The following is a 57,348-nucleotide window of genomic DNA, read 5'->3' on the forward strand; positions in this document are numbered from 1 at the left end:
CTTCAATTTAAGATTTTGTTCGGCTCAATGAATACTGAACATTACATAAGTAATGTTTGAATTGACTGTGCTGAATCCGAAGATTCAATGGTCACTTCGTTTCATTGAAACCTAAATTGTTTCCGAAGAAACTATTTGGATTATCATCAACGAGTGCCCACACAGATTGATAGGTCTATATTGTTAAAGAGCTTGCTTTGCGAGAAGTTTTTCTCTCAAAGCGGAGGTGCATTCTAGCGATTTAGTCGTTAGTGTCAAACACTTTTTTAAACTAATTTTTTGTAGAAGCTTTTTACCTCTTCGACCCTGCTGAAGCCTTGTGACGTCTGCCGTGTCGATGGATGCGCATTATAGGGAGAAGATTTTCTTTGGCAATACTAAAAATGCATTTTTTCTAAAAAAACATGCCAAATGGATACTTTCCATCCAACCCTAAAATTACCCAGAAATAACACTCAGGATTTATACAATTTACCCACAAAAAGCTGTGGATAACTACTCATCACTATCAAAGAAATAAGAAATACGCGAACGCGGATTTAGATACTCTTTTACTTTATCCGGTAATTTTGACGGATGAATCGCGTTAACTATCTTTATATCTTTTGAGGCAAGATCAATGATTGGCGCTTGCGTCCTTGGTACTGATGGATCGTAAACCAAAACATTCGGGAATAATAGATGCGATGCATTCACTGAGATAACCAGGCCGACCATATTATTAGAAAGCTGAACTACGGTACCCGGAGGAAACACGCCCATAAACTTAATTAGGATGTTCAGGTTCTCTTCTTTATATAGGTGTTTACAGTTCTTATATAAATGAGAGAGTGCGGTATAAGGAATCTTTTGATCTGAGACTATCGGTGTATGACACAAGTTATCAAACGCATTGGCTACAGCAATAATTTGAGCAAACTCGTTGATCTCATCTCCTTTCAGGCCTTTAGGATAACCAGACCCATCTCTTAGCTCATGGTGCTGCGCGATCACAATTCTCGCGACTTCGGGAAAAGCCTCGATTTGACTCGCAAGATCGACGCCATATTTAGTGTGCAACTTTAAGTAGTTGGTTTCTGGCTCTGTTAGAGGTAGTTGCTTTCTTAATATTGCAGTCGGGATTTTTATTTTCCCGATATCATGGAATAGTGCGGAGAAGGAAAGCTCTTTCAACTGTGCTGCTGAGTACCCTTTAGCACGGCCAATCATCATCGAGATAACAGCCACGTTCAATGAGTGGAAATAAATATCTTCAAACTCATTTTTTCCGTTCATCAGATGTAACGTAACATTATCATCGCACATTAACTTCTCGACGATATCTTCAATAAGAAGCTTTGCTTCATCAACTGCTGCTGTCGGACGGTTACGGATTTTAGTCATGACTGAACGCATACGTGCCAGAGAGCGCTCAAACTCTTTTTCACACTGAATCACGCGTCGACGGTATGCACTTAACTTTTCTATGCGGTTCTGTTTTTCTTGCCACATTTTTTGAGTTTCATGATCTAACGACGCTTCATTTGTTATTCTGTCAGCTTGTCTTTGATCAACAGGGAGTGGAACGGCATCGCTTTGCTCTGGATTAAAGTAAACGAACTTTACGCCGAGGTGGCGGATCATCTCGACTTGCTCTTGGTCTTTAATCTTAAAGCTATTGAGTAGAAAGGGGTGATCGTTCCACTTTAGCGGAAGACGGATATGTAATCCGGGTTGAATACGATCGACCGTTAGTTTAATGGCTGCCACTTATTCACTACTGATTTATATTTCTTAAGAGAGTTAGAATACTAGTAAATTTTGTGAATAAATTCATCAGTAACTATCAAAACATCAAACCGTTATTTCTAAGCGACTCACTTAATTAGATAGAAGTAAGCTACTTTAAGGAGCGATCTGCTTTGCGTATTTTAAGCTTGGCCTCGAACACTGGCTTGTCTATTACTTCTTGATCTTTGACTAGCCCCATTAACGCTTGTACCGCTACACGGGCCATGTCACTGATAGGAAAGTGCACTGCTGATACTGTAGGGTAAAGACTTTCACAAAGATCAACACTGTCAAAGCTAGTTAATGAGATTTGCTCTGGTACAGAAATACTGTGCTCGTGTAAGTACTGCATTGCGCCAACCGTCATTTCTTCACTGCACGAAAAGACAGCCGTCACATCAGGGTGTCGTTGTAAAATTGCAGCCATTGCATCATAACCACTTTGCCGACCATAATTCCCTTCTTCACACCAGCTTTCATCAATATCTATACCAGCATCCTTCATTGCATCAATATACCCAAGCTTTCTCAATACACTGTTATGACGTTGGGATGGACCGGCAATACAAGCAATCTTTCGATGACCACCAGCTAAAAGGTGCTCAACGGCAATACGGCTTGCATGATGATGGTTAAAGGTAACACAACGCTCTTCTATTCCTTCCACGTAGCGATCCAGAAGAACGAAAGGTGTTGGCTGTTTAGCTAATTCACGTAAGTCATCATCTGACAAATAACGACTATGAAGTACATAGCCGTCACAACGTAAATCATTAAAACGCTGAATTGCCTCTTTTTCACCTTGTGCAGAATGATGGCCTTGAGCTGTAATCAAAAACTTCTTATGAATATCCAGCTCGGTCTGAACCTGCTCCATCATCTCGCCAAAGAAGCCCCCCGTATAGTAAGTCACCAATAACCCAACCATATTACTGGATGAGGTTGCGAGTGAACGAGCAATTGCACTAGGACGATAATTCAATTGCGCCATAGCTTGCTCTACTTTTTTTCGAGTTTCCTCGCGAAATTTCCCCTCTCCATTAATAATTCGAGAAACGGTAGAGCGATTTACACCGGCGAGTTCGGCTACATCTTTAATCCTTGCCATAATGCTATTGGGTCCAACTGCAATTGTTATTAAATATTCGTTTGTGTAGAACGGCTGCCAGCAATTCGTAAGGTGCTATAGGGGGCGAAGCTGGCAGCCTTTAATCATACACCGACCATTTGATTGGTAGAAACAAGCTCAGAGTAATCCGTAACAGTTATACCATGATGAGCTAACTGTTCTTTTAAAATGGGAGAGGTAAGAACTTGTAACTCTAGCTCTCGCTGAAGCGCATAGCCACTCTTTAAGATAAGCGCCTGATCGGCCTCTGCCGGGTGGCACATCACCTCAACCAAGTCATAGTCAGCTTTTAAGCTCAATAGATGTGCCATTAAGCCATCCAAGCTCACTTTTTGATCATAAAACTCATCAGTAAAGATATACCTGATTGTCATCGATTCTTGACACAAGCCACTGCCCCGCAGTGGCACTCGGTATTCATTCGCTACTTCTTTAATAACGGGCAAAATTTGAGGGTGAGTATGCGCGTGATGATGGCTATCTAAGTGGCTTAGCTCTAACCCAAGCGATAGAAAATGTTCCACCTGAGCTTTTGCTTCATCATAAACGACCTGAGTTTCGAAGTCCTGCTTACTCCAAAGTTCGTCATAATTGATAAAGTGCGTTCGGCCGTTGGTCAAGTTAGGATGCTTCGTTATAGGCACACCTGCTGTAAACCTAAGATGAACGCCAATTTTCAAGTCTGGATTATGGCGAGCTAGTTCTAAGGCATGTTGCTCAGCATCCATACCCACCATCATGGTGGTTGAATGAACCACACCTTGCTGGTGAGCTTTAACGATGCCGCTATTTACACCTCTCGTTAAACCAAAATCATCAGCATTAAAAATGACTTTCATTGGCGTCCTTCCTTAGTACTACAACGTCGTTAGTTTAAATTGAGGTAAATACGGAGCGTTCACCGCTAGGATATCATCCAGGATTGACTTGGCGCGGCCAATGTCAGGCACCAATGGGTTATTGGTTAATGCCATAAGCGCCTTGTCATAATTACCTTCGACAGCAGCTTCTATTGTTAGCTGCTCATACGCTTTAACTTGATAGAGTAATCCTTTGATATTGTTTGACAACTCGCCAACCGCAAGAGGTTTCGCCCCCCAGCTACCAATCACCGCACTACATTCAATCACAGCATCGTCAGGTAGGCCGTTGATCGCTCCATTATTTAAAACGTTAACAACATGAATACTATTACGATTGTTATAAATTGAATCAACTAGGTTCAGTGATGCATCAGAATAATAAGCACCACCCCGCTCCTCTAACTCTTTCGGCTTATGATCGAGGGTAGGATCTTGATAGAGCTTAAATAGCGCATTTTCTGTTTCCATTACCTGCTCAGCACGAGTGCCTTTTTCATCGGCACTTTGTTTCTCTTCAGCAAGCATGGCATCAGTTTGGTAGAAGTAGCGATGATAAGGACATGGTATCGCCCCCAGTGCTTTTAGAAATGCAGGATCCCACGGCTCTTCCCAGATATTCTTCATACTGAAGTTGGCACCATCACCGACTTTCTCTAATACCGTTTGAGTAATATCTTCCCCATTGAGCCATGCTTTGTGTACCCACACGAGATGGTTTAACCCAGCAAACTCAAGTTGTAGCTCTTTTGGCTCGCACTCCATCATTTCTGCAATCATCATTTCCATTGAAACGGGCACATTGCATAAACCAATACTCTTTACTTTGGTGTACTTACTGACCGCTTCGGAAACTAAACCCGCTGGGTTGGTGAAATTGAGCATCCATGCGTTTGGAGCCAACTCTTCAATGTCTTTACAGATATCAAGAATGACCGGAATGGTTCGCAGAGCTTTAGCAAAACCACCAGGGCCCGTTGTTTCTTGGCCGATGACGTCGTACTTGATTGGGATTCGCTCATCGTTAGCGCGTGCAGCAAGGCCACCAACACGAAACTGCGTCATCACAAAATCCGCATCTTTTATCGCAGCACGGCGATCGAAACCGGCTTTTATCTCAATTTTTGCGCCGGCTTTATCGACCATTCGCTGAGCCAATCCTTTGATGATCTCAAGCTTCTCAGCTCCTGACTCAATGTCCACAAAATGGATTTTCTTAACGGGTAAATATTCTAAGCGCTTAATAACCCCTTCAACCAATTCCGGGGTATAGCTACTACCACCGCCAATAATGGCAAGTTTGATCGCCTCTCTAGACATTTTCATCCCCCTTTATTTGTTCGAGATTTTTTTGTTCAGTGCGACGATTTCTACAGCCATCTCTTGAGCCAAAATCGTAGTCATTAGGTGATCTTGAGCATGCACCATCACTAACGTCATCGGGACTTTCCCTTCTCCCTGATCTTCTTCAATAAGCTGAGTCTGTATTAAGTGGGCTTTATTAATGCACTCTCTTGCTTGAGAGAGCCTCTCATCAGCCGCTTCAAAATCTTGTTCTCGAGATAAACGCAATGCCTCGTAGCTTAAACTTCTGGCTTCACCAGCATTGCAAATGATCTCCATTACAACCAATTCTTGTTCCATCATTTTCTCTCCGAAAATCGGGCCGCGGTAATTGCGGCCCATTAAGCACAGTTAAGCAGTAACGCCTTCGCCTGACGGCTGCGTATCACCTTTAGTTTCCTTCGTCGTTGGTAGTTCTTGCTCCAACATTTGCTTCTCAAACATTTTGAAGAATGGGAAGTAGATGATTAGATCAAGAATTAATAAACCAATGACGAGCAATACTGGCGCAAAGGTCCAACCGCTACCCCACGAAGCACCTATCAGTGCCGGTGTTGTCCAAGGTGTTGTAGCGACCCCCATACCCACAAAGCCGACATGCACAGCAAAATACGCAATCGTAGCGTTGATGACTGGAGCGAAGACGAACGGGATAAACAAGGTCGGGTTCATCACAACTGGGCTACCGAAGATCACAGGTTCGTTGATTTGGAAAAAGCCAGGCACCGCACTCATTCGACCAATGCTCTTAAGGTGAACAGAACGGCTAAACGACATCAGCATAACAAGAGCAAGTGTTGCACCAGAGCCGCCAATAAAGATGTAAAAATCCCAGAACGGTTGAGTAAATACGTTTGGAATCGGTTCACCTGCAACAAAGGCTTCAATGTTGGCACCAATGTTGGTCAAAAAGATTGGAGAAAGCAGTCCAACAACAATTGCAGCACCATGAATACCCGCAAACCAAAGTAGCTGGCAAAGCAATAAAGCGCCAATAATGGCAGGCAATGAGTTAGACGCACTGATTAGCGGTTTAAAGATAGCCATAACAGCATCTGGAATCAGCATGTCGTACTGGGTTTGTACGAAAAGGCTAAGTGGATATAAGGTAATGAATATCGCTAAGACTGGTAGCAATACTTCAAATGATCGCGCAATCGCCGGTGGCACCTGCTCTGGCATGCGAATCGTAATATTGTGCTTTTTCATAAAACGGTAGAGCTCCACCGAGAAAAATGCACACATCACTGCGGTGAAGATCCCGGTTCCGCCCATGTGAGACATAGACAACGCGCCATCTTTAGCTGGGGCCGCAATGAGTAAAAAAGACATTAGTGACAATACAGCACTCGTGATCCCATCCATCTTGTAAGCCTTCGCTAAACTATAAGCAACGCCCAGCGAAACAAAAATGGTCATGATCCCCATCGACATGTTGTAGGGCATCATTATGGTATCAAAATGTGTAGTGGCGAAATCGAGCCAAATTCGACCAAAAGTAAAGGTTGTATCTTCGGCAAATGGGGGGAATGCAAAAATCAAAATGAAACTACCAACAATAATAAACGGCATTGCGACAATAAAACCGTCTCTCATTGCGCGAACATGGGGCTGATTCCCCACTTTAGCTGCTATAGGGGCTATATGCTTTTCGACTGCGCCTATAATTGCGTCATAAAGCTTCATAGAATCCATCCTTATTTTAGGCAAAAGAATCCCGCATCAAATATTTATATTTGATGTACAGTTATCTTTTTTAATTTAAAACTATGGTTTAGTTAATTAATTCTAATGCTTGCTCTAGTACTTCCTCTCCCTTCATCATTCCATAATGCTGAGGAGAAATCGCGTCAATGTTTTTACCATGCTCTTGCGCCGTTTTTCTTAGCTCTTCTAGCTGAAAACGTACTTGAGGCCCGAGAAGACAAACATCGTACTCTTTAATTGCATCTTCAAATGCATTCACTGACATCGCATCAATTTTGCATTCAATTCCTTTATTTTCAGCAGCTTGCTCCATTTTCTTAACAAGCATACTGGTGGACATCCCTGCGCTACAGCATAAAAGGATCTTTTTCATAGCCTTACTCCCGTTGTGTAAATTTCAACCTGCAAAAACTGTAGCAAAAATAACCAAGACAAAAAAGCGCAACCGGTTGCATTATTCGTGAACACAATCCCAATTTAGAAAATACCACCTATTTTTTTGTAATTATTTAGGTCTAGGATAAAAGTCATAAAATAATTTAAGACATCACATTAAGTTTCAAATTATCAATATTTTACTACTGACAACGTCGTTATTAATTTCTTAAAAGGAATAGAGAATGAAATTTAATAAATTGGCTATTGCAACGCTTGTAAGTGCCGCACTATCACAACACTCATTTGCTCAAACCGACTCTAAAGGCACAATTTATCTAACGTTTGATGATGGACCAATCAATGCATCTATTGACGTTATTCAAGTACTTAACCAGGAAGATATCAAAGCGACGTTTTACTTTAATGCTTGGCATTTAGATGGAATTGGTGATGAGAATGAAGACCGTTCCCTAGAAGCCTTAAAGCTCGCATTAGACACTGGTCATATTGTTGCGAACCACAGTTACGATCACATGGTGCACAACTGCGTGGATGAGTTTGGACCGAACAGTGCTGCGGAGTGTAATGCGACCGGGGACCACCAGCTTAACTCGTATCAAGACCCTGTTTACGATGCCTCAATGTTTACGGAAAACTTATCTGTGTTAGCAAAGTATTTGCCGAACATTACAAGCTACCCGAACTACAAGGCAACAGAGTTTGCTAGACTGCCCTACACCAACGGTTGGCGCGTGACGAAAGACTTCAAAGCAGATGGGTTATGTGCCACGTCTGATGACCTGAAACCTTGGGAACCAGGATATGTATGCGATACATCCAACCCATCCAACAGTGTAAAAGCAGCTATCGAGGTTCAAAATATCCTAGCGAATAACGGCTATCAAACTCACGGTTGGGATGTGGACTGGGCACCCGAAAATTGGGGCATTGAAATGCCAGCAAACAGCCTTACAGAAGCAGAAGCATTTCTTGGATATGTGGATTCCGCGTTAAACACTTGTGCACCAACAACGATTAACCCGATCAACTCCAAAGCTCAAGAGTTCCCATGTGGTACACCTTTACACGCCGATAAAGTTATCGTATTAACTCACGAGTTCCTATTTGAAGATGGTAAGCGTGGCATGGGTGCAACGCAAAACCTACCTAAGCTCGCTAAGTTTATACAGTTAGCAAAACAAGCGGGTTATGACTTCGACACAATGGATAACTACACACCGAACTGGCAAGTTGGTCATAACTACGACGCTGGCGATTACATCTTACACCTAGGTACTGTATACCAGGCTGTAACAAACCATACTGCGCAACAAGATTGGGCACCGTCTCCAACCTCTAGCCTTTGGACAAATGCAGACCCAGCCACTAACTGGACTCAGAATGTTTCCTATAAACAAGGTGATGTGGTGACTTATCAAGGTTTGCGTTATCTAGTTGATGTACCGCACGTGTCCCAAGCAGACTGGACTCCGAACACTCAAAATACCTTGTTCACAGCTCTATAGGCTGTTCCTACTATCACCATGTAGTAGTTTGCGCGAGGCATACCCCTCGCGCTTTTTTGTTTTGAAGATCCAGATACAACAAAGCCCCGACTTCCATCGAGGCTCTGTCTTAAAATATGGTACCTGCGAGTGACTTGACTGGCAGGCACTCCTGACGCCACCGCGAAGGCAACGCTAACTTTCTTTTGATATTTACGAACACCTAAAACGACGAAAGGCCGCTATAAAAGCGACCTTTCTTTGTATGGTACCGGTGGGCGGACTTGAACCGCCACGCCCGAAGGCAACGGATTTTGAATCCGTCGTGTATACCAATTTCACCACACCGGCATCTTTGGGCTATTGCCCTTTGATGGTTGGCATTATACGTAAGCTTTTGACCTGCGCAAGCAGAAATACCTTAAATAACTATCGTTTGCTGATAATTTCGCCACAAAGTGTGACAAAGCTGTACTCATAAGAAACGTACGCTCCATTTTCTACTACTCTTCCAGATGAAAATGAGTATACGAAACTCTTTTTAAGTTCTATTCACTGTAATATCAGAAACATAACCATTCCCAATGCTCGACAACGCATTATGGAGCATCTCTGCGGCATCTTCTGCTTGCATGAAGTGACTCGTGTCCATCGTATTGCCGCTTGATTTCCAGAATTCCGTATCCATTCCACCAGGATAAACCGCGATAATTTTCATAGGTTTTCCTTTTAGCTCCAAACGAACCGACTCAATTAATCCTTTGACGGCCCATTTCACTGCACAATACGTAGACTCTTGCGCTTTAGGTTGTTGCGCGGATTAGGCTGACTTCATCAGCCTCCTCGACAGAATCAGAGCAAGGGATACAAGACCATGAATGCACCATAATGCTAAAGCAATCTTATTGGTCACTTTCGGATTCAAAATACCGCTGCCTTCGGGCGTGGCTAACTCACTTTTGGACAAAAGTGTTTTAGCTATTTTACTAACTTAGCGATTCATAGATTAGCTCAGGTATGCCAAATGGTCTGATTTTAGGCGATTAAGATTAAAACTTAATCACACTCCAGCGTGTCGCTTGGTTCCTGCCATTTTCTTTCGAGTGATAAAGTGCTGTATCAGCTCTTTCTATGGCATCTTCTAGACTACTGTCATCTAATTGGAACTCAGAGATACCGATACTTACAGTTATGTTTTTAGGGCCTGAAAAAATATATTTTTCTATTAAACTTCGCAATTTTTCGGCAACTAGCATCGAGCTGTCTTCATCTGTGTTGGGAAGCAATAGAACAAACTCCTCACCGCCCCAACGAGCAAAAGAGTCACTAATTCTTATGTTTCTATGGATTAATTTACTAAACTGAACTAGATAATCATCGCCAACAGCATGACCAAACTCGTCATTGATGCTTTTAAAGTAGTCAATATCAATCATCATTACGGTATATATGGAATTATACCTTTTTGCTTTAACGTATTCCTGTGACAATAGTTCAACCATCTTATTTCTATTTAGCACTTGAGTTAGAAAGTCTATGGTTGACATTTTAAGTAGTTTATTTTGATTTCGATAACTTTGAAAAACAATTACAAAAAATGAGATTAACACTATGAATATCATAAAATTAAACAGAAGATAGTTTCTTTTCATAAGCATTAATGTATCGTCTTCTGATATTGAAATTAAATAGGCCACGTGCTCTCTTTTAAAATTTTCAACTGATAAGAAAGATACAATCAGATATTTTCCATTCACATTGAACTCTTTTGAAAAAGTATTACCAGTTTTAATATGAGGATCAAGCTGTTTTTTAAATAGTTCAGTATCACCCTTAAGTTCAGTAAACTTCAGGTTTTTCAGGCTTTTATTTAGCACGTCTTTATCTACATAGTAATCACTGGCTATTTTACTATGTATGTAGTTATTCTTCGTATCATCAAACACTTTGTAATTCACAACATCCTTATTCATCAAGAAGAAAAAATCTTGTTCAGGATATAGATTAAACAATAAATTGACGATACTACCCATTGATAGGGATACTTCTAAAGTGCCTATCTGAATGTCATTATATACTACTGGATAAACGAATCGATAACCGTTATATATTCTACCTTCTTCAAATCCCTGTACAAATCGCTTTTCTTTATTGGATATCCTTACCGATTCTCTTATAGAGAATAAATTATCACCAAATTTTTCAGGTTTATGGACACGTAAAAAACTATCACCATTTTCAAAGTGAAAATGTAACTGTCGAAAGTTAAAATCTGTAAGAGTTTTATACTTTTCTTCCAGCATCGAGTATATTGAATTTCTATTAGATGTTCTTATGCTCTCATCACCAAAATAGGCTTCACTCATCAACCTAAAAATATCTTGGTCATCCTCAATTTCTTTAAATACGTAATTTGAAAAATCTTTATAAACGCCTAAGCTAGACTCAACTTTAGAACGTAGTTCATGAGAAGAACCAAGTAAAATTCGTTCTCTTTGAGTTTGATATTCATTAAATATGAATGTTATTGCCATCACGACTACAAAAACTAGTAACAAGCATGAATAAAGCATCTTTTTTATATTTGATTCTCTTGTTTGAATTGTCATTTTATCCACCAAGCCCACGTCTTCAACAAATCATAATCGCACAAATACTTATACGCTTAAAGGATTGAATTGACTATTTATACCTCACAACCCTTTGTCTACTCACATCAAAATGATGACAAACACACAAAAAGAAATCCTAAAGCGCCAACAAGCCTGTAGACAGGGAATTGTTCACATTATGAGCTAGTCAGAACCAGATCGAATCATTAAAATTATTTGGTCAGACATTGATACCAAAAATTGTTATGAGTAATAAATCTAAATGGGAAAGGGGCAAAACCAGCTTAGCGCAAACATCAACCCCGAATTTGATACCATCTATCAGACTCTTGAGCGACCGAACTGAATGACGGTTTTCTGGTGCTGACTTACTGACTAATCAACAATATATTGCGACTCGCTATCCTAGACCTTTCTCAAACAACCACCTAGCTCCCTTCCTCTCCCAACTAGAAAAGCCCTCTCGGAAACCTCCTGCTAACACTTAGGGGGAAGCTTCAATCGTATTCTCTCCAAGACAATCAATATCGACTGTAGGGGTTAAAGGCAAAGGACACAGAGGAACACATCCTCTAGTAGAGACTAAGGTTAAAAAAAAACTCGTATAATTTAATACACGAGTTTTAGAAGCTTATGAAACTATAACTACTTACTGTTAATAGCCCCGATGAATAGCATGAACACACCAATAGCACACGCCACTAGTGGAAAGTTGATACAAAAAACCATAAAAAGGAGAACAAAAATAAGTTTAATCATACTGTGCACACTCTTATGAATTAAAGGCCACACATTTCATCAAACTCTTGAAGAATGTCGTATTTGATCATGGCATCAGCCCCTTTTTCTTGTCGATATGCTTTTATTAGGCCATCCACACAATCTTCACCGGTTGAGTACATATCTCTGTCACGACTGATTTTAATAACTCGCTCATAAGAAATCCCTCCCAAGCTAACCAGTTCATCGTAATCAAGTCCATCTAACCTATCCATCAAATCAGACTGTCGTTGAGGATCTAGTTTTATATCTCTACCAAAGTTTTGGCTACTTGAGCGTTGCGCTAGAGTTTGGACCTCTCCTCTAGTTAAGTTAGGTCGAGATTCAACGTAATCCAGAAGTATGATTCGATTAAATGCAACAGCAGCTAATTGTGCTTCATAATCACTATCTCTAGACTCAGCAACCTCCACAACAGAGTCAATCAGTGACTCGACAGAGCTACCATCAAGCTCAGGCTCAAACACATAATTAAAAAATGAGACAGGCCACATTACCCCCTCAGAAAAATGGTCCTTACCAAAACCTTCTGGACCATTAGTTGTAAACATTGAATAGCCTGTAACAACAAAAGCAATAGCCACGTACACACTTAATATATGCTTCATTCAAATACCTATAATTTTTTTTTTAAACTTTCTCATATCTTACACATGAAAAATTTAAATTAATATTATATCTATCAAATTACAGGCATATAAATTAAGTCACATATTCACATGTGACATATAGACAGTATGTTTCAAGTAAAAACAGCCTCAGTATCTTGACCCAACGACAGATTGCGCATCTCACCCTGATTCTTAGCTAGACGAGCCTTGTCATTCACCGAGGTAACGGCTTTACCCAAATCACCACCAGAAAACGAGACAAAGCAGCTCATAATGCAATCAAGCAGTAACAAAGACCTGATCCCACTATAGGATCAGGCTCTCTATACCGCACATACAGTCAGACCAAATCGTTCACCACTACACTATCAGGGTAATACCATATTAAATCGGACCTCCTAGCGGAGTTATTTATATGTTTAGTTATACTCGATGAAAAACAGCACCGTTTTGAGACTTCCCATACCCGGTATGGGTTTCTACTTTCATCAATTGCCCCACTCTCCATACCGCACATCAAAATCTCAAAAATCATCGTTCTGCCCCTCCCACTTTCTACACAACCTTATCACTCACACACAAAACCAAGACGAAGCCACACTCATCAGTGGATGAGCTCTGTGGTATAAAGAGGGACGCATCACCCGCCAACAATGCACTTGGTTATAAGAGAACAACGATGAACAATGAAAACAAACCTAACCATGTTGAAGCCATAGATAAAGAACTCGACGAATACTTCCAAGCAGAAACCACCGACCAAACCACAGAATCAACTGACATTGAACTTGATGAATTTCTAGCTCAAGAGCAAACCAATCAATACTCAAGCAACGAAGTCGATGATGAACTCGACCTTTACTTCGAGAATGAACAACAGTCACCATGGCAAGCGCTCAAGGGTGATGATGAAGCGGTTCACATTGGTATAGATAGTGAGTACGTCTACAACGCCGAAGAGAACCGAAACGACATTCTGTCTTATCAGTACTACCTTATTTCAGGTGAACACCACATAAGCGATGTGGTACTGACTCCTGTTGCAGAAGTCATAAAGAAATCCAGAGCTGCAAATAAGAGCCGAGAGGACGAACTCAAAGCCATCAACAAGGTCAAGAAACCACGTAAGAAATTCGAAGAGTTCTTAGTTGAGATACTTCAAGCCGCTTTAGGTCGCGGGTTCATCAAAGGCTGGCCAAAATCCATCTACATCTACGCACATTACTTAAGAGCCGATATGGTTTCATTCGAGGCATTCTGGGATACCAGTCAAAAAGCCAAGTTAGAGGTTGTTAGAAGCACATTAACCTCGACCCGTGGTACATATGGCATAGATTTAGATGCTGTAGGAAGAACGAAACAAGCCTCAGAACCTGTGCACTTCACAGATAAACACGGTAAGAAGCGTGAGAGTCGCGTCCGCTTTGTAGATACTTTACTACTAAGTCCGGGACAAAGTGGACTAGATAATGCGGGGGAGCTCATCGGCATTAAAAAAGAAGTCATTCCAAAGCCTTATCGCAAAGATCGCATGGACGAATTACTCGTTGCAGATGAACCACTCTTTCTTCGCTATGCACTAAGAGACGCTGAGATCACTGTTAAATACGGTTTAGAGATGCAACGTTTCGCACTCAAAGACATCAAAGCATCACTCAAAGACAAAATCCCAGAAGACAGGTTAGAGAAACTTCAATTCCGTCACTTACCATCAACGTTAGGTAATTTCTCGGTATCACTATTCAAATCACTCACGGGTGATAAAGAAGCATTAAACCAAGCATTGGGCATGGAGACCAAAACGATTCAATACTGGAATCAAACTCAAGGTCGAGTCATGCAGAAGAAAGAAACGGTTATTACAGCAGGTCGCCGCATCTTCGAACAACTGGCGATAGACTGCTTCCATGGTGGTAGAAACGAATGTTACGTGTTTGGTGGCGTAAACTTAGGCGATTACAACGATTTCGATCTTGCTACAGCGTACGTCAATGCCTTAATGGACATTAAACCCGTAGACTTCGAGAAAAGCTTCACTTCAACCAATATCAATGACTATCTCGGTCATAAAATGGGGTTTGCTTACGTTAAGTTCAGCTTCAATAAAGACACTACGAAATTTCCATGCCTACCCGTTAGAACTGACCTCTATGGATTATATTATCCGCTAGAGGGCTACTCTTACTGCACCGCACCTGAAATAGAAGTCGCATATAACATGGGATGTGATATTGAAATTCAGTTCGGAGTGATAGTTCCATGGATTGAAGATAAAGAGCCACTTTTCAAAGGCTTTACGGAACTCATCAGAGAGCAAAGACAAAAATACACGGATGAAGGCGATAAATTCAGAGAGAAGCTCTGGAAGGAGATTGGCAATACACTATACGGTAAATTAGGGCAAGGACTCAAAGGAAAGCGCGGTTTCAACTCATTAGATGGGTTAAGCAAAAATATCCCACACTCTCCTGTTACCAATCCATATTTTGCTGCCAGTGCCACAGGGTTCGTTAGAGCGGTTCTCTCAGAGCAATTAGCAGGGATTCATAAACACCATGGCGACGACGTTACCATTGTAAGTGCCACAACAGATGGGTATCTCGTAGACTGTACTGAAGAACAACTCCATGTTTCAGGAACCATTAGCCAACGGTTCAGTAAGATATGCGAGCAAACGGGTGACGGTAAGATGATTAAGCATAAGCACCATGCTAAACAAATCATCGCAATGAAAACCCGTGGACAAATCACAGGTGAATATGGCGATACCGAACCCGTCATAGCAAAAGCAGGCGTTAAGCCACCGGAATCAGCCTTATCATCGGCAAAGGATGAAAATGCTTATATGGTCGAACTGTTCTTAGACCGTTATCCCGGACAGAAGATCCCAAACAACTCATTGATTTCACCTCGTGACATGTACCTTAAAGACATGGACTTGATAGAAATCCAACGAGAAAAGACGCTCAACTTAGAGTTCGACTTTAAGCGTAAACCCGTTAATCCTCGCATGACTAAAATCCGCCATCCTAAAGGTCACATCGTCGAGCATATCTACTTCGATACCGTACCGTGGAAGAACGAGCAAGAGGGACAACAGACTCGCGCATTGTTTGATGGATGGCGACGTGATAACTGCCTTAAAAATATGAGCGACTGGGAAGACTGGATCGACTACAGCAAAACCAAACCACTCCTGAAGGGGTCATACATCAAGTATGAGGAAGGCGGTTCACAGGGTGCCCTGCTAAAACTCGCGTTACGTGCCCTATCTAAAGAGAGCTACGGACTGACCAAAACCATTAATGGTAAGAAACTCACTCTCAAACAGCTCACTGAGCTATTTAACAATGCAGGATATAGGATTGCAGATAATGCCATTAGTAATTCACGAGACACAGCCTTCCGTCCTAACGTACTCGCTGCAACCCCAAGACTAATCCCACTATTACGTTGGTTAATTGCAACGTTCCCTGACATGGAGATAGAACACTTTTTCCATAAAGACGAACTGGATGAAGTAAAAATGATGCTGAAGAACTCGTGATAGTTGGTAACGATAGCGGAAAACGTGAAGAGAACCGCTTACACACAAACACATAACTGTTTGATTTTAATAAATTATATCAACATAAATGGATGTTATATCTTGATAGGGGATTAGGTTAAAGATTTCGTGATGGGATTACTGACGTAATCAGAGGGGAATTGCGTGACCTAATTACACTATCAAGATACAACATCCATCTTTTAACTTAATATTATGATTTATATACCATTATTCAGTCAGAACTAAGTTTACCTATCCTAATTTTTTGCCTCTATTCAAACTAAAAAAGGAGTGGACGGTATCTACCCTCCATTCAAATGCATAAAACGTGATCAGGTTCACAAAAATAACGCTAAAAATCTTGATCCAATTTGCTCTTGAAAAATCCGATACATGTCTAGCAGGCTCTTAAACCAATTCTCCCGAGTGGATTAATATCCCTTTTTAGTAACAAGCAATTCGGTAACACCCTCGTTACACGCCTTTTAAACAACGATACACCCCCTTGTAATCCACTTTTCATTTTTTCACTATAAAACACTCAAAACCATATATAAGTCGTTGTTTTAAAGGGATTTTTAGTATTGACCAAAAACTTAAAAGGGGCTTAAATGAGGGCTCTTTTTAAATATGGAGACAAGAAAAATGACTGATGTAAACAAAGCATTAGAGCACATTGAAAACCTTTTAAGCGAGTTAGCCAATACAGTAGTAAACGCATTGTCGAACGCGGGTGCAGGTCGTGTTGTTGATAAGGAACTGTGTGAGCAAGCCCAGTACGATATTGGTGCTGCAATGCATGAAGCTAAGCAGCTCTTTCAAGGGAACAAGAATAAGTTCGGTAAATGGCGTGATGAAAATATTATCGGCAACGGTAAACGTACGGTAGATAAGCGCACGCTTACACGTTGGACTAACTTATGTGAATTCGGAACGCTAGATGAATGTCGTAAAGTAGGATTTACCAAAGTTTACAAGTTATCGAGTAAACGCTATGCCCCTTTGCGTGAGCAAATTAAACAACACCTAGAACAACACCCGGATGTTGAATCCGACACTATCAATGAAATGTTCAACGATTTTGCAACTCAATTAAAAACAGAGAAGAAACAGACCACCCCCGTTGTGAATGATGGCTTAGTTGACAAGGTATCGGAACTGGAAGCTCGCCTCAAAGAGCTAGAGCAGGAAAATGCCAACCTACGTCAACAGTTAGAAGGTCAACCCACTCTTGAAGCTGCGTAACTTGTTACCGAAACGACATTATGACGTTTCGGTTTTGCTATCGACTATTAAGGAACACCCATGGCAACCGAAGTAAAAAAGAACACGGTGAATTTATTCAGTGTCAAGTTACAGGTGTCAACGAGTATCTTGGCATCAATCAATATCACTGATGGCAATATCAGTGTCAGAGCAGCGAGCGGTAAACAGCTAGCTCATTTGACTCTTAAAGATGAAGAAAGTGAGCAAAATCTCGATACGCTATTTGCTGACCTTGAGAAGCTTTGTATCCGAGACGCGAATTACTGGATAACCCTCCCAACAGGTAGTTGGGTGCGGAAAAACGCCATTCTAGGATATGAATGTCACCTTAGTGAAAAATATCAAGGACTTATCCTGAGAACTCAAGGTAACCGGATTCTTTCATTTATTCCCTGTGATGATCTAGATACACAGTTAATGATCAAACAGGAAATTCAGAAGGCTACAGCAGCATCATCACCGTCCCGTCGTTACAAACCTAACTGGGACTTCCATCAAAGCGCAGTTTAACTGCATCTTTTACTTAACTATTGGAATATAAATTATGAACATGTCTATCTATGATTTAATCGTTAATGCTTTCACCGCTGAAGCAAATCGCACTAACCAGAACCGCCGAACTCGCCTTCGTGAGGTTCGTAAAGTTGGTCAGAATATCGAGTCGAAAGGTGGCAAGATCCAACATTGGGATCAAATCCTTGATGAGCTTGAAACCGCGCTGGTGCACGACTATGACACTAAACGCGATTCTTTCGGTTACAAGGAGACAGCGAAACGCTTGAAGCAGGTGATTAGCGAAGTCACTGGTCACTAACGTGTTACAAGTTACTCTCACTACTTAATAGTTTTTTAATAGTACGTTTTTTATCAAATAAATTGCCCAGACCTTAGCGATCATTTCATGCAAGAATTTCCATACTCCATCTGAAAGGTGTTTGTTGACGGACGTTAGCAAGCACCTTTTGACCTTCTGCTTTCCACTCTTGAAACGACATAATTTCAGCTCGAACCCACCAATAAAAAAGAAGCAGAGTCACCCCTACTTCTTCCTTTACTAGATAACATCTAGCTCATCTAACGCCCCTCCGATTAATGCACCTGCGACAAACCCGATCGCTCCACCAATCACGACACCCTGTGGACCATAGCGGGTACCGAGTGTGGCACCGTACTTCGCGAATCGAACACCTGTTGACGAGCTAGGCTTAAACCAGCGCTGTTGAGGGTTAGAGTGAAAATGTGTTTTCGTCATAATGTTTTCCTTTTCTATAGATACAGAAAAGGGCGATACCTTTCGATACCGCCCTTGTTGATAAGCCTAATTTAGTGATGGGACTTAATCATCGTCATCATCAGCCATGAAGTCACCGCCAAGCCAACCATCGTCGCCCGGTTCCATGTCGAAGTCCTGACTGAAGCCAGAGTCTTCTGTACCATCATCATAGTCACCTTGGTCTTCTGTCCAACCGCCCATAACGAATACTCCTTCTTAACTGTAATCCATTGCGCCACATGTATCGCATGACCCACCCTTGGTGACCCAACCGGGACAACCTAAAGAGCGGCATGAGTAACCTGATGCCATAAGCGGCTTAATGAATGTCACTTGCATTACTTGTTTCCTTTAATTGACGTTGTAGTAAATCTACGTTGTGTAGTATCCCACTGCGACCGGACAGGATATGTCCAAGACCGCAGAGTGAGTGTGAAAATAGTCATCGTCATTGCCCTGCCTTATCCGATGAAAGCTATGCCAAACCTCAGTGCGCGACGGTTTGAAACATTTAAAAATGTTTTGCCCTCAACCTGTCCAAGGGAAACCGTACGCTAGTAGCATGAGCGATAAGAGTGAAAAGCTAGCTTTAAGGCTAGGTGACATATTGACGAGATTGTTTATGGGAGAAGTACTCTCCCCTGAGCAGTTGGTAGCGGATTATCAGGTAAGCGAGAAAACCCTGAGACGCGATTTCAATGAAAGGCTAGTCAACGCTCCGATTATCCGCACCAATGAGGGTTATCGGTTAGATCCAGTAACTCGAAATAATGGTAATGCGAATATCAACAAGGTACTGCACGATACGGGTTTGTCCGCGCTATTGCCTAACCACTACAAGTTCAACGGTCACACTCCCATTCTGTTTAAGAATCCACGCTCCGAACCCATCGGGAAGTTCGATGCGCTGTTTAGACAGCTGACCGAAGTGATTACCACTCACTCTGTTATTGACCTTACCTACAATGGCAAAACGTTTGAATCTGTCCATCCCTATCGTTTGGTAAATGACCGTGGTATCTGGTTCCTCGCTGCGACCGACTGTGACCAGCTACATTCGTACCGATTACCGAATATTTCAAGGATTCACCGCCGGGAAGATAAATACAAACCGAATCAAAAGGTCCACGAGGAGATACATAAACAAGGGATGGAGTGGCTAACTCCGGATGATGCTGAGGTGCTTGTACAGGTTGATAGGGAAGTAGCTCCACGCTTTCTTGAAGGTATGATTCTTCCCCACCAGCAGCTATTGAAAGAACTGAGCGACGGTAGTTTGTTGGTTAGCAGTCGAGTATCAAGATTGAGCGATATCTTACCTTTATTGAAGTCTTGGATACCTCAAGTCGAGGTTCTCTCCCCTGTCAGCCTTAAGCTTGAACTGATACGCGATCTCCACGCCACATTGGATCGTTACAAGTAGTCAACACGTTTTAGACTACTGAAACCGATCAGCTTACTGAGCAATTAGATCATGATGATCCAAATGCTTTATTTGCTGTACATGAGTATCGTTTCATCACGATGCCACGTTAATAAATAACGCCCTAGTGTTCTCTCTAGAAGCACAGCTCCAAGACACCAAAGAACCACGACATAATGTCGTTTCACTGCGCCGCTAAAGCCCCTCCTAACCATCAACTTGCCACTATGTACCGATTTTGAGCTTACCTATGTGGGATAAGCGAAAGGGGTGATTTAGCGAAACCTCAAACCGATACCGCGCAAGGGAAAACTCAAAATGATGCCATTTTTCGTCGTTAATTAGCAAACACTAAAATAACTCCGGTAGGAGAAGTAATTTAATAGGGGTATTACCATGATGTCTGATGCACGAACTCTGCTCCAAATCACTCAGTCCAGTCCGTATCTCTACCTAGTTGATATCGCTAACTTGTTAAGCTTCACTGCCGTTGGCTATCTACTGGGTATGATGACTGGATAAACAGAACCATGAATTGAACTTGTCACTATAGATCCCGGTGACAAGTTCCTTTTGTTACACCTAGCCTGTTTTAACTAGCTTCTGAAAATAGGTGAAAAATTTGAGTAAAAGTTCATTTGTGTCAATTCATTCACGAATATCGTTATAAATCTATCAGTTAGACTAGTGTTTTATAAGTGAAGCATGTTTAATCCGCGTATCGAAACCAAAACAAAATAGGTACAAAAACATGTCTATTTCATTCAATAAAACAGAGCATCTACTTAACGACTGTCAAAGTGAGAAAATTGCCAAGTGTGCGGCAGCAGCTTGGGGACATGAAGCAACGATGGGAACTCAAATGTTTTTCGCAGAGTCGGATCACTACTCGATTCAGATGGCAGAAGAGCATTTGGAAAACCCAGAAAGCCAAGAAGTTATCTTCATTGAATTTCTAGCTTACAGCGACCATGAAAAGTCACGCACATCTGCGGTTGTTTACGAGAAAGAAGACCTCGTATTGCTTTGTCATTGGTTTTCATTTGAGGATGATGAGGAAGAATATTTTGAGCCTGGATACCCTATGACCACTTCCGGATTCTTCAGCTACCTGAACTCTCTACCAAATATAAAGAGACATGTTCACCCATCTGCACTAGATGACAAGTATCAGCTAGGGTTGTCTCTACTGGACGAACTAAGCCAGTAAGTTATACCTAATTCTGTTTGTACTGGGGTAAATTGGATAAGTTGTCATTTCGTATGGCAACGTTGAAAATGACCAATTTTTCGAGCCAAACTACGAACATAAGATTAAGGGGCGCCTCTCGTCGCATAATAAGGGCTAGCCTTTACCCCTAGTTGCAGAGATAGCATCAGACAAATCATTCTCTCGGTATTTTCTATAGGCTTCCCGTCCCTTACTGCTCCCATTGCTTCGACATAGCAATGGGAGCTTTTAATAACAAAACACCAGTGTAAACCAACCAAACTCGTTAAAATTAACGCTCCCTTCCTTGGTGTTTCCACCGTTCATTGCAATCCAGCAACTTAATCCCCTCTAAATCCCGAAGGCAACGGATTGGGTAAACGTTGCTAAAACTTGCCCCAATGAAAAAGGCTTCCCATCACACCATGATTAACATGGAACAATGGGAAGCCTTAGTGTCACTAGGAAGTGAGTCGACTATTTTATGGTACATACATGGTGCTTTCTACTTGGTTTGTTGCCGATAGACTAATCTACAGTGACTTTTATCTCATCGAACACGCCCATTTCGACGTAGCTAAGAAAGTTGGATTCCCACATTGAGTAGAACTCCATTACCTCACTACTTGTTATCGGCAGCTCCGGAACATAGGAAAAACTTGCTGTTCCAGATGAGAAGTTAAAGTCCACTTCTTTAACTAGTTCGGGATAAGGACCAGCGCAATACGCAAAGTCCGTGATGTAATCAAAGATCCACTGGTCGTAGAGGCGGACAAGCCTGATTTCAACAGGGTGCCAACCGCCGTTTTCCGAACTGTAGGATGAATCTCGGAAGTTGATCACAACCGATTGGATCATGGGTGTCCATTTACCTGATTCGCTGATCACTCGGTTTAAAGCATCTTGAAGACTAGTTGATATCGGTAACAAAAGGCGCTCAGTATCAAAGACTAATTTCATAATAAAATCTCATTTAAATTGTCAGGGAAGCACTCTTGCTAAGTGCTCAGTATGAAAGCCAGAGTTGGCTTGGATGGTAATGGGTAATGTGGTTTTGGGGTTATTTCGCTTTGGTTTCAGCGTCCACGAGAGACAGCAACTCATCACGACGTTGCTCGTAGTCTGGCGCTAGAACGTGGAGAAACACTGACTTCTCCGACTGGATGATAAGACCAAGCCCCCTACAGCAAGCTGCCATAAAACCCGCGTTGTTCGCTGACTGTCCAGAAAATACACACTTCAGCACAGAGCTCTTGAACGGCTTATCACCCTGCACGTCTAGAACAGCGGTGATATCTTTAAGCGGGATCATCTCTTTACTATGCAGTCCAGAGCCCTGATTTCCAGTCATACGGATATAGGGTTCGTTTTCCTCGTCATGTAAGGCGATTTCATAGAACACATGGTTTTCCGTTTTCGGACTTAACTTCTTCGCTTTACCCTCGCGCACGATATGAGTGAAAGGGTCTACTGGTTGATCGTCAGTGACCGTGACTTGTTCATTGCCTTCTACAGCTTCAGGTTGAACTACTTCTTCTTTTTGATTGGTTTTGCGTGCCATAGGGCACCTCCTTTAAGTTGGAATTGTTCAGGTTTAATTTGGTTTTAAGATTCAGCTTGGTCAGCTAACTTGGCGACAGGGAACGTTAGACTGTTCAATGGGGCACAGCAGTACACACCACCACCTTCCATGGTCACGATGGCAACCGCTAGAAGCCAAGGACAGTCATCATCGTTTAACAACAGCACCCATTCAGGGTAGTTAGTAACAAAGCGAAGAAAGTGCAGATCTTCCTCAGATTCTTCACTCAAGGTTTCGTTGGTATCCCCTTCCTCAATCAAGTACAATGTCGTACCGACCTCATCCCAGAACGCTTTCGTACTTTCTTCATCACCGAATGGCTCTATCAAGTGCTCTAGCAGCTTTGCTTTCACTGAATCAGGCATTGGCAGTGATTGAATGTCTTCAAACTTGTTTACTGTTTTCATTTCTAATCTCCGTTTAATAATGAAAAAGCCCCTGTTTAGCTCGTCGCTAAACAGGGGCTTTTCTAATGTCATTTCTAAATTAACTGGTTAAACCTAACTTCTTCATTCCCAACGTATCTCTGGCTTCGCAGTCACCATATCCGACAAACGAGAACCAATCTCCCTCCGACGCCCTACAGTCAATTTTGAGTAGCGTCTTGTTGATGACAGGTCAGCGTGATTCAACTGCTTGGCTATGTCGTGTAACGAGACTCCTTGGCTAGCTAACAAACTTCCAACCGTATGACGAGCTGAATGCAGGGTTAGATTCGCTTTATCTCCGGGTATGTCGGGCAGTCCCATCTTGGCTTTGATTGCCTTGAAAGCATGCCTAGGTTGCCCTACTGGTTTACCCTTTTTGCGTCCAGGAAAGAGATACGGATTATTCGCCACATGAGGCACCGACCTCAAAATCTCAAGCATGTAATCACTCAGATAAATAACGTGACTACTACCGTTTTTCGTATGCGGAATAGTGAGTGTTTTCTCCTCCCAATTCACATCGGATTTCAAGCGCAAACGCAGTTCCTTATCCCTCGCGCCAGTCAAAAACAGCAAAGCTAGGTATGCGCCAATACTTTTGTCTTCATGGTTCAGAGCGTGACCTATAAACTCCTTTAGCTGTGACTCGGACAAGTACCCAGTTCGCACGTTATCTTCTTTCAACAAGCTCACCTTGTCAGCAATGAGCGGAGCATCCATCAACTTGTATGCTTGACGATTGATCGTTTTCAATAGAGCCAAAACGCGATTAATCGAAGCAGGAGCATAAGGCTTGCCTTTAATCGTAACGGCGTTCTGCATCTCCATTTGGACTTTGATGATATCGGCGGCGGTTAGGTCATGAATTGATATGTGATGTATCGACTTTGCCAAACGAAATCGTGCAACATCATCCTTCCAACTGCGTTTCTGTTTAGCGAGAGGCAAATAGACTTCATCAAAGAACCGTTCAAGAGTCATCGTCTTCTCGGTAGTCTGATTGTCACGTTCAAGCTTGGGATCAACGCCTTCTATAATTTGCTGGCGATACTCTTTGGCTGTTTTGCGCAATGTGGCGAGGTCAGTTTCAGGATGCTTACCAAGACCAATAGATGCCTTCTTACCTGTTACCGGACTGGTATAACGCAGCAGGAAGCGTTTCCCACCAGATTTACCCACTAAGCAACGTACACCAGTAGGTAAGCCACTGTCTTTCATAGCAGACAAATTGACTTCGTAATCAGTGGATTTAGCGTTAGCCGGATTGGGTTTAAGGTTGTTGAGGAAAGTAGTGGTGAGTCGCTGTGATTTACTCATTCAAACCTCCATTAACTAGATATTCAATTAGTTAATATGTGTTTGAATGATTGTTTGTTACGGCAACGCGATACGGTTGAAGAAATGACGACAATTACGCAAAAATTCCGTATAACTAAATAAAAACCTAAATATACCAATCGACCAAAAAGGTTTATTTATGTAAAATTTACGCAGAATGACATTTAAGCTCAATAACTCTCTTCTCATGTGAAAAATCTCCCAAAAGTAACGAATGGCAAGGTATCTTTAAGCCAAAAGCACCTTAAAAACACCAAAAATTTCTTTATTAATTTCTTTAAAAAGAATAATTACCTTTTAATTTCAATCAATTGCAAAATCACATTTCCGTAAATTTTCCTTTTATTTCATTCTTATATGCATTTATAGTCATTTCAAACTTAACCCAAAAAGAGGTGTCTATGTCAGAATCAATAACCCACAATCAAAAGCTTGATAAGGACTGCGCTAAAAGCATTGTCGAGCAACTAGTATCTTTGAATATCCCTAGGTCAGAAATAGCCCGCAGATGTGGAGTCAACCAGTCCAGAATTAATGGATGGGAAAATGGAGAAAAAGCGGGTAGTGAAAATCTTCAAAAACTAAGAGCATTATTAAACCTCCGCTTACCAAACCATAAAGCGGAAACATTCCAGGTTTCCAAATGCGTGCGTTTAGCTTTAGCTAAAGAAGATCTAGACCTATTTCTAGTGAAGCAAATGAAAGCCTTTATAGGAGAGCTTCCTTCACTTCCCTTCGAGTTGCGTGAGAAATTCGACAGTGCAGAGTCATTAGAATCATTAAATGAGGTTATCGCGACTCAGTATCACTTGTATGTTTGCAAGAAGGTTGATTCCGACCTCTATTTCACTAAAAGACAAGAACATGTAGTTAACCAAATGGCGCCATACGTAAAACCATTTGGCGTATTACCATCAAGTTACCAAAATACCATGCACTCAGTACTCGAACAGCTTAAAAAAGCGATTCAAGAGGCAGAAGAACAGATAGCAAAGAAACAACATCGAGAACAAGAAAATCAAAAATTCTTCAGAAGCGCCGTTGAACATTCGATTTCAAACACTCTACAGAGAAGTTTTGCACTTCATACCAACGCTGAAATAAACCTTGAAAATGTACAGAAAGAGCTTCTTATTCATATACATAAAGCACTAGAGGACTTTCACTTTCAATATTCAGGTTCATATTTCTCCCATCCGCTGTCTGAGCTTGTTCGTACTATGGAGAGAGTTGCCCAGTTTCTCGATGACAGTCAATTTGGACCTAAGTACGGCACAATGCGACTAGATGGTCAGAATATGTATTACTCTGACTCGATTAAAAAACCAGAAGGTTTTATCGAATTTGAAGATATCGAGTTCGCAATTGATTCTGCTAAAAAGCTTCAGGGTAATTTTGAAAAGTTCATCGAAGAACAGCAAGAACGCTACTCCGCTCTTTTCAAACTCAAAGAGAAAGAACTGGAACTCTGTTCCAAGCTGGATAGCGGCAAAGTATTCCGCCAAAAGATTTGTGAAGCTCTAGTATCTGGTAAAGAACTTGGTGTACAAGACGCTCGTCTGAGCAACCTAGCGGTATTTGCAGACAGCATTTTGAAATGTGACAAACTACCAATAGCTTTAAATGGAAAAAAACATGAATTAGAGCTATTAAACGGACTCAAAGAAATGCTCAATGATATAACGCCAGAGCCACTCATCCACCCCGTTCAAATAGGTGGTCACTTAGTCTTCTCTAAAGAAAGAGAAACCAAAGGAAAGACTTTGATATATTCGTTAAATAATAATGATCTGGTTCTTCTGCAAGAAGCTAGCATCTGCAACCAACAAATCTTGACAATACAACCCAAGCTAGCAGCAGAAGAATTACTCACTCATATTGATGCCGATATCAAAGAGTCAGCGAAGCAATCACTACTAGAACACGGCTACATGTTCAGCGACGTCGAGGTTCTAGGGTAGAGGCGGAAACTATAAGTACGCAACTTCACGCGTGCTTATCACTCTGAGAACAGACTCATGGAGTTGGATATCCGCTTAAAAGTCCATACTGATCAAGCACTTTCTACATCAATTATGTTTTGAAATTCACAGCCAGACTCAAGAACATACCATTAATAATAACCAGTACAACAGCGGCCTACGGCAAGCTGTTGTACTGGTTATTATATATTTAATATCAAGATCCTATCCCAACCCTAGCTCTCAGTTCATTTCGCAACATTCGCACAATCACCAAATCACAGACACCAGAAGCAAAGCGAGTCCCTATCTCTCGCATAGAAACTCAACCGCAAGCATATAGTTCAGAGCACACCGAGAGTCGAGACACTAATCCCGTACAATTACCGCCAAAAGGTACTCTAGTCGTCACCGAACGAGCTTAGAACGGCGATATTCACACACTGATGGTTAGTAGTAGCGATGGAAAATACTACCATTTATTACACTTTAATGAGGTCGGTAAGCTAGTTCGCTAACACCTTGTACCTAATCACTATAAGTGATACTTACAATTACCGTACATTCACCTAATCCACCTGATAAGAAACTAGAAATAAAGTATGTCTGAGGAGAAATAAAGTCACCAAGGTGCCGATTGTTAGCCTCGTAATTTGATAAGTCACCACCATGAGCTAAGTAAATCAACCCATTTAGATTATGCAGTTTTTGAGTGTCAAGGAAATGATACAACTCTTGATAACTATTAAAAGCAAGTACGTGACTTGACTGGTTACTGATCTTCCGAATGTCACTAATATCGATATTATTCGGCATCTGTCGTACAGTAAGCTTCTTTGCTATGTTTCTCATAACATTATTAACAACCTTATCATCTTTTGAAAGGCTATCGACGAACACTACATCACAACAGCTAGATTCACACCAAGGTCTTATTTTCCGAATTTGTGTTTCACTAACACTACCAACTAATAGTAAATCTAATGTTTTCTCGGTTATATATTGCGCCGTTAAATCGTCAATTGCCACTTCTCCATATGTTTTCAAACAGTGGACAACCTCAGACGACGCAATCGCAACATGAACAGTTTCTTCATCCATTAAAGGTTCAAACATTTACCAACACTATCTTTATTAATTTTTTAATTTTAGGTTGATAAATAGTATATTATTTACTTTTAATTTTATAGATTTATGCATTTTCAAGGCACATGAAAATCACTCAATGTCTAAGCTAGGCTATAATTTTTAATCAAACACACCCACGCAAAAAGTTAAAAATACAAAGAGAACAGCGTATAAAACCACAGTACAAAATGGATGCTTATTATCTACAACATTAAATCTCTCAGCTAAAACCAAGGAAAACTATATGAGATTTGAAGATATCGTAAGACTACACGAAGAAAAGATCGCCCTAAAATTACGCCTACAGATAAGCCAAGAAGATTATGAAAAATCATTACTTCCCTACATAAGTGATATGGAAAGCTTCTTAATGGGGCAACGTGGGTGTGTAACTGAAATCTTTAATACATATAGTGAAAATAAAACCGCTATTGACAGTTATGTAAGAGTCTTAAGAGCACTTAAAATAGATAGCTGGAAGGAGAAAAAGAAACAGGTTACAGAGTGGTGTGATTTCATCTGGGAAACTAATGATATATTGGATACCTCCCAAGAAAAATCGAACCAGAAGGTAGAAACTAAGCCGTATACACCGCCTCCTAAAACAAAGGTAGAAACTAAGCCGTATACACCGCCTCCTAAAACAAATGCTAAAAATAAAAACGATAGAAAAGAACCTAGTGTCATCGCCGAGACAGGGTTGTATATCGGTAATATTCTATTGCAAGCTGTTATTGCTGGCATAATGTTCTTTCCAATGATGTTGTGGATCATGCTTAAGTCGATAGTTAGTGGACCCGACGAAACTACGAGGGAGGTGGATAGAAATATACGTACATTACAACGTGAGGGTGCTTATGAAAGGATGAAGAGAGCCTCAAACCAACGTGAATACGACTCAGCCAAACAAGACTATGAACGATACGACAGAGATTATTAACTATTCGGCAATATATGAGTAACTGATACTTCCAAATAGCTAGCCAAAGCAATCTGAATAATAATCATTCACTGAAAATGATTGCCAACAGCGGTAATCATTTTTGGTTGGCTGCAAGCGATGAGTATTAACGTCGAGACTCAATTAGCTTTGTACTTGTTAATAAATAGCTACATCCATATATCCCCAACGCACTTACTACACACTTAGAAACCGCCTATAGCAAAACGGTTTTCAACAATCCATCAAAACGATCAGTTGTCCATAAAGGCAAAGCCAAAACCTCATAGCACCGTAAAGTCACCATGGTCGTACCATGGTTCTTCTCGATCGAAGCCCTTAGTAATACTGGCTCGCAAGATTGCAGTTACTTGGTGTTGTTTGGGAAATAAAAAAGAGTAAATTTAGAAGGGATGAACCATGTATGCACCATAGTTCGGTATGAAGGTAGTTTATTACAGACATAAAAAAAAGCCGCTTTAATTAGCGACTTCTTAGTAATGCTTTGGTGATAAAATTTTTATTTTTTGTATAACGACTTGATTTAAAACTTTTTTTGAATCCGTCGTGTATACCAATTTCACCACACCGGCATCTTTGGGCTATTGCCCTTTGATGGTTGGCATTATACGTAAGCTTTTGACCTGCGCAAGCAGAAATACCTTAAATAACTATCGTTTGCTGATAATTTCGCCACAAAGTGTGACAAAGCTGTACTCATAAGAAACGTACGCTCCATTTTCTACTACTCTTCCAGATGAAAATGAGTATACGAAACTCTTTTTAAGTTCTATTCACTGTAATATCAGAAACATAACCATTCCCAATGCTCGACAACGCATTATGGAGCATCTCTGCGGCATCTTCTGCTTGCATGAAGTGACTCGTGTCCATCGTATTGCCGCTTGTTTTCCAGAATTCCGTATCCATTCCACCAGGATAAACCGCGATGATTTTCATAGGTTTTCCTTTTAGCTCCAAACGAACCGACTCAATTAATCCTTTGATGGCCCATTTCACTGCACAATACGTAGACTCTTGCGCTTTAGGTTGTTGCGCGGCTGTGGACATGATCATGACCACTTTTATTGGATGATCTTTGTAACGCTTTACTAACTCTCTTAGCACATGAATCGCAGAATTCAGGTTGTTATCAATCAACTTTTGAATCTCTTCCGGCTCCTGCTCTTCCAGTAAGCCAAAATAACCACTTCCCGCACTATGAATGACCATTTCAGGGGACTGTTTCACCCCATCAAAGAGCTGTTTCACATTTTGGTGCGATGAGAGGTTGCAAGCTTGATAACCAACGTTATGAGAGAGTTGTTTTGCTAGTGCGGATAGTTTTTCTGTATTTCTTCCTATTACATACGTCTCTTTGCCTTCCGCATCATAACGCTTTGCTAGTTCCGCCCCTAAGCCGCTACTTGCACCTGTAATTACAATCATGCGCTACCTCTTTTCAATCACATACTTTTAATTCATCTATCAATTAAGGTAACAGAATCGTGGTAATTCACACCTCAAGAGCACCATTCTTTGAAGCAAGCAGCTTTCTTACTTTCGTGATGCATGAAATATCAAGCAGAACGACGGGCATTTAACCTATGCTTAAGCAAGAATAACTTTCTGAATTTTCTATCGACTTTCTAGTGAGAACTGAATAGGAGCAAAGAATGACTGGGTCAAAATGGCAGTGGTTACTGAAACAGATGACACGAAAACTGTGGGTCCGGACGTCACTCTACGCATTACTAGCTGTTGCTACCGCCTTAATGTCGATTGTTTTAAACCAGTTCATTACTTTGCCCCCTGCCATCAACGTCAGCAAGGATTTGTTGAACAACATATTAAATATCCTCGCAACCTCCATGCTTGCAGTGACTACATTCTCTCTCAATATTATGGTCTCAGCGTACAGTGCCGCTAGTGCAGGGGTAACGCCGCGAGCGACAAAACTGTTGATGGAAGACAGCACAACACAAAATGCCTTAGCAACCTTTCTTGGCTCTTTTCTATTTAGTTTGGTAGGAATTATCGCGCTAGGTATTGGGGCCTATCATCAACAAGCACAAATTTATCTATTCATCGTGACTATCGCCGTAATCGTGATGATCATACTCACTCTGCTACGTTGGATTCAGCACCTTTCCGTACTAGGAAGGGTCAGTGAAACCACTTCATACGTAGAGCAAGCCTTGTTAGATGCGATAAGAAAACGGGGCAAAGAGCGCTGGCTAGGTGCTCACCCATGGAGCCACCCAGAGCATAAGCCCAGAGGAAGTAAACCTATTTTGAGCCAAGAAATTGGCTACTTACAGCATGTTGATATGCATCACCTCGATAGTATTGCTGAAGCAAACCAATGCACCATCTACCTTGAGCGACAACCGGGAAGTTTTGTGTACGTAGGTCAACCATTGGCTTGGGTTTGTGGAGAATTGCCAGACGAAAGCGAAGTAACGGCAGCCTTCACGATTCGAACGGAGCGTTCATATGATCAGGACCCTCGCTTTGGTTTAGTCGTTATGGCGGAAATCGCCTCACGAGCACTATCTCCGGCTGTAAATGATAATGGCACCGCGATTGACGTTCTTGGGCGTTCTGTACGAGCACTTTCATTATGGGGAGACCTACTCAGTGAGCCGCCTACCAAAACTCGATATCCTAGACTATTTGTGCCCGCATTGAGCTGCCAGGATTTGTTTGATGATGTCTTTTTGCCGATAGCACACGATGGTGCAGCGCAACTCCAAATACAGATTCGCCTACAAAAGGCCTTGCTAGCTCTCTCTAGTATGCACCCTAAGTTATTTTTGTCACCAGCAATCAAGCTGTCAGAAAAAGCTTTAGAGCTTTCATTAAGCCAACATTATACCGAAGATGAGAAACACCAACTCTCTCAGCTATCTAATCTGGTCACAGACCAAAAAGCCAATGGTTAAGAGAGTCGAATTCAGTTGAAACATATTGCTGCACGGCCTCGTGTATCATGACATGTGCTGATAACGTAGGGCTGAAAAGTCACTTCGTTTATACACAATTAAAGACTCTGTGCGTTAGGTCTCTTTTCTCTTGGTGAGGGAATCTATATTCTGACGCACAATTTTTAAGGTAAGTGATGGAATAATGACAACGTCTACAACTCTTCCACCTGCTGGTCTCTTTCGTCGACTTGCAGCGTTGATTTACGACACATTAATTATTATCGCAATTGAAATGATGGCCGCTGGTATTGTTATGGCCGTTTTGTTTGCACTAAATGCAGCAGGATTGTTGAGCTATGGCGAGTACGCAGATGCCGCAGATATGCTCGGAAAGCACCCTGTATTGAGCCCTCTATTTACACTTTATCTTGCGGGTGTGTGGATATATTTCTTTGTGTTCTTCTGGACGCGAGCAGGACAAACTCTTGGGATGCGCGCTTGGAAGCTTCGAGTTCGCAATGCCAAAGACGGAGCACCAATTACGGTAACTCAAGCTCTGATTCGTATTTCGACATCTGGCTTTGGCTTGGCAAATTTGACTGTGCCGATTGATCCGAAGAAACGTGGTTTCCACGACATTTGGGCCAAAACAGAGGTTGTTGTATTACCTAAGGCAAATTAACTTGTCTAGGAACACAAAAAAGGAAGGCGTAATGCCTTCCTTTTACATTTGGTTCGGTAAAACTTGGTTTATTCGATGATGCTTCAGTTATAGCTTTCTTCGTAGCAGTGCAATCGCAATAGCTAAGAACACCAAACTCGGGGCCAAAGCACCAAACACTGGGGATATGCCATACACCAAGCTTAATGGACCAAAGAACTCACTGGATATGTAAAAAGTAAACCCGGCAACCACGCCCGACAATACCCTTGCCCCCATGGTCACGCTTCTGAGTGGACCGAAAACAAAAGATAGCGCCATTAACATCATCACAGCAATTGAAAGCGGCTGAGTCAACTTACGCCAAAACGCCAACTCATAGCGAGATGCATCTTGTTCCGATGCTTTCAGGTAAGTCACATAATCATACAAACCGCTCAGTGACAATTCTTCTGGCTTCACGGTCACCACAGCTAGCTTATCTGGTGCCAAAGAGGTGTGCCACTCCATCTGTTCGATGTCTTGCTTTGAAATTACGTTTTCATTTTCCATGTCCGTAATTTGTACGTAGCGCATCAGCCAGTTGTTATCTTGTTGGTAGTCGACTTCTTCGGCGAAAATAACTTTTTGTAGATTCTTATCATCATCAAAACGCCACATATTTAAAGCATAAAGCTTGTCGTCTTCGACTTTACCGATAAAGATAAAGTCGTTTGCGTCACGAGCCCACACACCTGAGCGCACAGACACAATGCTACCACCTGATATCGCAAACGCACGTAAGTCACGGGCCATCTTCTGGGCCTCAGGAGCGCCCCATTGACCTAACGCCATAACGACAATCATGAGCGGGACGGCCGTTTTTAGTACCGATAACCCGATATCCAGCTTAGAGAAACCAGCAGCTTGCATCACCACCAGCTCAGAGCTTGAAGCCAACATACCTAAGCCGATCAGGGCACCGAGTAATGCCGCCATTGGAAAGAACATTTCGATATCACGCGGCACACTGAGTAACACAAAGTACAACGCATGAGTGAGGTCGTACACACCTCGCCCTACTTTACGTAGCTGTTCTACATATTTGATGATGCCCGATAAGCCAACAAACGTCGCTAAAACCAAGGCAGTGGTAGAGATGATGGTTCTACCGATGTAAAGGTCTAAGATTTTGAACACAGCTTACGCGAGCCTCTTCTTGCGGAATTTGTCTTTTATTCGTCTAGCAGCAACGCTGTCCATCATATTCGCCATGATAGCAACAATCAGCAACATCGCATTGATTGGCCACATACCAATAGCAGCCGGGATGTCACCATCTTCTAATGCAGATTTGGTTGCACTGATCGCCAAGAAATACGCTAGATAGATCAGAATCGCAGGCCCCATTTTGGCAAACCGTCCCTGACGCGGATTCACCGCAGACAAAGGAATAACGAGCATTGTTAAGAGTGGAATACACACAAATAACGAAATTCGCCATTGTAGCTCCGCTTGCGCCTCTGGATCTGGGTGACCTATCAAGTCAACCGTTGGGTATGCTTCCCAGTCTCGCCCTTTCTTTTTGACCTCACGTTGGCCGATAACACCTTCGTATTCATCGAATTTCGTGATCATATATTCAACGCGAGTAGGCACACCTTCATAACGCGTACCTTCTTTCATAGTGATGATCTGACGACCGTCCGAAAGCTCTTTTACTTCACCAGAAGATGAGAACATCACACTCGGTAACACTGAATCTCGAGGGCGCATCTGCGCAACAAAAACGTTGCTCAAGGTATTGTCTTTAATGTCATCGATGAACACAACCGATGAACCGTCTGGTGTACCTTGGAACTGACCTTTTTTAAGTAGGTCAACGCTGTTTTCTGACGCTACCTGCTCATAAAGCTGCTCAACGCGGTCTTGAGACCACGGCGATAGCCACAACGCATTGAAAGCCGCCACCGCTGAAGTAATCAACGCTAGGTATAAGGCCGCTTGAACCAAGAATTTATTACCAATACCTGTCGCGTTCATTACGACAATTTCGCTCTCTGCATACAGACGACCAAATGTGATCAATATGCCGATATACAGACTTAAAGGCAGCATTAACAGACCCATTGCTGGCATGTTCAAACCAACAATCGAGAAAATCAATCCAGCAGGAATATCCCCATCAGAAGCATCAGCAAGAACACTTATGAATTTCTGGCTTACAAACACCAAAAAAAGTACGAAAAAAATCGCAAATTGGCTCTTGAGTGTTTCGCGGATCAAATATCTAACAATAATCACGCTGAAATTACCTATACAAAACTTGTTTTTTTGGTCGAATCACTATAGTTTCCCGTTGAACCATTTATTTTTTTAAAAATTATAAACTAGATGTTAGTCGCTTAATCAGCTCTGCATGTAAGCCTGGAGCTAAAATTCAACAAGTAAGCGATCATTATCTAACATTTAGAGCAATTTGTCTTCAGGATGTAGGAGTACGCATGGAGTTCAGTGTAAAAAGTGGCAGTCCAGAGAAACAACGTAGCGCATGTATCGTTGTTGGTGTGTTTGAACCACGTCGCCTTTCTCCAGTAGCCGAACAACTTGATAAAATCAGTGACGGTTACATCAGTTCACTACTTCGCCGTGGTGATCTAGAGGGTAAACCTGGTCAGATGCTGCTACTGCATCAAGTACCAGGTGTTTTGTCAGAGCGCGTTTTACTTGTCGGTTGCGGCAAAGAGCGTGAACTTGGCGAGCGCCAGTACAAGGAAATCATTCAAAAGACGATCAGCACACTTAACGAGACAGGCTCAATGGAAGCGGTATGTTTCCTAACTGAACTGCATGTTAAGGGTCGTGATACATACTGGAAAGTGCGCCAGGCTGTAGAAGCGACTAAAGATGGTCTATACACATTTAATCAATTCAAGAGCGTGAAACCTGAGACTCGCCGCCCACTGCGCAAGCTTGTTTTCAACGTACCAACGCGTCGTGAATTGAACTTGGGTGAAAAAGCAATCACTCATGGTCTTGCTATCGCATCAGGTGTCAAAGCCTCAAAAGACCTTGGCAACATGCCGCCAAACGTAGCTAATCCAGCTTACCTTGCTTCTCAAGCTCGTCGTCTAGCGGACGATTACGAAACCGTAACCACCAAAATTATTGGTGAGCAAGAGATGGAAAAACTGGGTATGACCTCTTACCTAGCAGTAGGCCGTGGTTCTAAAAACGAATCTATGATGTCTATCATCGAGTACAAAGGTAACCCTGACTCAGATGCAAAACCGATTGTGCTCGTAGGTAAAGGTCTAACCTTCGACTCAGGCGGTATCTCTCTAAAGCCGGGTGAAGGTATGGATGAGATGAAGTACGACATGTGTGGTGCGGCATCGGTATTCGGTACAATGAAAGCGCTAGCGAAGCTAAACCTACCAATCAACGTTATTGGTGTTCTAGCGGGCTGTGAAAACATGCCTGGCAGCAACGCTTACCGTCCAGGTGACATCCTAACGACCATGTCTGGTCAAACTGTAGAAGTTCTGAACACGGATGCTGAAGGCCGTCTTGTTCTTTGTGACGCACTGACTTACGTAGAGCGTTTCGAACCAGACTGCGTGGTTGACGTTGCAACGCTAACTGGTGCTTGTGTTATCGCACTAGGCCACCATATCAGCGGCGTAATCTCTAACCACAACCCTCTTTCTCATGAGCTAGTAAACGCTTCTGAGCAAGCGAGTGACCGTGCATGGCGTCTACCAATGGCAGACGAGTACCACGAACAGTTGAAGAGCCCGTTTGCGGATATGGCAAACATTGGTGGTCGCCCTGGTGGCACAATTACTGCGGGTTGCTTCTTATCTAAGTTCGCGAAGAAGTACAACTGGGCACACGTCGATATCGCAGGTACCGCGTGGAAATCAGGCGCAGCGAAAGGCTCAACGGGCCGTCCTGTCTCAATGCTTGTCCAATTCCTTTTGAACCGCAGCGGCCAAGAGACAGAAGAGTAATTTCTGAACAACATCTAAAAGGGCCGCAAGGCCCTTTTTTATTACCTCGATTTTCTTGATTGAAAATCGGATTTAATATGGTTTCAGGAAGAGACCATCGGCAAGTGAGAGAATGATGCAAACTGCAACCTTCTACATCATTAACGAAGAGAGCCCGCAAGCAACGGTGGCTGGCTTTGAAGAATACATCGTGTTTTTGGCTCAGCACTTTGCTCGCCAAGGCGCCAAAGTGTATTTAAACTGCCAAGACAAACCACACGCCGAGCAGCTCGCTGAAGCCTTTTGGCAAATTGATGCAGACAAGTTCATGGCACATAACCTCGTAGGCGAGGGACCGAAATACGCCACCAACATTGAAATCGGCCATGAAGGTGTAAAACCTAATTGGAACCGTCAGCTGGTAATTAATTTGGCGGAAAATGAGACAACCTTTGCGAACAAGTTTGCTCAAGTGGTAGACTTCGTGCCCTGCGAAGAAAAAGCTAAACAACTCGCAAGAGAAAGATATAAAATTTACCGTCAAGCAGGTTACCAGCTGCAAACGATCGAAATTCAATATCCTTAACGGTCAATCCTTATAGTTAAGGCGATCTTGTTAAGATCCCTCACTTATAAAGATTGACTAAGATTCAACCATCAACGTATCCATTAAAAGAGCGCTATGGAAAAGACATACAACCCAACTTCAATCGAACAAGCTCTGTATCAGACTTGGGAAGAGAAAGGCTACTTTAAGCCACACGGTGACACTACTAAAGAATCATACAGCATCATGATCCCGCCACCGAACGTCACTGGTAGCCTACACATGGGCCACGCGTTCCAAGATACGATCATGGATACGCTTATCCGTTGTGAACGTATGAAGGGTAAAAACACCCTTTGGCAAGTAGGTACTGACCACGCTGGTATCGCAACTCAGATGGTTGTTGAGCGTAAGATCGCTGCAGAAGAAGGCAAAACAAAACACGATTACGGTCGTGAAGCTTTCATCGACAAAATCTGGGAATGGAAAGGCGAATCTGGCGGCACTATCACTAAGCAGCTTCGTCGTCTTGGCGCATCTGTAGACTGGGATCGTGAACGCTTCACGATGGACGATGGTCTATCTAACGCCGTTCAAGAAGTGTTCGTACGTCTATACGAAGACGATCTAATCTACCGCGGTAAGCGTCTAGTTAACTGGGATCCAAAGCTACACACAGCGATTTCAGATCTAGAAGTAGAGAACAAAGACACTAAAGGCCACATGTGGCACTTCCGCTACCCACTAGCAGATGGCGCTAAAACAGCGGATGGCAAAGACTACATCGTTGTTGCAACGACTCGTCCAGAGACCGTGCTAGGCGATACGGGTGTTGCAGTTAACCCAGAAGATCCACGTTACAAAGATCTTATCGGTAAAGAAATCATCCTTCCTATCGTTGATCGTCGCATCCCAATCGTGGGCGATGAGCACGCAGATATGGAAAAAGGTACTGGCTGTGTGAAAATCACACCTGCGCACGACTTCAACGACTACGAAGTAGGTAAGCGCCACCAGCTACCAATGATCAACATTCTGACTTTCGACGCGAACATCCGCGACTCAGCAGAAGTATTCAACACTAACGGCGAAGCAAGCGAAGCTTACAGCACTGAACTACCAGCTAAATACCACGGTATGGAGCGTTTTGCCGCTCGTAAAGCTATCGTTGCTGAATTCGACGAGCTAGGCCTACTTGAAGAAGTGAAAGATCACGATCTACAAGTTCCTTACGGCGACCGTGGTGGCGTGGTTATCGAACCAATGCTAACTGACCAATGGTACGTACGTACTGCGCCTCTAGCGAAAACTGCAGTTGAAGCAGTAGAAAACGGCGACATCCAATTTGTTCCTAAGCAGTACGAAAACATGTACTTCTCTTGGATGCGTGACGTTCAAGACTGGTGTATCTCTCGTCAGCTATGGTGGGGTCACCGCATCCCAGCTTGGTACGACAACCAAGGTAATGTTTACGTAGGTCGCACTGAAGAAGAAGTTCGTAAGAACAACAACCTAGAGTCAGTCATTGAACTGCACCAAGACGAAGACGTACTGGATACGTGGTTCTCTTCTGCACTATGGACATTCGGTACTCAAGGTTGGCCAGAGCAAACTGACGACCTGAAAGTATTCCACCCTTCAGACGTTCTAGTAACTGGTTTCGACATCATCTTCTTCTGGGTTGCGCGCATGATCATGATGACCATGCACTTCGTGAAAGACGAAAACGGCAAACCACAAGTACCATTTAAGACGGTTTACGTTACTGGTCTAATCCGTGATGAAAACGGCGACAAGATGTCTAAGTCGAAAGGTAACGTACTTGACCCAATCGACATGATCGATGGTATCGACCTAGAGTCTCTAGTAGAGAAGCGTTGTGGCAACATGATGCAACCTCAGCTAGCGAAGAAGATCGAGAAGAACACTCGTAAGACGTTTGAAAACGGTATCGAAGCATACGGTACAGACGCACTACGTTTCACTCTTGCAGCAATGGCATCAACAGGTCGTGATATCAACTGGGATATGAAGCGTCTTGAGGGTTACCGTAACTTCTGTAACAAACTATGGAACGCAAGCCGTTACGTAATGATGAACACAGAAGAGCAAGATTGTGGCTTCAACGGTGGTGAGATTGAATACTCACTAGCAGACAAATGGATCGAGTCTCAGTTTGAACTTGCAGCGAAAGCGTTCAACAACCATATCGACAACTTCCGTCTAGATATGGCTGCGAACACGCTTTACGAATTCATCTGGAACCAATTCTGTGACTGGTACCTAGAGCTAACTAAACCCGTTCTATGGAAAGGTACTGAAGCGCAACAGCGTGGTACTCGCCGTACACTAATCACGGTACTTGAGAAGACTCTACGTCTGGCTCATCCTGTGATTCCTTACATCACTGAAACTATCTGGCAAAGCATCAAGCCACTAGTTGAAGGTGTAGAAGGTGAGACAATCATGCTTCAAGCACTGCCTCAATTCGACGAAGCAAACTTCAACCAAGAAGCGCTAGATGATATCGAATGGGTGAAGGCGTTCATTACCAGCATCCGTAACCTACGTGCTGAATACGACATCAACCCTGGTAAGCCGCTTGACGTTATGCTGAAAGCAGCAAATGCAGAAGATGCCTCTCGTCTAGAAGCAAGCAAGCAAGTACTGATGTCACTAGCGAAGCTAGAAGCAGTACGCGTGCTTGAAGCTGGCGAACAAACTCCTGCATGTGCGACAGCACTGGTTGGTAAGTCTGAGCTGATGATCCCAATGGCAGGTCTGATCGACAAAGATGCTGAGCTTGCTCGTCTAGATGGCGAAATCAAGAAGACTCACGGCGAAATCAAGCGTATCGAAGGCAAACTAGGTAACGAAGGCTTCGTAGCGAAAGCACCTGAAGCAGTTGTTGCTAAAGAGCGTGAGAAGCTTGAAGGCTACAAAGAGACACTAGCTAAGCTAGAAGAGCAGAAGACAACGATCTCTGCGCTTTAAGCCTCAGTGAAAGAGAAGAATTAACACTTCTCACTTTTGGTTCAAAAGGTTGGTCATCATGGCCAGCCTTTTTTGTATACATTTCACCAAAACCATCATCAATAGCTTCCCCCTATCACAACAATACTCATTACCCATTAGCATTAATGAGAATTATTATCGATAATGAACTCATCGAAACAAACACGATTGAGTAATTATCATGAAAAAGACACTAACTTTCGCAGCACTGCATTTTACTATCGCATTTAGTGTCGCTTACGTACTCACAGGCGACATTCTAATTGGTAGTTTAATTGCCATGATTGAGCCTTCAGTGAACACCGTAGCCTTCTACTTTCATGAAAAGGCATGGGCAAAAGTCCCAGCACTTAAAGCTCGTCAGTGGATGACCAAATTAAAAACCGCAAGCTTTGCGACCGTGCACTTCAGCGTCGCTTTTACCGTGGTTTACTTACTAACAGGTGATGCATTTGTCGGCGGCGTAATGGCGATGCTAGAGCCGAGTTTGAACACGGTGGCTTACTACTTCCACGAGAAAGTATGGATGCGTAAATCATCAGAAAAAGCTCCAGCACCGCAGTTTTGTTTACATCACCACGCTTAAACATGGAGGCTCACTACGTCTCCTAACGAGAAAAATGACATTTACCATTGACAAGGTTGCGCACCGCAATTAATTTAATTGCGGTGCGCAACTTTATTTTTAGAGGTAAGTGATAATGAACGCTCGTCAACTTCGACACTACTCCCGTCAAGCCGTCCGATTGCTTGGTATGCTTGATAAACAATGCGGCGATGTCGCTCTCACTCCAGTGCAAGCGCACGCATTGGGTGAAATCCAATTGCAGCCATTGACCATCAATCAGCTGGCACAGCAGCTTAATGTCGACAAGTCCAACGCGAGCCGAACCGTTACTGGTTTGATTAAATTAGGTTTGGTCGAGAGCATCGAAAACCCAAAAGACAAACGTAGTCAACTCGTAGCGATTACAGAGCAAGGCCAACAGGCGTTATCGCAACTGGACCAACAGCAAAACCACTTCTTTGAACAGCTGCTTACCCAACTCGATGACAGCGAGCAAGAGCAACTCAAACTTGGTCTAGAGACTTACCTAAAAGGGCTAACAAAAGTGTGTCAGGCTGAGGAATACGTTCTTCGACCTCTTACTAAAGCAGACAACCCGCAAGTCGCAGATGTGATTCGTAAAGTCTCTGCAGAATACGGCTTAACCGCAGACAAAGGTTATGGTGTGGCCGATCCAACGCTTGATGATATGTATTCGGTTTACAATCAATGCGAGGCCGCCTACTGGGTCATTGAACATCGCGGAGAGATCGTTGGTGGCGGTGGCTTTGCCCCTTTAGCTGGCGAGCCAAATGTGTGTGAACTACAAAAGATGTACTTCTTACCTCAAACACGAGGGCACGGTTTAGCCAAACGCATCGTCGCATTGAGCTTACAATTGGCGAAACAATTTGGGTATCAGCAGTGCTATTTAGAGACAACTGAATGTCTGAGAGAAGCGGTAAGCTTGTATGAAAAGCTAGGCTTTGAGCATCTCGATACCCCGCTTGGACAAACAGGGCATGATGCATGTGAAGTAGTGATGCTTAAAACACTGTAATAAAGAGCATTACTAAGAGTTAAAGCACAACATGGGTAACACAAAGCTCCTGGCTCAAGGCAACAGTGAAGTTTTGGTGCTGCCCATCCAACTCAACAGACAACTGGTAGAGATCACTTGGATCAGGATCAGTAAGATCGGCATACTTTGGCGCTTCGATCTGGAATAAAGCGCTCGCATGCTCCGCTCGGACATCAATAGGAATATGGTAAGTCATACCATTAAACTTAACCGATGCAGAGACCAGACCCGGCGCAAAAGTTTGATAGTACAAGTCTACTTTAAACTCGCAACCACCACCGTGGTGCCAAATCTGCTCGGTTGCCACGCGGTCTAAACGTACATTGCGAATGAACTGCAGATACGGTTCTTGCCATACCCCTAAGCGCTCGTCACTCTTTTGGTATTCATGATCTGCAAGTGAACACAACTCCGGTTTATCCTCATCCAACAGAAGATCTTCTTCTTCCTCAAGGAATAGGATCTCAAAACGGTTACGCCCCATCTGCATGAACGGGCGAATGTCTTTCTTGTAGACATTTTGAGAACCGTCACAGTCAAACAATGCTACTCCGTTCAAACGCACTTCTGCATGGTAATCCACACCACCCAACACCATTTCTACCGCTGGGAATGCCATCATGGATTCGTCCACTTCAATGTCATGCATCAGGTGCCACTCTTGCTGACGAATTGCTTCTTCTGTCAGTTCAGCAGGCAATACCTGACTCAAAGGAGCAGGGAAAGTAATGTCATCCTGTGGGATAGAAAGGTCCGTCAGTGGAGAGACTTGCCATAAACCGGCGAGTGAGAGTTGCATATACACCTTGAGCTAGATCAATTTTCACGCATTATAGGGAGAAATCCCCTATAAACTCAATGTGAATTATTTATCGCCTCCACATTCGTCAGTTTTTCAAGGTATAAAAAAACCAGCGTTAAACGCTGGTTTTTCCAAAAGTAGTGAGCTTTGATTACTCGTCGTCTTCATCTTCTTCAGGGTAAAGCGCATCTTCGCCTTCGTAGTACGTACCCCAACCGTCATAGATGATGTCGTATTTTTCTGCCAAGTGAATCAATTTTTCAACTTGCGCATCAATCGCTTCTGCGTCTAGTGCGGACTCCATAGTCGCATCACAGCAAAGCAACTTGTTACCATCTTCATCTTCAGTTTCTTCTGCTTCAAGAACTTCAAAGCCCATCTTGAATGCTTCAACTACCGCTTTTTCTAGCGTGTCAAAATCTTCTGCAAACAGGTGGTGCTCGATTTCGTATAGCGAATCTGGATCGCTGCCATCTTCTAGCAATGCTGCAATGATATCGCGAGTCTCTTCCTTTTGAATCTCAATTAATTCTTCTACTGATAGATATTCATCTTCGTGAGACATGTTTTGGCTCCAGATTAGTTACTTGATGGAAACACAATACCCGATACTGAGTATGCTGATCCGGTGAAATATGGCATGGATTGCGATGAAAAGCCACAAACAAACATCATACCACTGCGATTCTTATCGGTTATTTGAATCTAAATATTAAACCGACCACACAAAGAAACAAAAAATTAACAAAGAATGGCATTTTTTAATATTCAGAACATCCTAATTGACACTTAATGTTGTTATTTTCTCTTTCTATGCGTGTTTATGATGCTTTCTTGAATACACTCACGTGTAAAACGAAGAAGCATAACGAATAAATTCACTTTAATAATGCATAATTTAGAATAAAAATGCACGTTTTATGCACTGTGCGTGTATTCTTTCTCAACGGGAAAATTAGAATAAAAACGCACGCACTCTAATTTTAGTAAAATAGCATTTATATCTGATAACAAATTTCATAAGAATCAAAATAAAAATAAAAAACTCACAAAACCAGAAACACCAGAATATAAACAAAGCTTGATAACTTGCATCTTTCTAGGAAGCTTGTCATAACTAATGGCTGGAAAATTTGTAAGGATACAAAATGAGCAAGCTGTACGTTGGATCAGAAGTTGGTCAACTTCGACGAGTTCTATTAAATCGCCCTGAACGCGCCCTAACCCACTTAACTCCGTCAAACTGTCATGAGTTGCTATTTGATGACGTTCTTGCTGTAGAAGCGGCAGGTGAAGAGCACGATGCATTCGCACGTACGCTGCGCGAGCAAGACGTTGAAGTGCTTCTCCTCCACGATTTACTGGTCGAAACCCTCGCTGTTCCAGAAGCAAAACAATGGCTGCTGAACACTCAGATTTCTGACTTTCGTTACGGGCCAACATTTGCGCGAGACCTACGCCAATACTTTTCAGAAATGGATGATGAACATCTTGCCTGCATATTTTTAGGTGGCTTAGCTTACTCAGAGCTACCGATCTCCTCATCTTCTATGCTGCCAAAAATGAAGCGTCCTCTCGACTTTGTTATTGAGCCACTGCCTAATCACCTCTTTACTCGTGATACCTCATGCTGGGTTTATGGCGGCGTTTCTCTTAACCCGATGATGATGCCTGCACGCCAACGTGAAACAAACCACTTACGTGCGATTTATCGTTGGCACCCAATTTTTGCTGGCCAAGATTTTATCAAATACTTCGGTGACGATGATCTGCATTATGATAATGCGAATGTCGAAGGCGGTGATGTGTTGGTTATTGGTAAAGGTGCAGTTCTTATCGGTATGTCTGAGCGTACGACTGCACAAGGTGTAGAGAACCTTGCAGCAAGCCTATTTAAAGCAGGCCAAGCTACCGAGGTGATTGCAATTGATCTGCCTAAACACCGCTCATGTATGCATTTAGACACCGTGATGACCCATATGGATGTAGATACTTTCTCTGTTTACCCAGAGATCATGCGCAAAGATCTCGACACATGGCGCTTAACACCAAAAGGCAACGGTGAAATGCATGTTGAAGCCTCACATAACTATCTGCACGCGATTGAGTCCGCTCTTGGCTTAGATCAGCTGAAAATCATCACCACTGGTGGCGACAGCTATGAAGCGGAACGCGAACAATGGAATGATGCCAATAACGTTCTAACTGTAAAACCGGGCGTAGTAATTGGTTACGAACGCAACGTATACACCAACGAAAAATACGATAAAGCTGGCATCAAAGTACTGACAGTACCTGGTAACGAGCTTGGTCGTGGTCGCGGTGGCGCTCGCTGTATGAGCTGTCCAATAGAACGAGACGATATATAACTTACTCGTCCCTTTACATTAGGTGAATCAAAACTAAGGTTGATGTGAATACATCAACCTTTTTTAGCTTTAATTAAAAATAACTATTCACAATAAAAGCATTTATATGTTTTAATAAATTCTATTAATCTAATCACATGTACTAAGGGACGAGCTATGGCTTTCAATTTACGTAACCGCAACTTTTTGAAGCTATTGGACTTCTCAACCAAAGAAATCCAGTTTTTGCTCGAACTGTCTGCAGAGCTGAAAAAAGCTAAATATGCAGGAACAGAGCAGAAGAAACTTCAAGGTAAAAACATCGCACTAATCTTTGAGAAATCTTCGACTCGTACCCGATGTGCGTTTGAAGTCGCTGCCTTTGACCAAGGTGCTCAAGTCTCTTACATCGGCCCTTCTGGCTCGCAGATCGGTCATAAGGAATCGATGAAAGACACAGCTCGTGTTCTTGGTCGTATGTACGACGGGATTGAATACCGAGGCTTTGGCCAATCCATTGTTGAAGAGCTTGGTACTTATGCTGGTGTTCCAGTGTGGAATGGTTTAACGGATGAGTTCCACCCAACCCAGATCCTTGCTGACTTCCTGACCATGCAAGAGCACGGCCGTGGTAAACAGCTGCATGAAATAACCTTCGCTTACCTAGGTGATGCGCGCAACAACATGGGTAACTCACTTATGGTGGGCGCAGCGAAAATGGGCATGGATATTCGCCTTGTCGCACCAAAAGCGTTCTGGCCTGAAGAAGAGCTCGTGGCAACTTGTCAAACTATCGCGCAACAAACCGGTGCAAAAATCACGTTAACAGAAAGCGTTGAGGAAGGTGTGAAAGGTTGTGACTTCCTATACACCGACGTTTGGGTGTCTATGGGTGAGTCTGCCGAGGCATGGGATGAGCGTGTAGCGTTAATGACACCTTATCAAATCAATATGAACGTGATTAAGCAAACGGGCAATCCACATGTGAAATTCATGCACTGCCTTCCAGCTTTCCACAATGATGAAACCACCGTCGGCAAAGAAGTCGCTGAAAAATACGGTATGAAAGGCCTTGAAGTAACAGAAGAGGTATTTGAATCGGAATACTCCATCGTATTCGACGAAGCTGAAAACCGTATGCATACCATCAAAGCCGTGATGGTTGCGACGCTAGGAAGCTAAACCAGCGCGCAAAAACAGCCGATAAAAACCATGATGTAATCGCTTGCGCTCACGAAAGTTAAGCGTATAATGCTCGGCAATTTGTCTGAGGATTAAGAAATGACCACGCTGATTGCTGACGTAAAAACGCGATTTGCTCTCGCTAAGCGACTACGCTTACGTGGTGTTATTTTCGTTAATTCTATTGAATTTTAAAACCTCCCCATTGGGGAGGTTTTTTTATGTCCAAAATTCCTTTCGGTTATTTGGATGTAGTCATCAATGTTATAGGGAAGAAGATCATGGCGAACTCGCTTTACCAGAAGCACATCATCTCTATTCCAGAGCTTTCACGCGAAGAACTGGAACTTATCGTAGAAACAGCAGGTAGCCTTAAAAAAGCACCTCGACCAGAACTGATTAAAAACAAAGTCGTTGCAAGTTGTTTCTTTGAACCATCAACACGTACACGTTTATCGTTTGAAACAGCGATTCAGCGCATTGGTGGTGACGTGATTGGCTTTGATAATGATGGTAATACCTCTCTGGCGAAAAAAGGCGAAACACTCGCAGATTCAGTACAAGTCATCTCTTCTTACGTCGATGCCTTTGTGATGCGTCATCCACAAGAAGGCGCCGCTCGCTTGGCCTCTGAATTTTCAAATGGCGTGCCAGTGATCAACGCGGGCGACGGTGCAAACCAACACCCAACTCAAACGCTACTCGACCTATACACCATCGCGGAAACACAAGGGCGTCTAGACAACCTGAACGTCGCATTCGTAGGTGACCTAAAATATGGCCGCACAGTGCACTCACTGACTCAAGCCTTAGCAAAGTTTAACAACATCCGCTTCTTCTTTGTTGCACCAGATGCGCTGGCAATGCCAGATTACATCTGCGAAGAACTAGACGAAGCTGGCATTCAATATAGCCTACACACAGACATGGAAAGTGTGATTCCTGAACTGGATATTCTGTACATGACACGCGTACAGAAAGAACGTTTTGACGAATCGGAATACGCACATATTAAGTCGGCTTACATCCTAACGGCGGCACTACTAGAAGGCGCGCGTGAGAACTTGAAAGTTCTGCACCCACTACCACGTGTGGATGAAATTACAACTGATGTTGATAAAACGCCTCATGCTTACTTCTTCCAGCAAGCTCAAAATGGCGTGTATGCTCGCCAAGCACTGCTGGCGCTTGTTCTAAACGAAACACTGTAATCGAGGGGAAAAATCATGGCTAAAGAAACTCAATTGCAGGTAGAAGCAATCAAAAATGGTACGGTCATCGACCACATCCCTGCGCAAATCGGCATCAAAGTATTAAGACTGTTCGATATGCACAATTCATCACAACGCGTAACGATTGGACTGAACTTGCCATCATCAGCACTCGGTCATAAAGATCTACTCAAAATCGAAAATGTGTTTATCAATGAAGAGCAAGCGAGCAAGCTAGCGTTGTATGCTCCTCACGCGACCGTGAATCAAATCGAGAATTATGAAGTGGTGAAAAAGCTCGCGTTAGAGCTTCCTGAGCGCATCAATGATGTATTTGAATGCCCGAATTCAAACTGTATTTCTCATAATGAACCAGTAGAAAGCAGCTTTAGCGTGTTCGAGAAGAAACAAGAAATCCGCCTAAAGTGTAAATACTGCGAGAAAGTGTTCTCACGCGAGATCGTAACCGAGCGATAAACACGCCGCACGACTAGGCTGTGATACGTTTAAAATACCCTGCAATGTCAGGGTATTTTGCTCTTTACCTACCGAGGGTTTAGAGGCAAACTGAGAATCTTTATTCCCTACAACTGATGGAAAAAATCAAATGACGAAAGTACTTCACACTGAGTCTGCACCAGCAGCAATCGGTCCTTACGTTCAAGGCGTAGATCTAGGTAACATGGTTCTTACTTCAGGCCAAATCCCAGTAAACCCAGCGACAGGTGAAGTGTCTGCTGATATCGCAGAACAAGCTCGTCAGTCTCTAGAAAACGTAAAGGCTGTAGTTGAATCTTCAGGTCTTAAAGTATCTGATATTGTAAAGCTAACGGTTTTTGTTAAAGACCTAAATGACTTTGGCACAGTGAACGAAGTTTACGGCAAGTTCTTTGATGAGCACGGCGTAGCAAACTACCCTGCACGCTCTTGTGTAGAAGTGGCTCGCCTACCAAAAGATGTTGGCATCGAGATTGAAGCAATCGCTGTTCGCAAATAATTGCACTTGCTGACAAACATAAAAAAACGGGTAGCTCAGGCTACCCGTTTTTTATTGTCTTTTCGTGATGATATCGCAGTAAAACTTAAGCAGCGTTGCGCTGTTTGACTTCTTCATCTAACGATTCAAGCTTCTCTTTCATCTGTTCACGACAGATATTCGCTAACTCGCGAATGCCCTCTTTACCATAGCCTTCAGTGCTGATTGGAGGTAGCATTTCAACAATCACATGACCATTGTTCCAACGGTTCAGCTTAATTTTATTCGTCGAGCTACATACGATAGGAATGATTGGCACACCTGCACCAATTGCCGCATGAAAAGCACCTGTTTTGAATGGCAGCAAACCACGCCCACGAGAACGCGTGCCTTCTGGGAACATCCACACCGAAACATCACTTTCTTTCATGCTGCTCACGACCTGATCGATAGTACCTTTTGCTTTAGAACGATTCGCTCGGTCAATCAGAATGTTACCCGTAAGCCAGTAAAGCTGACCAAACAGTGGCATCCAAGCCAAGCTCTTTTTACCTACTGTCACAACTTTCGGAGTCACAGCCGCAGAAACAGTAAACATGTCCCAGTTGTTCTGGTGGTTAGCAATGTAAACATGTTGGCCGCGTGAATACGCATCTTCAGGGATACGTAACTCTAACTTAATCCCAAACACACGAGACATCTTGGCAAACAAACGGCCAAAAGTGAAAACGTGCTTAGGGTTTCTAGGGCTTAATAGGCAGTAACCACAACCACCAATAAACATAACAATCGCAAAGATAGCGACAGCAAATACACGTAACAGTGCAATCATTCTTGTTCTCCAGGAACCGGCTTTTGCCAGATACAGCTATTAATATCTCTCTTTCCATAAAGGGAAAATATGGTCATGAGAGTGATATAAAAAAGCCGAAACTCAGGTTTCGGCTCTCTTGATATCCAAGTTACCTGCGGTGCAGTTTAACTTGCCTAGCTCACTCGCTCAATATTTGCGCCAAGTGCAGCCAGTTTATTTTCGATTTTGTCGTAACCACGGTCGATATGGTAAATACGATCAACGACGGTTTCGCCTTTAGCAATGCAACCTGCAATAACCAAACTAGCCGAAGCTCGTAGATCGGTTGCCATCACTTGCGCACCGCTGAGTGACTCAACATCACCACAGATAACCGTATTGCCTTCGATCTCAGCTTTAGCGCCCATACGCATGAGTTCTGGTACGTGCATAAAGCGGTTTTCAAAGATAGTCTCTGTGATCACGCCGCCACCTTTCGCCATCATGTTCAGAAGCGTAAATTGAGCTTGCATATCCGTCGGGAAACCAGGATGTGGCGCAGTACGTACACTTACCGCTTTTAGCTCGCGGTCGGTCATATCAACGGAGATCCAATCTTCACCCGTTTCGACAAGCGCGCCAGCTTCTTCCAGCTTGGCGAGAACCGCTTCAAGCAAATGAGCATTAGTGTTGCGACATACCACTTTACCGCCAGATACTGCTGCTGCGACAAGGAATGTTCCCGTCTCAATACGGTCAGCAACCACGTTGTGTTTACAACCGCCTAGGCGCTCAACACCTTCAATCGTAATGGTATCTGTGCCAGCGCCAGAGATTTTTGCGCCAAGCTTATTTAGGAAATCAGCGGTATCGACGATTTCAGGCTCACGCGCAGCGTTATCTAGTGTTGTTGTGCCTTCCGCCAGCGCTGCGGCACACATGATGGTGATCGTCGCGCCTACGCTGACTTTATCCATCACGATGTGCGCGCCTTTTAGACGACCATCCACTTCTGCTTTCACATAACCATCTTCTAATGTAATGGTTGCGCCAAGCTGCTCTAAACCAGAAATATGCAGATCCACAGGACGAGCGCCAATAGCACAACCGCCTGGTAAAGAAACCTGACCTTGACCAAAGCGCGCCACCAAAGGACCTAAAGCCCAAATAGAAGCACGCATGGTTTTCACTAAATCATAAGGCGCGCAGTATTCTGTAATACTGCTTGGATCAACATGAACAGAGCCATTGCGGCTTACTTTCGCGCCTAAACGCTTAAGCAATTCCATGGTTGTGTCGATATCACGAAGGTGTGGTACGTTTGCCACTTCTACTGGCTCTTCCGCCAAGATAGACGCAAATAAAATCGGCAGTGCTGCGTTTTTTGCACCTGAAATGGTCACTTCACCAACTAGTGGTTTATCTGACCCAATAACTCGAAACTTTTCCATCAATAAACCTTAAAGCGACATCAATTTCTTATCACGAGCCCACTCTTCTGGTGTGAACGCTTTGATTGATAATGCGTGAATGTCGTTACGCTGGATGTATTCCATCAGAGGAGCATAAATTAGCTGCTGCTTCTTAACGCGGCTCATTCCATCGAAACAAGCATCAACAGCAACCACTTCATAGTGGCTACCTTCACCTTTCACATGCACTTCTTGAAGGTTTAGTGCTTCTTCTAATAACTGTTGTACTTTTGCGCTATCCACAATTTACCCCTGATAATTCTGTATGTGTTTGGCCACTAAAGATTCAACATTGCTCAGTTGAAACAAAGTGCGCAGTTGCGCCGGCACGAAACTGAGCATTATATGACAGTTTTGCTTTTTTGCATGCTCTAATAAGTGGATTAACATCACCATTCCTGCAGAGTCGACGCGCTCTATCTCTTTTAGCGAGCATTCCAGCTCCGATTGAGCAGGTTGCCATTGCTGTGCATACGCCCACAATGAAGGCACTGTATCTCTATCAAGTGCCCCTGTTAGCTTAAGAATGTTTTGATCCAATTGCCACTGAGCGGGAGTCTGGGCCATTATTTCTTCGCCTCGAAGCGGATCGGTTCTGCGGCCAATTTTTCTAGGTCTTTAGCAACAGATAGAATACCTTCTTGACGAATTTTACTGTTCCATTCGGATTGTTTACTAGAAAGCAAACTAATGCCCTCTGCAATCATATCGAATGCTTCCCACTCACCAGAGTGGTTGTCTTTACGCAGTTTAAACTCAAGTTTGATGTTTGGACGCGGAGTATCGATGATATCAACTTTAATGCTTGTAATACGCTTAGAGTCATCAATGCTAGGCTCAGGACCAAACTCAATTTTTTGGTCAGAGTATTGCGTCAACACTTGTGCATAAGACGCAATCAGGTACGCACGAAATGCATCGATAAACTCAAGTACATCTTCACGCTTAGCACCTTTTAAGTTTGGACCAAGAAGTTTTAACCCTGCATAGCGGTAGTTGACGTAAGGCATTAGCTCTTCTTCAACGATCACTTTAAGTAAATTTGGATCTTGTTTGATTTTCGGCTGTTCGGCTTTCAATCTTTCGAACGTGACTTCAGCTACCTGCTTCATCATCTTATAAGGTTCAGTTTTATCCACCTCTGCTGCTGTTGCTCCAAAGACGCTAAACACAGCACAAACTGAAAGTAGTAATCTCGCTAACATAGTTATTCCTTACTTGAGTCGTCTGAACCACCTACGCTGTATAGTACTTGACCAATTAAGTCTTCAAGCACAAGCGCCGATTTGGTGTCTTCGATGGTATCACCATCCACTAGCATGACTTCATCATCAAAAACGAAGCCAGGTACTAAACCAATGTATTGCTCACCAATCAGGCCAGATGTCAAAATTTGTACGCTCGACGTTTCTGGGAACTGATTGTATTTGCTATTGATAGATAGTGTTACAACTGGCAATAAGTTGTCTGGGTTAAGCGAAATACTACTTACTCGACCAATCACAACGCCCCCCACTTTTACGGGAGAACGAACTTTTAAACTGCCAATATTATCGAACTCGGCTTTGAGGGTATAAGTATCACCAGAGCCAATGCTTTTTACGTCAGCAACTTGAAAAATCATCACAAGAATCGCGCAAATTCCCGCTAATACAAAGCTGCCAACCCATAATTCAGTTTTACGTGTTTGTTGCATGATTAATTCCCAAACATCAATGCGGTCAGTACAAAGTCTAATCCTAGTACTGCTAAAGAAGAATGCACAACAGTGCGCGTAGTTGCTCGGCTGATCCCTTCCGATGTTGGAATAGCATCATAACCGTTAAATAGAGCGACCCAAGTAACCGTAATTGCAAACGCAAAACATTTGATCATACTGTTACCAATGTCTTGCCCTAGCTCAACAGAGGACTGCATCGCTGACCAAAAACTGCCGTGATCAACGCCTTTCCAGTCAACACCAACAAGCTGAGCGCCCCAAATTCCCACAGCCATGAAAATCATAGCCAGTAAAGGCATTGAGATAACCCCAGCCCAAAACCGTGGTGCAATCACTCGTTTCAATGGGTCTACCGCCATCATTTCAAGGCTAGACAGTTGTTCCGTTGCTTTCATTAGACCTATCTCTGCGGTTAACGCAGAACCGGCACGACCAGCAAACAAAAGTGCAGTAACAACGGGTCCTAATTCACGGAGTAACGAAAGCGCTACCATTTGCCCCAAACTGCCTTCTGCGCCGTAATCCACCAACACAACATAGCCTTGTAGACTCAAAACCATTCCAATGAACAGACCAGATACGACGATGATCGCCAGCGACTGAACACCAACAGAATAAAGTTGCTTAACAAGCAGAGGAAAGCTTCTGATCGGTTGTGGCTTAGAAAATAGCGCCCCAATCAACATGAAAGTCGCACGACCAAATGCTCCGCAAATAGAAAGCGTGCGTCGACCCAGCGAGGCGACAAAGTGAATGAAGTTATCGACCATCAAATAAGTCCTTTTCGATACTTTGAGAAGGGAAACGAAACGGTACAGGACCGTCGGCATCACCTTGTAAGAACTGCTGGACACGAGGATCAGAGTTTTGAGTCAGCTCTTCTGGCGTACCATAGGCGATGATTTTTCCATCGGCCATCAGGTATACCCAGTCAGCAATACTCATGACTTCAGGTACGTCGTGAGAAACCACAATAGAGGTCAAACCTAACGCTTGGTTTAGATTGCTAATTAGCTCAACCAAAACGCCCATAGTGATTGGGTCTTGCCCCACAAACGGCTCATCGTACATGATCAGGTCAGGGTCAAGTGCGATTGCACGAGCCAAAGCAGCGCGTCTTGCCATACCACCTGAAAGCTCACTCGGCATTAATTGCGCCGCGCCGCGTAGACCGACAGCTTCGAGCTTGAGTAACACCATGGTGCGAATCAAATCTTCCGATAAATCGGTATGCTCTCTCAATGGAAAGGCGACATTATCAAAAACATTCAAATCAGTGAATAAAGCCCCTGACTGGAACAACATGCTCATTTTCTTTCGAGCATGGTAGAGTTTTTTACGCGAGAGAGAGGGAATATTGTCTCCATCAAACCAGATCTCTCCTTGCTCGGGATACAACTGACCACCAATCAAACGCAGCAGTGTTGTTTTACCAATTCCCGATGGTCCCATAATGGCCGTCACTTTGCCCTCAGGAACATGCAGATCAATATCATCAAAGATCATGCGTTCTCCCCGTGAAAAAGTGAGGTTGTTCACGGTGACTAAATCGTTGTTCGACATATCATCTCTTCTACTGTAGGAGCGTTGCAACTCACGGAATCATCAAGCAGATACTCATCGGAGTTGAATTCTACGTTTAATAAAGTAACGTCGGTACATTTATTAGGCTGCAATCATAAGCACATTGGCGTTGAATTTAAAGCACTGTTCAATTAAATAAAGTCGACTATATCCCTGCAATTTCTCATGGTTTATGACCTAATTAGCACGAAGTGTTTAAATCCTAGACCAGAATTGCTCATTTAAATGAGTGAGATTTACATACATTTTCGTTACTAACCTTTAATTTATTCTTCGTTTATCTTCCATTTTAGGCCGCAAAAGGTCAAAATTAGCGGTTATTCATTTTACTTATTTAATACTTAGGAATTCTCATGCTCGAAGCCGTTGCGTTGCTTATAGTCGGTCTTGTTTTGCTTGTTTGGAGTGCAGATAAACTTGTTTTTGGCTCTGCAGCGATAGCCCGCAACGTCGGTATTTCCCCGCTTGTCATCGGCATGACAATCCTTGCGATGGGCTCATCCGCCCCTGAGATGATGGTATCTGCAACCGCTGCTTGGGATGGCAAAACAGATACAGCGGTGGGTAACGTATTAGGCTCAAACATAGCGAACATTGCGTTAATCCTAGGTATTACAGCGCTGATCAAGCCTTTGTCGATTAGCTCCGCCGTCATCCGCCGAGAACTTCCACTCATGATAGCCGTAACCGTACTCGCTGGTATTCTGCTTTGGAATAGCCATCTCGGTTTTTATGAGGGTGTCTTATTGTTTGTACTCTTTGGGGCATTTTTATTTGCTATGTTGCAAATCAGCCGCAAAGAGCAAAAATCAGGTGATGTTTTTCTTGATGACCAAGAGTCAGAGATCCCAGAAGGCGTCAGTAACCCTAAAGCAATCATGTGGGTGGTTATTGGCTTGATACTGCTTCCTTTGGCAGCCAGCATGCTGGTTGATAACGCGGTAATTATTGCTAAACACTTTGGTATGAGCGACCTTGTTATCGGTCTAACTATTATCGCCATTGGCACTAGCCTGCCAGAACTAGCCGCATCACTTGCGGGAGTTTTAAAGGGTGAAGACGACATGGCTGTCGGTAACATTATCGGTTCGAATGTGTTTAACATTCTGGCGGTAATGGGGATTCCTGGCATCATTAATCCATCGGTGCTCAGTGAGTACGCGATGGGACGTGACTTCTGGGTCATGTTAGGCGTTTCATTGTTACTTGTCGCGATGTGTTTGGGTAAATCACGCAGTATTAACCGTATTGAAGGTGCCATCTTGTTTGTGTGCTTCTTAGGTTACCAAGTGTACTTATTCGCAAACATGACCGCTTAATTACCACGATCAATAAGTAGAGATCTGATATGTCCAATCAATTTGATTTTCGCGCTGCTGCTAAACAAGTTCTTGATATCGAAGTTGCTGCTCTGCAAGAGCTAGATACCTACTTTGATGATCAATTTGAAAAAGCGTGTGAACTTATCCTTTCCAACAACGGCAAAGTTGTCGTTATGGGTATTGGCAAGTCAGGCCATATTGGTAACAAGATTGCCGCCACTCTGGCAAGCACTGGGACTTCGGCGTTTTTCGTTCATCCAGGCGAAGCCGCACATGGTGACTTGGGTATGATTAGCCCTGGTGACATTGTGCTGGCAATTTCTAACTCTGGTGAATCAAACGAAATTCTGTCTCTATTTCCAGTATTAAAGCGCCTGAATATTAAGATCATCAGCATGACAGGTAAGCCAGAATCAAATATGGCCAAGCTGTCTGACTTACACCTGCAAATTACGGTACCTCAAGAAGCTTGTCCGTTAGGCCTGGCGCCAACTAGCAGTACGACTGCCACATTAGTGATGGGAGATGCATTAGCCGTAGCTCTGCTTCAAGCTCGTGGTTTTTCTGCCGAAGATTTTGCCCTATCTCACCCAGGTGGTGCACTGGGGAGAAAACTGCTACTTAAGTTGTCTGATATTATGCACTTTGGAGAAGCGTTACCTAAAGTTTCTCCTGACGCATTAATTCGCGATGCCCTGCTTGAAATTTCAGAAAAGGGGTTAGGCATGACAGCCATCGTCGATGAGCACGATGCTATGCTTGGTATATTCACCGATGGTGATTTACGTCGTACCTTAGACAAGCGTATCGATATTCATACGACGGCAATTGGCGAGGTCATGACGACAAACCCAACCACAGCACACCCTGATATGCTGGCGGTTGAAGGTTTGAACTTGATGCAGAATAAAAACATTAACGCTCTGATTTTATGTAAAGACGAAAAAATTGTGGGTGCACTGAACATGCACGATTTACTAAAAGCTGGCGTGATGTAATATCAGCACAAACATTTAAATCATTTATTAGACGAATAAAGGCAATGGTCAGGGAAGTACTGAGCTAAACGATAGGCCTTCATTATATGAGTTTTACTCGCCTTATTTATTTGCTCTTGATCTTCGTTGTAGCGTGGTGCGGTTATTACCTACTAACCCCTAAAGGCAACGACGCAATTCAAGTAGCACCAGATTCTGAACTGCCCATGTTCAGTGGTTCTGGATTAGAAAACATCACCTACGGTGAAGATGGTGTCCGCAGTTACATCATTCGCTCCACTAACTTAGACCATTATGCTAAGAGTGGAGATACTATTTTTAATAACCCGACTTTGATGGTTTACCGTGAAGGTAGCGTCATTGAATGGAAGGTGACTGCCACAAGAGCAGTGTTAGATGAAGACCAAGTTTTGACTTTATATGACAAAGTCTTAATGCAAAATCTTCTGCCTGGTGCGAGTTTTGATACCATGGCAACAGACAAATTGGTCATTAATCTAACCAATCGTGATTTTAAAGCTGACCAACAAGTAATGTTGGTTGGACCACAATTTGAAACTACTGGAGGCGCAATGCAAGGTAACTTAAAACAGCATACTGCGACTCTGACAGATGAAGTTCAAGGTCGATATGAAACCGTTACACCTTAGCCTACTGGCACTGGTATTGGCGGCGCCTCAAGCGCTGGCACTCAAGTCGGATACTCAACAGCCGGTTTACATAAACTCTGACACCCAACAGGTGGATATGAAGAGTAACCAGGTTGTTTTTGAAGGCGATGTATCTCTTAAGCAAGGGAGCATCAATATCGATGCTGATAGAATCGTGGTAACTCGCGATCCTAAAACCGAAGCAATTAAACAGATTCAAGCATTTGGTAAACCTGCGAAGTTTTCTCAGCTGATGGACGATGGTAAAACACTTAGTGGTCAAGCTACGGAGCTGGATTACCGTATTTCTACAGACGAACTGACCATGAAAGGTCAAGCGCAGCTGGCGCAAGACAACAACACCATCAAAGGTTCTTCGATTCGTTACCAAATTGGTAAACAAAAGCTAGTCGCAGATAGCTCTAAGGAAGAGCGCGTTACGACCATTTTGCAACCCAATCAGATAGAGAACTAATATGGCAGTACTGAGTGCGAAAAACTTGGCGAAAAGCTACAAAAAACGCAAAGTCGTCACTGATGTTAGCTTAGAAGTTGAATCTGGTCAGATTGTTGGGCTACTCGGTCCAAACGGCGCGGGTAAAACCACCTCGTTTTACATGATTGTCGGCTTAGTACCTCGTGATGAGGGCACCATTACCATTGACGACAATGACATCAGTATTTTACCGATGCATAGCCGTTCACGCCTTGGCATTGGCTATCTTCCGCAAGAAGCGTCGATTTTC

Annotated in this window: 59 protein-coding genes, 1 tRNA gene and 1 pseudogene (1 of these 61 only partly in view); 28 read left to right on the forward strand and 33 right to left on the reverse strand. The window is 43.0% G+C overall.

The window, feature by feature from the left end:
* Positions 1-495: 495 nt before the first annotated feature.
* The 7 genes from R7E38_RS17260 to R7E38_RS17290 form a co-directional block, all read right to left on the reverse strand.
* Entirely contained in the window at positions 496-1,749 is a 1,254-nt protein-coding gene (locus R7E38_RS17260) for an HD-GYP domain-containing protein (RefSeq protein ID WP_226084036.1), read from the reverse strand.
* Between the two features lie 130 nt (positions 1,750-1,879).
* Positions 1,880-2,878 (reverse strand): LacI family DNA-binding transcriptional regulator, encoded by a 999-nt coding sequence (locus R7E38_RS17265; RefSeq protein WP_226084035.1) that lies wholly within the window; start codon positions 2,876-2,878, stop codon positions 1,880-1,882.
* 104 nt (positions 2,879-2,982) lie between these two features.
* The gene (gene chbG / locus R7E38_RS17270; RefSeq protein WP_226084034.1) at positions 2,983-3,738 is read right to left on the reverse strand and encodes a chitin disaccharide deacetylase; all 756 of its coding nucleotides are present in this window, start codon (positions 3,736-3,738) and stop codon (positions 2,983-2,985) included.
* An 18-nt stretch (positions 3,739-3,756) separates the two neighbouring features.
* Positions 3,757-5,079 (reverse strand): 6-phospho-beta-glucosidase, encoded by a 1,323-nt coding sequence (locus R7E38_RS17275; protein ID WP_151514325.1) that lies wholly within the window; start codon positions 5,077-5,079, stop codon positions 3,757-3,759.
* Positions 5,080-5,091: 12 nt separating this feature from the next.
* Positions 5,092-5,403 carry a PTS lactose/cellobiose transporter subunit IIA gene (locus R7E38_RS17280; RefSeq protein WP_025767646.1) on the reverse strand — a complete coding sequence of 104 codons (312 nt, stop codon included), beginning with the start codon at positions 5,401-5,403 and terminating at the stop codon, positions 5,092-5,094.
* Positions 5,404-5,454: 51 nt separating this feature from the next.
* Positions 5,455-6,789, reverse strand: a complete 1,335-nt coding sequence (locus R7E38_RS17285; protein WP_005381064.1) for a PTS sugar transporter subunit IIC — start codon at positions 6,787-6,789, stop codon at positions 5,455-5,457.
* An 88-nt stretch (positions 6,790-6,877) separates the two neighbouring features.
* Entirely contained in the window at positions 6,878-7,183 is a 306-nt protein-coding gene (locus tag R7E38_RS17290) for a PTS sugar transporter subunit IIB (protein ID WP_025767645.1), read from the reverse strand.
* A 247-nt stretch (positions 7,184-7,430) separates the two neighbouring features.
* Here R7E38_RS17290 and R7E38_RS17295 point away from each other — a divergent pair, with 247 nt between their 5' ends.
* Entirely contained in the window at positions 7,431-8,714 is a 1,284-nt protein-coding gene (locus R7E38_RS17295; RefSeq protein ID WP_226084033.1) for a carbohydrate-binding protein, read from the forward strand.
* 245 nt (positions 8,715-8,959) lie between these two features.
* On the opposite strand, the gene R7E38_RS17300 is transcribed toward R7E38_RS17295, so the two are convergent.
* The 5 genes and pseudogenes from R7E38_RS17300 to R7E38_RS17320 form a co-directional block, all read right to left on the reverse strand.
* A tRNA-Leu gene (locus R7E38_RS17300) sits at positions 8,960-9,044 on the reverse strand.
* 190 nt (positions 9,045-9,234) lie between these two features.
* Positions 9,235-9,513 (reverse strand): annotated as a pseudogene (locus tag R7E38_RS17305) (SDR family NAD(P)-dependent oxidoreductase); the annotation flags it as partial.
* Positions 9,514-9,742: 229 nt separating this feature from the next.
* Entirely contained in the window at positions 9,743-11,302 is a 1,560-nt protein-coding gene (locus R7E38_RS17310; protein WP_140054588.1) for a diguanylate cyclase, read from the reverse strand.
* Positions 11,303-12,084: 782 nt separating this feature from the next.
* Positions 12,085-12,693: a hypothetical protein gene (locus R7E38_RS17315; protein WP_213870411.1), complete on the reverse strand. Its 609-nt coding sequence runs from the start codon at positions 12,691-12,693 to the stop codon at positions 12,085-12,087.
* A 134-nt stretch (positions 12,694-12,827) separates the two neighbouring features.
* Positions 12,828-12,968 carry a hypothetical protein gene (locus R7E38_RS17320; protein ID WP_180769894.1) on the reverse strand — a complete coding sequence of 47 codons (141 nt, stop codon included), beginning with the start codon at positions 12,966-12,968 and terminating at the stop codon, positions 12,828-12,830.
* A 407-nt stretch (positions 12,969-13,375) separates the two neighbouring features.
* Here R7E38_RS17320 and R7E38_RS17325 point away from each other — a divergent pair, with 407 nt between their 5' ends.
* From R7E38_RS17325 to R7E38_RS17340, 4 genes are all read left to right on the forward strand, one after another.
* Positions 13,376-16,243: a DNA polymerase gene (locus R7E38_RS17325; protein ID WP_226084032.1), complete on the forward strand. Its 2,868-nt coding sequence runs from the start codon at positions 13,376-13,378 to the stop codon at positions 16,241-16,243.
* 648 nt (positions 16,244-16,891) lie between these two features.
* Entirely contained in the window at positions 16,892-17,491 is a 600-nt protein-coding gene (locus R7E38_RS17330) for a hypothetical protein (RefSeq protein ID WP_140147339.1), read from the forward strand.
* Between the two features lie 60 nt (positions 17,492-17,551).
* The gene (locus R7E38_RS17335; RefSeq protein ID WP_061871896.1) at positions 17,552-18,022 is read left to right on the forward strand and encodes a hypothetical protein; all 471 of its coding nucleotides are present in this window, start codon (positions 17,552-17,554) and stop codon (positions 18,020-18,022) included.
* A gap of 34 nt (positions 18,023-18,056) precedes the next feature.
* Positions 18,057-18,326: a hypothetical protein gene (locus R7E38_RS17340; RefSeq protein ID WP_025534411.1), complete on the forward strand. Its 270-nt coding sequence runs from the start codon at positions 18,057-18,059 to the stop codon at positions 18,324-18,326.
* Positions 18,327-18,566: 240 nt separating this feature from the next.
* Here the strand turns inward: R7E38_RS17340 and R7E38_RS17345 are convergent, their stop codons facing one another.
* The 3 genes from R7E38_RS17345 to R7E38_RS17355 form a co-directional block, all read right to left on the reverse strand.
* Positions 18,567-18,764 carry a glycine zipper domain-containing protein gene (locus tag R7E38_RS17345; RefSeq protein ID WP_023585707.1) on the reverse strand — a complete coding sequence of 66 codons (198 nt, stop codon included), beginning with the start codon at positions 18,762-18,764 and terminating at the stop codon, positions 18,567-18,569.
* Between the two features lie 84 nt (positions 18,765-18,848).
* Positions 18,849-18,986 (reverse strand): hypothetical protein, encoded by a 138-nt coding sequence (locus R7E38_RS17350; RefSeq protein ID WP_023585706.1) that lies wholly within the window; start codon positions 18,984-18,986, stop codon positions 18,849-18,851.
* A 15-nt stretch (positions 18,987-19,001) separates the two neighbouring features.
* Entirely contained in the window at positions 19,002-19,124 is a 123-nt protein-coding gene (locus R7E38_RS17355; protein WP_254901957.1) for a hypothetical protein, read from the reverse strand.
* Positions 19,125-19,347: 223 nt separating this feature from the next.
* On the opposite strand from R7E38_RS17355, the gene R7E38_RS17360 reads away from it, so the two are divergent.
* From R7E38_RS17360 to R7E38_RS17370, 3 genes are all read left to right on the forward strand, one after another.
* Positions 19,348-20,208 (forward strand): helix-turn-helix transcriptional regulator, encoded by an 861-nt coding sequence (locus R7E38_RS17360; RefSeq protein ID WP_262664659.1) that lies wholly within the window; start codon positions 19,348-19,350, stop codon positions 20,206-20,208.
* Positions 20,209-20,604: 396 nt separating this feature from the next.
* Complete coding sequence (locus R7E38_RS17365; RefSeq protein ID WP_005484867.1) at positions 20,605-20,730, forward strand: hypothetical protein; 126 nt, start codon at positions 20,605-20,607, stop codon at positions 20,728-20,730.
* Positions 20,731-20,959: 229 nt separating this feature from the next.
* Positions 20,960-21,418, forward strand: a complete 459-nt coding sequence (locus tag R7E38_RS17370; RefSeq protein WP_213872888.1) for a hypothetical protein — start codon at positions 20,960-20,962, stop codon at positions 21,416-21,418.
* A gap of 528 nt (positions 21,419-21,946) precedes the next feature.
* On the opposite strand, the gene R7E38_RS17375 is transcribed toward R7E38_RS17370, so the two are convergent.
* From R7E38_RS17375 to R7E38_RS17390, 4 genes are all read right to left on the reverse strand, one after another.
* Positions 21,947-22,378: a DUF2787 domain-containing protein gene (locus tag R7E38_RS17375; RefSeq protein ID WP_226084031.1), complete on the reverse strand. Its 432-nt coding sequence runs from the start codon at positions 22,376-22,378 to the stop codon at positions 21,947-21,949.
* Between the two features lie 100 nt (positions 22,379-22,478).
* Positions 22,479-22,979, reverse strand: a complete 501-nt coding sequence (locus R7E38_RS17380; RefSeq protein WP_226084030.1) for a hypothetical protein — start codon at positions 22,977-22,979, stop codon at positions 22,479-22,481.
* A 44-nt stretch (positions 22,980-23,023) separates the two neighbouring features.
* Complete coding sequence (locus R7E38_RS17385; RefSeq protein ID WP_226084029.1) at positions 23,024-23,407, reverse strand: hypothetical protein; 384 nt, start codon at positions 23,405-23,407, stop codon at positions 23,024-23,026.
* Positions 23,408-23,509: 102 nt separating this feature from the next.
* Complete coding sequence (locus R7E38_RS17390) at positions 23,510-24,745, reverse strand: tyrosine-type recombinase/integrase (RefSeq protein WP_140121134.1); 1,236 nt, start codon at positions 24,743-24,745, stop codon at positions 23,510-23,512.
* A 422-nt stretch (positions 24,746-25,167) separates the two neighbouring features.
* Here R7E38_RS17390 and R7E38_RS17395 point away from each other — a divergent pair, with 422 nt between their 5' ends.
* Positions 25,168-26,727 carry a helix-turn-helix domain-containing protein gene (locus R7E38_RS17395; RefSeq protein ID WP_226084028.1) on the forward strand — a complete coding sequence of 520 codons (1,560 nt, stop codon included), beginning with the start codon at positions 25,168-25,170 and terminating at the stop codon, positions 26,725-26,727.
* 528 nt (positions 26,728-27,255) lie between these two features.
* Here the strand turns inward: R7E38_RS17395 and R7E38_RS17400 are convergent.
* Positions 27,256-27,843 (reverse strand): hypothetical protein, encoded by a 588-nt coding sequence (locus R7E38_RS17400; RefSeq protein ID WP_226084027.1) that lies wholly within the window; start codon positions 27,841-27,843, stop codon positions 27,256-27,258.
* Between the two features lie 256 nt (positions 27,844-28,099).
* On the opposite strand from R7E38_RS17400, the gene R7E38_RS17405 reads away from it, so the two are divergent.
* The gene (locus R7E38_RS17405; RefSeq protein WP_318081936.1) at positions 28,100-28,795 is read left to right on the forward strand and encodes a hypothetical protein; all 696 of its coding nucleotides are present in this window, start codon (positions 28,100-28,102) and stop codon (positions 28,793-28,795) included.
* 783 nt (positions 28,796-29,578) lie between these two features.
* Here the strand turns inward: R7E38_RS17405 and R7E38_RS17410 are convergent.
* A complete protein-coding gene (locus R7E38_RS17410) occupies positions 29,579-30,244 on the reverse strand; it encodes an SDR family NAD(P)-dependent oxidoreductase (protein ID WP_053350617.1) in 666 nt (221 codons plus the stop codon).
* Positions 30,245-30,471: 227 nt separating this feature from the next.
* On the opposite strand from R7E38_RS17410, the gene R7E38_RS17415 reads away from it, so the two are divergent.
* Entirely contained in the window at positions 30,472-31,740 is a 1,269-nt protein-coding gene (locus R7E38_RS17415; protein ID WP_005385537.1) for a DUF2254 domain-containing protein, read from the forward strand.
* Between the two features lie 184 nt (positions 31,741-31,924).
* On the forward strand, positions 31,925-32,404 hold the full coding sequence (locus tag R7E38_RS17420) for an RDD family protein (protein ID WP_086047050.1): 480 nt from the start codon (positions 31,925-31,927) through the stop codon (positions 32,402-32,404).
* A gap of 87 nt (positions 32,405-32,491) precedes the next feature.
* On the opposite strand, the gene lptG is transcribed toward R7E38_RS17420, so the two are convergent.
* Positions 32,492-33,562, reverse strand: a complete 1,071-nt coding sequence (gene lptG, locus R7E38_RS17425) for an LPS export ABC transporter permease LptG (RefSeq protein ID WP_005381071.1) — start codon at positions 33,560-33,562, stop codon at positions 32,492-32,494.
* A gap of 3 nt (positions 33,563-33,565) precedes the next feature.
* Positions 33,566-34,666, reverse strand: coding sequence for an LPS export ABC transporter permease LptF (gene lptF, locus R7E38_RS17430; RefSeq protein ID WP_005381072.1), 1,101 nt, complete (start codon positions 34,664-34,666; stop codon positions 33,566-33,568).
* Between the two features lie 200 nt (positions 34,667-34,866).
* Between lptF and pepA the strand changes: the two genes are divergently transcribed.
* The 5 genes from pepA to R7E38_RS17455 all read left to right on the forward strand — a co-directional run bounded on the left by pepA (position 34,867) and on the right by R7E38_RS17455 (position 41,523).
* Positions 34,867-36,375, forward strand: coding sequence for a leucyl aminopeptidase (pepA, locus tag R7E38_RS17435; protein WP_005381073.1), 1,509 nt, complete (start codon positions 34,867-34,869; stop codon positions 36,373-36,375).
* A 115-nt stretch (positions 36,376-36,490) separates the two neighbouring features.
* On the forward strand, positions 36,491-36,940 hold the full coding sequence (locus R7E38_RS17440) for a DNA polymerase III subunit chi (protein WP_005432852.1): 450 nt from the start codon (positions 36,491-36,493) through the stop codon (positions 36,938-36,940).
* Positions 36,941-37,036: 96 nt separating this feature from the next.
* Positions 37,037-39,895, forward strand: coding sequence for a valine--tRNA ligase (locus R7E38_RS17445; RefSeq protein WP_226084025.1), 2,859 nt, complete (start codon positions 37,037-37,039; stop codon positions 39,893-39,895).
* Between the two features lie 202 nt (positions 39,896-40,097).
* Entirely contained in the window at positions 40,098-40,502 is a 405-nt protein-coding gene (locus tag R7E38_RS17450; RefSeq protein WP_005381078.1) for a DUF2061 domain-containing protein, read from the forward strand.
* A gap of 115 nt (positions 40,503-40,617) precedes the next feature.
* Positions 40,618-41,523, forward strand: a complete 906-nt coding sequence (locus tag R7E38_RS17455) for a bifunctional helix-turn-helix transcriptional regulator/GNAT family N-acetyltransferase (RefSeq protein WP_226084024.1) — start codon at positions 40,618-40,620, stop codon at positions 41,521-41,523.
* Between the two features lie 19 nt (positions 41,524-41,542).
* On the opposite strand, the gene R7E38_RS17460 is transcribed toward R7E38_RS17455, so the two are convergent.
* Together R7E38_RS17460 and rraB are read right to left on the reverse strand one after the other, a co-directional pair.
* The gene (locus R7E38_RS17460; protein WP_104975633.1) at positions 41,543-42,343 is read right to left on the reverse strand and encodes a glycosyl hydrolase 2 galactose-binding domain-containing protein; all 801 of its coding nucleotides are present in this window, start codon (positions 42,341-42,343) and stop codon (positions 41,543-41,545) included.
* 154 nt (positions 42,344-42,497) lie between these two features.
* On the reverse strand, positions 42,498-42,911 hold the full coding sequence (rraB, locus tag R7E38_RS17465; protein WP_005381081.1) for a ribonuclease E inhibitor RraB: 414 nt from the start codon (positions 42,909-42,911) through the stop codon (positions 42,498-42,500).
* A 583-nt stretch (positions 42,912-43,494) separates the two neighbouring features.
* On the opposite strand from rraB, the gene arcA reads away from it, so the two are divergent.
* The 6 genes from arcA (at position 43,495) to R7E38_RS17495 (ending at position 48,084) form a co-directional block, all read left to right on the forward strand.
* Positions 43,495-44,715: an arginine deiminase gene (gene arcA / locus R7E38_RS17470; protein WP_005381082.1), complete on the forward strand. Its 1,221-nt coding sequence runs from the start codon at positions 43,495-43,497 to the stop codon at positions 44,713-44,715.
* 156 nt (positions 44,716-44,871) lie between these two features.
* Positions 44,872-45,876, forward strand: a complete 1,005-nt coding sequence (locus R7E38_RS17475) for an ornithine carbamoyltransferase (protein ID WP_132937229.1) — start codon at positions 44,872-44,874, stop codon at positions 45,874-45,876.
* A 99-nt stretch (positions 45,877-45,975) separates the two neighbouring features.
* The gene (locus R7E38_RS17480; protein WP_005381084.1) at positions 45,976-46,071 is read left to right on the forward strand and encodes a hypothetical protein; all 96 of its coding nucleotides are present in this window, start codon (positions 45,976-45,978) and stop codon (positions 46,069-46,071) included.
* A gap of 86 nt (positions 46,072-46,157) precedes the next feature.
* Entirely contained in the window at positions 46,158-47,087 is a 930-nt protein-coding gene (gene pyrB / locus R7E38_RS17485) for an aspartate carbamoyltransferase (RefSeq protein WP_005381085.1), read from the forward strand.
* Between the two features lie 15 nt (positions 47,088-47,102).
* Complete coding sequence (pyrI, locus tag R7E38_RS17490) at positions 47,103-47,564, forward strand: aspartate carbamoyltransferase regulatory subunit (RefSeq protein ID WP_005381086.1); 462 nt, start codon at positions 47,103-47,105, stop codon at positions 47,562-47,564.
* 130 nt (positions 47,565-47,694) lie between these two features.
* Positions 47,695-48,084: a RidA family protein gene (locus tag R7E38_RS17495; protein ID WP_005381087.1), complete on the forward strand. Its 390-nt coding sequence runs from the start codon at positions 47,695-47,697 to the stop codon at positions 48,082-48,084.
* An 85-nt stretch (positions 48,085-48,169) separates the two neighbouring features.
* Here R7E38_RS17495 and R7E38_RS17500 read toward each other — a convergent pair whose 3' ends face one another.
* From R7E38_RS17500 to mlaF, 8 genes are all read right to left on the reverse strand, one after another.
* Positions 48,170-48,895, reverse strand: coding sequence for a 1-acylglycerol-3-phosphate O-acyltransferase (locus R7E38_RS17500; RefSeq protein ID WP_005381088.1), 726 nt, complete (start codon positions 48,893-48,895; stop codon positions 48,170-48,172).
* Between the two features lie 155 nt (positions 48,896-49,050).
* Positions 49,051-50,307: a UDP-N-acetylglucosamine 1-carboxyvinyltransferase gene (gene murA, locus R7E38_RS17505; protein WP_005388419.1), complete on the reverse strand. Its 1,257-nt coding sequence runs from the start codon at positions 50,305-50,307 to the stop codon at positions 49,051-49,053.
* A 9-nt stretch (positions 50,308-50,316) separates the two neighbouring features.
* Positions 50,317-50,571: a BolA family iron metabolism protein IbaG gene (ibaG, locus tag R7E38_RS17510; RefSeq protein ID WP_005381092.1), complete on the reverse strand. Its 255-nt coding sequence runs from the start codon at positions 50,569-50,571 to the stop codon at positions 50,317-50,319.
* A gap of 3 nt (positions 50,572-50,574) precedes the next feature.
* A complete protein-coding gene (locus tag R7E38_RS17515; protein WP_005381093.1) occupies positions 50,575-50,895 on the reverse strand; it encodes a lipid asymmetry maintenance protein MlaB in 321 nt (106 codons plus the stop codon).
* Positions 50,895-51,533, reverse strand: a complete 639-nt coding sequence (gene mlaC / locus R7E38_RS17520; RefSeq protein ID WP_017821301.1) for a phospholipid-binding protein MlaC — start codon at positions 51,531-51,533, stop codon at positions 50,895-50,897. Before mlaC ends, R7E38_RS17515 begins: the two co-directional genes overlap by 1 nt.
* 2 nt (positions 51,534-51,535) lie before the next feature.
* Positions 51,536-52,024, reverse strand: a complete 489-nt coding sequence (gene mlaD, locus R7E38_RS17525) for an outer membrane lipid asymmetry maintenance protein MlaD (protein WP_005381099.1) — start codon at positions 52,022-52,024, stop codon at positions 51,536-51,538.
* Between the two features lie 2 nt (positions 52,025-52,026).
* The gene (gene mlaE / locus R7E38_RS17530; RefSeq protein WP_005381100.1) at positions 52,027-52,818 is read right to left on the reverse strand and encodes a lipid asymmetry maintenance ABC transporter permease subunit MlaE; all 792 of its coding nucleotides are present in this window, start codon (positions 52,816-52,818) and stop codon (positions 52,027-52,029) included.
* Positions 52,808-53,611: a phospholipid ABC transporter ATP-binding protein MlaF gene (gene mlaF, locus R7E38_RS17535; protein ID WP_005388422.1), complete on the reverse strand. Its 804-nt coding sequence runs from the start codon at positions 53,609-53,611 to the stop codon at positions 52,808-52,810. Before mlaF ends, mlaE begins: the two co-directional genes overlap by 11 nt.
* A gap of 374 nt (positions 53,612-53,985) precedes the next feature.
* Here mlaF and R7E38_RS17540 point away from each other — a divergent pair, with 374 nt between their 5' ends.
* The 5 genes from R7E38_RS17540 to lptB all read left to right on the forward strand — a co-directional run.
* Entirely contained in the window at positions 53,986-54,951 is a 966-nt protein-coding gene (locus tag R7E38_RS17540; RefSeq protein ID WP_005381102.1) for a calcium/sodium antiporter, read from the forward strand.
* A gap of 29 nt (positions 54,952-54,980) precedes the next feature.
* Positions 54,981-55,952 carry an arabinose-5-phosphate isomerase KdsD gene (gene kdsD, locus R7E38_RS17545; RefSeq protein WP_005381104.1) on the forward strand — a complete coding sequence of 324 codons (972 nt, stop codon included), beginning with the start codon at positions 54,981-54,983 and terminating at the stop codon, positions 55,950-55,952.
* An 86-nt stretch (positions 55,953-56,038) separates the two neighbouring features.
* Positions 56,039-56,602, forward strand: a complete 564-nt coding sequence (gene lptC / locus R7E38_RS17550; RefSeq protein ID WP_005381106.1) for an LPS export ABC transporter periplasmic protein LptC — start codon at positions 56,039-56,041, stop codon at positions 56,600-56,602.
* The gene (gene lptA / locus R7E38_RS17555; protein WP_005381109.1) at positions 56,583-57,077 is read left to right on the forward strand and encodes a lipopolysaccharide transport periplasmic protein LptA; all 495 of its coding nucleotides are present in this window, start codon (positions 56,583-56,585) and stop codon (positions 57,075-57,077) included. Before lptC ends, lptA begins: the two co-directional genes overlap by 20 nt.
* A 1-nt stretch (position 57,078) precedes the next feature.
* Positions 57,079-57,348 carry the start of an LPS export ABC transporter ATP-binding protein gene (gene lptB, locus R7E38_RS17560; protein WP_005381111.1) on the forward strand. It continues 456 nt past the right edge of the window, so the window shows 270 of its 726 coding nt (coding positions 1-270); the start codon lies at positions 57,079-57,081; the stop codon falls past the right edge of the window.

Source organism: Vibrio sp. Vb2131, assembly GCF_033338535.1.
Classification (GTDB): domain Bacteria; phylum Pseudomonadota; class Gammaproteobacteria; order Enterobacterales; family Vibrionaceae; genus Vibrio; species Vibrio alginolyticus.

Excerpts from the sequence above, each read along its gene's own strand:
- R7E38_RS17320 (WP_180769894.1), bottom strand. The coding sequence starts at position 12,968 with ATGAGCTGCTTTGTCTCGTTTTCTGGTGGTGATTTGGGTAAAGCCGTT.
- R7E38_RS17370 (WP_213872888.1), top strand. The coding sequence starts at position 20,960 with ATGTCTATTTCATTCAATAAAACAGAGCATCTACTTAACGACTGTCAA.
- R7E38_RS17345 (WP_023585707.1), bottom strand. The coding sequence starts at position 18,764 with ATGACGAAAACACATTTTCACTCTAACCCTCAACAGCGCTGGTTTAAG.
- mlaC (WP_017821301.1), bottom strand. The coding sequence starts at position 51,533 with ATGTTAGCGAGATTACTACTTTCAGTTTGTGCTGTGTTTAGCGTCTTT.
- R7E38_RS17495 (WP_005381087.1), top strand. The coding sequence starts at position 47,695 with ATGACGAAAGTACTTCACACTGAGTCTGCACCAGCAGCAATCGGTCCT.
- R7E38_RS17265 (WP_226084035.1), bottom strand. The coding sequence starts at position 2,878 with ATGGCAAGGATTAAAGATGTAGCCGAACTCGCCGGTGTAAATCGCTCT.
- murA (WP_005388419.1), bottom strand. The coding sequence starts at position 50,307 with ATGGAAAAGTTTCGAGTTATTGGGTCAGATAAACCACTAGTTGGTGAA.
- R7E38_RS17285 (WP_005381064.1), bottom strand. The coding sequence starts at position 6,789 with ATGAAGCTTTATGACGCAATTATAGGCGCAGTCGAAAAGCATATAGCC.
- R7E38_RS17475 (WP_132937229.1), top strand. The coding sequence starts at position 44,872 with ATGGCTTTCAATTTACGTAACCGCAACTTTTTGAAGCTATTGGACTTC.
- R7E38_RS17365 (WP_005484867.1), top strand. The coding sequence starts at position 20,605 with ATGATGTCTGATGCACGAACTCTGCTCCAAATCACTCAGTCCAGTCCG.
- R7E38_RS17325 (WP_226084032.1), top strand. The coding sequence starts at position 13,376 with ATGAACAATGAAAACAAACCTAACCATGTTGAAGCCATAGATAAAGAA.
- R7E38_RS17480 (WP_005381084.1), top strand. The coding sequence starts at position 45,976 with ATGACCACGCTGATTGCTGACGTAAAAACGCGATTTGCTCTCGCTAAG.
- chbG (WP_226084034.1), bottom strand. The coding sequence starts at position 3,738 with ATGAAAGTCATTTTTAATGCTGATGATTTTGGTTTAACGAGAGGTGTA.
- R7E38_RS17415 (WP_005385537.1), top strand. The coding sequence starts at position 30,472 with ATGACTGGGTCAAAATGGCAGTGGTTACTGAAACAGATGACACGAAAA.
- R7E38_RS17335 (WP_061871896.1), top strand. The coding sequence starts at position 17,552 with ATGGCAACCGAAGTAAAAAAGAACACGGTGAATTTATTCAGTGTCAAG.
- R7E38_RS17315 (WP_213870411.1), bottom strand. The coding sequence starts at position 12,693 with ATGAAGCATATATTAAGTGTGTACGTGGCTATTGCTTTTGTTGTTACA.
- lptA (WP_005381109.1), top strand. The coding sequence starts at position 56,583 with ATGAAACCGTTACACCTTAGCCTACTGGCACTGGTATTGGCGGCGCCT.
- R7E38_RS17330 (WP_140147339.1), top strand. The coding sequence starts at position 16,892 with ATGACTGATGTAAACAAAGCATTAGAGCACATTGAAAACCTTTTAAGC.
- R7E38_RS17540 (WP_005381102.1), top strand. The coding sequence starts at position 53,986 with ATGCTCGAAGCCGTTGCGTTGCTTATAGTCGGTCTTGTTTTGCTTGTT.
- R7E38_RS17295 (WP_226084033.1), top strand. The coding sequence starts at position 7,431 with ATGAAATTTAATAAATTGGCTATTGCAACGCTTGTAAGTGCCGCACTA.
- R7E38_RS17375 (WP_226084031.1), bottom strand. The coding sequence starts at position 22,378 with ATGAAATTAGTCTTTGATACTGAGCGCCTTTTGTTACCGATATCAACT.
- R7E38_RS17460 (WP_104975633.1), bottom strand. The coding sequence starts at position 42,343 with ATGCAACTCTCACTCGCCGGTTTATGGCAAGTCTCTCCACTGACGGAC.
- lptC (WP_005381106.1), top strand. The coding sequence starts at position 56,039 with ATGAGTTTTACTCGCCTTATTTATTTGCTCTTGATCTTCGTTGTAGCG.
- R7E38_RS17455 (WP_226084024.1), top strand. The coding sequence starts at position 40,618 with ATGAACGCTCGTCAACTTCGACACTACTCCCGTCAAGCCGTCCGATTG.
- R7E38_RS17400 (WP_226084027.1), bottom strand. The coding sequence starts at position 27,843 with ATGTTTGAACCTTTAATGGATGAAGAAACTGTTCATGTTGCGATTGCG.
- R7E38_RS17420 (WP_086047050.1), top strand. The coding sequence starts at position 31,925 with ATGACAACGTCTACAACTCTTCCACCTGCTGGTCTCTTTCGTCGACTT.
- R7E38_RS17515 (WP_005381093.1), bottom strand. The coding sequence starts at position 50,895 with ATGGCCCAGACTCCCGCTCAGTGGCAATTGGATCAAAACATTCTTAAG.
- R7E38_RS17500 (WP_005381088.1), bottom strand. The coding sequence starts at position 48,895 with ATGATTGCACTGTTACGTGTATTTGCTGTCGCTATCTTTGCGATTGTT.
- mlaF (WP_005388422.1), bottom strand. The coding sequence starts at position 53,611 with ATGTCGAACAACGATTTAGTCACCGTGAACAACCTCACTTTTTCACGG.
- kdsD (WP_005381104.1), top strand. The coding sequence starts at position 54,981 with ATGTCCAATCAATTTGATTTTCGCGCTGCTGCTAAACAAGTTCTTGAT.
- R7E38_RS17395 (WP_226084028.1), top strand. The coding sequence starts at position 25,168 with ATGTCAGAATCAATAACCCACAATCAAAAGCTTGATAAGGACTGCGCT.
- R7E38_RS17275 (WP_151514325.1), bottom strand. The coding sequence starts at position 5,079 with ATGTCTAGAGAGGCGATCAAACTTGCCATTATTGGCGGTGGTAGTAGC.
- R7E38_RS17360 (WP_262664659.1), top strand. The coding sequence starts at position 19,348 with ATGAGCGATAAGAGTGAAAAGCTAGCTTTAAGGCTAGGTGACATATTG.
- pyrB (WP_005381085.1), top strand. The coding sequence starts at position 46,158 with ATGGCGAACTCGCTTTACCAGAAGCACATCATCTCTATTCCAGAGCTT.
- R7E38_RS17385 (WP_226084029.1), bottom strand. The coding sequence starts at position 23,407 with ATGAAAACAGTAAACAAGTTTGAAGACATTCAATCACTGCCAATGCCT.
- pepA (WP_005381073.1), top strand. The coding sequence starts at position 34,867 with ATGGAGTTCAGTGTAAAAAGTGGCAGTCCAGAGAAACAACGTAGCGCA.
- rraB (WP_005381081.1), bottom strand. The coding sequence starts at position 42,911 with ATGTCTCACGAAGATGAATATCTATCAGTAGAAGAATTAATTGAGATT.
- R7E38_RS17405 (WP_318081936.1), top strand. The coding sequence starts at position 28,100 with ATGAGATTTGAAGATATCGTAAGACTACACGAAGAAAAGATCGCCCTA.
- mlaD (WP_005381099.1), bottom strand. The coding sequence starts at position 52,024 with ATGCAACAAACACGTAAAACTGAATTATGGGTTGGCAGCTTTGTATTA.
- R7E38_RS17355 (WP_254901957.1), bottom strand. The coding sequence starts at position 19,124 with ATGCAAGTGACATTCATTAAGCCGCTTATGGCATCAGGTTACTCATGC.
- R7E38_RS17390 (WP_140121134.1), bottom strand. The coding sequence starts at position 24,745 with ATGAGTAAATCACAGCGACTCACCACTACTTTCCTCAACAACCTTAAA.
- R7E38_RS17280 (WP_025767646.1), bottom strand. The coding sequence starts at position 5,403 with ATGGAACAAGAATTGGTTGTAATGGAGATCATTTGCAATGCTGGTGAA.
- R7E38_RS17340 (WP_025534411.1), top strand. The coding sequence starts at position 18,057 with ATGAACATGTCTATCTATGATTTAATCGTTAATGCTTTCACCGCTGAA.
- R7E38_RS17310 (WP_140054588.1), bottom strand. The coding sequence starts at position 11,302 with ATGACAATTCAAACAAGAGAATCAAATATAAAAAAGATGCTTTATTCA.
- pyrI (WP_005381086.1), top strand. The coding sequence starts at position 47,103 with ATGGCTAAAGAAACTCAATTGCAGGTAGAAGCAATCAAAAATGGTACG.
- R7E38_RS17450 (WP_005381078.1), top strand. The coding sequence starts at position 40,098 with ATGAAAAAGACACTAACTTTCGCAGCACTGCATTTTACTATCGCATTT.
- R7E38_RS17440 (WP_005432852.1), top strand. The coding sequence starts at position 36,491 with ATGCAAACTGCAACCTTCTACATCATTAACGAAGAGAGCCCGCAAGCA.
- arcA (WP_005381082.1), top strand. The coding sequence starts at position 43,495 with ATGAGCAAGCTGTACGTTGGATCAGAAGTTGGTCAACTTCGACGAGTT.
- R7E38_RS17445 (WP_226084025.1), top strand. The coding sequence starts at position 37,037 with ATGGAAAAGACATACAACCCAACTTCAATCGAACAAGCTCTGTATCAG.
- R7E38_RS17350 (WP_023585706.1), bottom strand. The coding sequence starts at position 18,986 with ATGGGCGGTTGGACAGAAGACCAAGGTGACTATGATGATGGTACAGAA.
- mlaE (WP_005381100.1), bottom strand. The coding sequence starts at position 52,818 with ATGGTCGATAACTTCATTCACTTTGTCGCCTCGCTGGGTCGACGCACG.
- R7E38_RS17410 (WP_053350617.1), bottom strand. The coding sequence starts at position 30,244 with ATGATTGTAATTACAGGTGCAAGTAGCGGCTTAGGGGCGGAACTAGCA.
- R7E38_RS17380 (WP_226084030.1), bottom strand. The coding sequence starts at position 22,979 with ATGGCACGCAAAACCAATCAAAAAGAAGAAGTAGTTCAACCTGAAGCT.
- R7E38_RS17290 (WP_025767645.1), bottom strand. The coding sequence starts at position 7,183 with ATGAAAAAGATCCTTTTATGCTGTAGCGCAGGGATGTCCACCAGTATG.